Origin of the sequence: Defluviitoga sp. (assembly GCF_035349255.1) — a bacterium.
In the GTDB taxonomy this organism is placed as follows: domain Bacteria; phylum Thermotogota; class Thermotogae; order Petrotogales; family Petrotogaceae; genus Defluviitoga.
Genome location: NZ_DAOPSE010000014.1, coordinates 1 through 40485 on the forward strand (window position 1 = coordinate 1; position 40485 = coordinate 40485).

Annotated in this window: 32 protein-coding genes, 2 tRNA genes and 1 pseudogene; 28 read left to right on the forward strand and 7 right to left on the reverse strand. The window is 31.5% G+C overall.

From position 1 onward, the window contains the following. The 4 genes from PKN74_RS04930 to PKN74_RS04945 all read left to right on the forward strand — a co-directional run. A partial coding sequence (locus PKN74_RS04930; protein ID WP_472309257.1) for a sugar-binding protein occupies window positions 1-110 on the forward strand: 110 nt, incomplete at its 5' end. A 129-nt stretch (window positions 111-239) separates the two neighbouring features. Beyond that, complete coding sequence (locus tag PKN74_RS04935; protein WP_472309201.1) at window positions 240-881, forward strand: bifunctional 2-keto-4-hydroxyglutarate aldolase/2-keto-3-deoxy-6-phosphogluconate aldolase; 642 nt, start codon at window positions 240-242, stop codon at window positions 879-881. 61 nt (window positions 882-942) lie between these two features. Continuing rightward, on the forward strand, window positions 943-1893 hold the full coding sequence (locus PKN74_RS04940; protein ID WP_472309203.1) for a sugar kinase: 951 nt from the start codon (window positions 943-945) through the stop codon (window positions 1891-1893). Window positions 1894-2000: 107 nt separating this feature from the next. Next, window positions 2001-2747 carry an IclR family transcriptional regulator gene (locus tag PKN74_RS04945; RefSeq protein WP_472309259.1) on the forward strand — a complete coding sequence of 249 codons (747 nt, stop codon included), beginning with the start codon at window positions 2001-2003 and terminating at the stop codon, window positions 2745-2747. Between the two features lie 43 nt (window positions 2748-2790). Here PKN74_RS04945 and PKN74_RS04950 read toward each other — a convergent pair whose 3' ends face one another. Next, window positions 2791-4368 carry an Rqc2 family fibronectin-binding protein gene (locus tag PKN74_RS04950; RefSeq protein WP_472309205.1) on the reverse strand — a complete coding sequence of 526 codons (1578 nt, stop codon included), beginning with the start codon at window positions 4366-4368 and terminating at the stop codon, window positions 2791-2793. A gap of 96 nt (window positions 4369-4464) precedes the next feature. Then, complete coding sequence (locus PKN74_RS04955; protein ID WP_472309207.1) at window positions 4465-4632, reverse strand: hypothetical protein; 168 nt, start codon at window positions 4630-4632, stop codon at window positions 4465-4467. A gap of 393 nt (window positions 4633-5025) precedes the next feature. Between PKN74_RS04955 and PKN74_RS04960 the strand changes: the two genes are divergently transcribed. The 9 genes from PKN74_RS04960 (at window position 5026) to PKN74_RS05000 (ending at window position 17537) form a co-directional block, all read left to right on the forward strand. Further along, a complete protein-coding gene (locus PKN74_RS04960) occupies window positions 5026-7431 on the forward strand; it encodes an HD domain-containing phosphohydrolase (RefSeq protein ID WP_472309209.1) in 2406 nt (801 codons plus the stop codon). Then, a complete protein-coding gene (locus PKN74_RS04965; RefSeq protein ID WP_472309211.1) occupies window positions 7413-8282 on the forward strand; it encodes a VIT1/CCC1 transporter family protein in 870 nt (289 codons plus the stop codon). Before PKN74_RS04960 ends, PKN74_RS04965 begins: the two co-directional genes overlap by 19 nt. Before the next feature lie 188 nt (window positions 8283-8470). Further along, window positions 8471-9682 (forward strand): hypothetical protein, encoded by a 1212-nt coding sequence (locus PKN74_RS04970; RefSeq protein ID WP_472309213.1) that lies wholly within the window; start codon window positions 8471-8473, stop codon window positions 9680-9682. Window positions 9683-9736: 54 nt separating this feature from the next. Further along, window positions 9737-12202 (forward strand): preprotein translocase subunit SecA, encoded by a 2466-nt coding sequence (gene secA, locus PKN74_RS04975; protein WP_472309215.1) that lies wholly within the window; start codon window positions 9737-9739, stop codon window positions 12200-12202. A gap of 42 nt (window positions 12203-12244) precedes the next feature. Then, entirely contained in the window at window positions 12245-13345 is a 1101-nt protein-coding gene (gene prfB, locus PKN74_RS04980; RefSeq protein WP_472309217.1) for a peptide chain release factor 2, read from the forward strand. A 58-nt stretch (window positions 13346-13403) separates the two neighbouring features. Then, window positions 13404-14300: a 16S rRNA (cytosine(1402)-N(4))-methyltransferase RsmH gene (gene rsmH / locus PKN74_RS04985; RefSeq protein ID WP_472309261.1), complete on the forward strand. Its 897-nt coding sequence runs from the start codon at window positions 13404-13406 to the stop codon at window positions 14298-14300. Window positions 14301-14326: 26 nt separating this feature from the next. Beyond that, entirely contained in the window at window positions 14327-14602 is a 276-nt protein-coding gene (locus PKN74_RS04990) for a hypothetical protein (RefSeq protein WP_472309219.1), read from the forward strand. Window positions 14603-14607: 5 nt separating this feature from the next. Further along, the gene (locus tag PKN74_RS04995) at window positions 14608-16305 is read left to right on the forward strand and encodes a penicillin-binding transpeptidase domain-containing protein (protein WP_472309221.1); all 1698 of its coding nucleotides are present in this window, start codon (window positions 14608-14610) and stop codon (window positions 16303-16305) included. A 230-nt stretch (window positions 16306-16535) separates the two neighbouring features. After that, the gene (locus tag PKN74_RS05000; protein ID WP_472309223.1) at window positions 16536-17537 is read left to right on the forward strand and encodes a DNA polymerase III subunit delta; all 1002 of its coding nucleotides are present in this window, start codon (window positions 16536-16538) and stop codon (window positions 17535-17537) included. Here the strand turns inward: PKN74_RS05000 and PKN74_RS05005 are convergent. Both PKN74_RS05005 and PKN74_RS05010 read right to left on the reverse strand, forming a co-directional pair. Then, on the reverse strand, window positions 17534-18769 hold the full coding sequence (locus PKN74_RS05005) for a sensor histidine kinase (RefSeq protein ID WP_472309225.1): 1236 nt from the start codon (window positions 18767-18769) through the stop codon (window positions 17534-17536). The two genes, PKN74_RS05000 and PKN74_RS05005, sit on opposite strands and share 4 nt — an antisense overlap. Before the next feature lie 519 nt (window positions 18770-19288). Then, window positions 19289-19365, reverse strand: a tRNA-Asp gene (locus PKN74_RS05010). A 415-nt stretch (window positions 19366-19780) separates the two neighbouring features. Here PKN74_RS05010 and PKN74_RS05015 point away from each other — a divergent pair. The 12 genes from PKN74_RS05015 (at window position 19781) to yqeK (ending at window position 32750) form a co-directional block, all read left to right on the forward strand. Beyond that, window positions 19781-19855, forward strand: a tRNA-Thr gene (locus PKN74_RS05015). Window positions 19856-19964: 109 nt separating this feature from the next. After that, window positions 19965-20906, forward strand: a complete 942-nt coding sequence (tilS, locus tag PKN74_RS05020; protein WP_472309227.1) for a tRNA lysidine(34) synthetase TilS — start codon at window positions 19965-19967, stop codon at window positions 20904-20906. 55 nt (window positions 20907-20961) lie between these two features. Next, window positions 20962-22881, forward strand: coding sequence for an ATP-dependent zinc metalloprotease FtsH (ftsH, locus tag PKN74_RS05025; RefSeq protein ID WP_472309229.1), 1920 nt, complete (start codon window positions 20962-20964; stop codon window positions 22879-22881). Beyond that, window positions 22841-23278 carry a thioesterase family protein gene (locus tag PKN74_RS05030; RefSeq protein ID WP_472309231.1) on the forward strand — a complete coding sequence of 146 codons (438 nt, stop codon included), beginning with the start codon at window positions 22841-22843 and terminating at the stop codon, window positions 23276-23278. Before ftsH ends, PKN74_RS05030 begins: the two co-directional genes overlap by 41 nt. Window positions 23279-23366: 88 nt before the next feature. Then, complete coding sequence (locus PKN74_RS05035; protein WP_045087655.1) at window positions 23367-24095, forward strand: response regulator transcription factor; 729 nt, start codon at window positions 23367-23369, stop codon at window positions 24093-24095. A gap of 355 nt (window positions 24096-24450) precedes the next feature. Then, complete coding sequence (locus PKN74_RS05040; protein WP_472309233.1) at window positions 24451-25743, forward strand: sensor histidine kinase; 1293 nt, start codon at window positions 24451-24453, stop codon at window positions 25741-25743. Next, the gene (locus PKN74_RS05045) at window positions 25740-27050 is read left to right on the forward strand and encodes a thymidine phosphorylase (protein ID WP_472309235.1); all 1311 of its coding nucleotides are present in this window, start codon (window positions 25740-25742) and stop codon (window positions 27048-27050) included. The genes PKN74_RS05040 and PKN74_RS05045 overlap by 4 nt, the downstream gene beginning before the upstream one ends. A gap of 48 nt (window positions 27051-27098) precedes the next feature. Then, window positions 27099-28790 (forward strand): phosphodiester glycosidase family protein, encoded by a 1692-nt coding sequence (locus PKN74_RS05050; protein WP_472309237.1) that lies wholly within the window; start codon window positions 27099-27101, stop codon window positions 28788-28790. 21 nt (window positions 28791-28811) lie between these two features. Continuing rightward, the gene (gene fusA / locus PKN74_RS05055; RefSeq protein ID WP_472309239.1) at window positions 28812-30887 is read left to right on the forward strand and encodes an elongation factor G; all 2076 of its coding nucleotides are present in this window, start codon (window positions 28812-28814) and stop codon (window positions 30885-30887) included. Window positions 30888-31161: 274 nt separating this feature from the next. Beyond that, window positions 31162-31689, forward strand: coding sequence for a cob(I)yrinic acid a,c-diamide adenosyltransferase (locus tag PKN74_RS05060; protein ID WP_472309241.1), 528 nt, complete (start codon window positions 31162-31164; stop codon window positions 31687-31689). 10 nt (window positions 31690-31699) lie between these two features. Beyond that, window positions 31700-31981 (forward strand): DUF503 domain-containing protein, encoded by a 282-nt coding sequence (locus PKN74_RS05065; RefSeq protein WP_472309243.1) that lies wholly within the window; start codon window positions 31700-31702, stop codon window positions 31979-31981. A gap of 181 nt (window positions 31982-32162) precedes the next feature. Beyond that, entirely contained in the window at window positions 32163-32750 is a 588-nt protein-coding gene (gene yqeK / locus PKN74_RS05070; RefSeq protein ID WP_472309245.1) for a bis(5'-nucleosyl)-tetraphosphatase (symmetrical) YqeK, read from the forward strand. 1 nt (window position 32751) lies between these two features. Here yqeK and PKN74_RS05075 read toward each other — a convergent pair whose 3' ends face one another. Beyond that, window positions 32752-33597 carry a peptidoglycan DD-metalloendopeptidase family protein gene (locus PKN74_RS05075; RefSeq protein ID WP_472309247.1) on the reverse strand — a complete coding sequence of 282 codons (846 nt, stop codon included), beginning with the start codon at window positions 33595-33597 and terminating at the stop codon, window positions 32752-32754. Window positions 33598-34264: 667 nt separating this feature from the next. On the opposite strand from PKN74_RS05075, the gene PKN74_RS05080 reads away from it, so the two are divergent. Together PKN74_RS05080 and glpK are read left to right on the forward strand one after the other, a co-directional pair. Continuing rightward, the gene (locus PKN74_RS05080; protein WP_472309249.1) at window positions 34265-35191 is read left to right on the forward strand and encodes an inorganic phosphate transporter; all 927 of its coding nucleotides are present in this window, start codon (window positions 34265-34267) and stop codon (window positions 35189-35191) included. A gap of 62 nt (window positions 35192-35253) precedes the next feature. Then, on the forward strand, window positions 35254-36744 hold the full coding sequence (glpK, locus tag PKN74_RS05085; RefSeq protein ID WP_472309251.1) for a glycerol kinase GlpK: 1491 nt from the start codon (window positions 35254-35256) through the stop codon (window positions 36742-36744). A gap of 98 nt (window positions 36745-36842) precedes the next feature. Here glpK and iscB read toward each other — a convergent pair whose 3' ends face one another. Further along, window positions 36843-38096, reverse strand: a complete 1254-nt coding sequence (iscB, locus tag PKN74_RS05090; protein ID WP_472309253.1) for an RNA-guided endonuclease IscB — start codon at window positions 38094-38096, stop codon at window positions 36843-36845. 271 nt (window positions 38097-38367) lie between these two features. Next, window positions 38368-39486: an alanyl-tRNA editing protein gene (locus PKN74_RS05095; protein ID WP_472309255.1), complete on the reverse strand. Its 1119-nt coding sequence runs from the start codon at window positions 39484-39486 to the stop codon at window positions 38368-38370. 167 nt (window positions 39487-39653) lie between these two features. On the opposite strand from PKN74_RS05095, the pseudogene PKN74_RS05100 reads away from it, so the two are divergent. Beyond that, window positions 39654-40485 (forward strand): annotated as a pseudogene (locus tag PKN74_RS05100) (methyl-accepting chemotaxis protein); the annotation flags it as partial.

Genomic DNA, 40485 nt, shown 5'->3' on the forward strand with positions numbered 1-40485 from the left:
ACGATGCTAGTGCAGCTGGAAGAAGGGTAGGAATACTAACTTGGAATGATCCAACTGGTAACAATTATCAGAGCACAGTAAACTTTGGAAATATTAAATTAGAGAAATAAAATTTATGCAGTATTTCTTTTAACTCTCTGATTTAAAGATTGGCCTGCATATCTTACCCTATTTTTAACATATTAAGTGCAGGCCATTTTTTGGTAATCAACTATAAAATTTTAAGCAAGGAGGTCTACATGGAAAAATTAAAAGTAATGCAGCGCATTGTAGGTACAGGAATAATTTCTGTTGTTAGAGCAAATTCTCCCGAAAAGGCTATAAAAATTGCGAATGCAGTAAAAAAAGGAGGAATTGATGCTATTGAGATAACCATGACTGTTCCAGGTGCTATTGAAGTAATTAAAGAGCTAAAAAAAAGTTATCCAAATGGTGAAATTCTTATTGGGGCAGGTACAGTACTTGATTCAGAAAGTGCCAGGGCGGCTATGTTAGCCGGAGCGGAATTTTTTGTGAGTCCTTACTTTAATTCTGAAATGGTAAAATTATGTAACAGGTACCAAAAAGTTACAATGATGGGAGCAATGTCTATAAAAGAGATTATCGAAGTAATGGAATCAGGTTCAGATTTTGTAAAATTGTTTCCAGGCAGTGCTTTTGGTCCTTCAATGGTTAAATCTATCTTAGGTCCTCTTCCTTATGCACCTATTATTCCGACTGGGGGGGTAAATTTAGAAAATGTCGCTGAATGGATTAAAGCAGGTTGTTTAGCAGTTGGAGTCGGCGCTGAGTTAACTAAAGGAGCTCGAGAAGCTAACTATGAAGAAGTTGAAGAAACTGCTAGAAAATTTGTTGTAGCAATCAGAGAAGCTAAAAAGTAGATGAGAAAATTTATTAAAGAAAAAATTAAAAACTAAAACAATAATGGATGTGGTGATTATAATGGATGTAGTAACTTTAGGCGAAACGATGGTTCTTTTTGTACCTACAGAGACAGGGCCTTTAAAGTATATATATCAATTTAATAAACATATTGGAGGCGCTGAATCAAATGTTGCTATAGGTCTTTCAAAATTAGGTCTAAAAGCAGGATGGATTAGTAAATTAGGTAAAGATGGTTTTGGAGATTACATAGAATCTTTTGTTAGAGGAGAAGGTGTGGATGTTTCTCAAGTAAAAAGGGATGAAAATCATCCCACCGGTGTTTTTTTCAAAGAGAGGGTGGAAATAGGGGAAAGCGTGGTATACTATTACAGAAAAGGATCTGCAGCAAGTTTTATGGATGAAAGCGACTTAGATGAAAATTATATTGCTCAAGCAAAATATTTACATTTAACAGGTATAACTCCTGGCTTGAGCGAATCATGTTGTAGAACAGTATATAAGGCAATAGAAATAGCAAAAAAGCATGATTTGAAAATAGTTTTCGATCCAAACATAAGGTTTAAAGTTTGGGATGATAAAGAAAAAATGAAAGAAACTATTTTAGATATAATCAGTAAATCAGATATCTTATTGCCAGGACTAAGTGAAGCAAAAATTTTGTTAGGGTCTTCTGATGAAAAGGAAATATTAAATACATTTTTGGATATAGGTCCTGAAATAGTTGTTATGAAAGTAGGAGAAAATGGTGCTTTTCTAGGTACAAAAGAGGAAACAACACACATTCCCGGATTTAAAGTCAAAAGGATCATCGATCCAATTGGAGCAGGAGATGCCTTTGCAGCTGGATTCTTAGCTGGACTAATAAAAGGTTATACATTGCAGGAAGCTGTTAAATTAGCAAATGCGGCAGGAGCTTTTGCACTGACTGTGAAGGGTGATGTGGAAGGGTTACCCACATGGGAGGATCTTCTTTCCTTTTTTGGGAATGAAAAAGGAATTACTAGGTAAAGGAAGCTTTTTTTACCTATTTGTAATTACAAAGTAAAATGATTTGGCAAAAATATAATATAATTATAGTAGATATTTGATAGAAATTTTTAGGTAGGTGAATATAAATTCAAACTGTTAAAAATGTTATAGCCATGCTTGATTATATCGTTAATTCTCCTACACCAGTAAGTGCAACAGAAATTGCTCATGAATTTGATATGTCAATCTCTAATGCCTATAAGTATCTAGATGATTTACACAAAGGAGAACTTTTAACTAAGAATAAAGATAGGACTTACATTCCCAGTTTCAAACTCGTAGAGTATGGAAGTATAATCCTGAAAAAAATAAACCTCAGAGACTTAGCTCAACCACATTTAGTTGATCTCATGGTAAAAACAGGTCAAACTGTCCACCTTGTGGTAAAAGATGGTTATGAAGGAGTATACATTGAAAAGATTGAGGGTCCCCACTCTCTGCCGATGATGTCAAGGATTGGAATGAGGATGAATTTATACGCAACCGGATTTGGAAAGGCTATTTTAGCCCATCTACCACAACAAGAATTAGAAGAGTATTTAAAAGCGGTAAAATTAGAAAAAAGAGGTAAAAATACAATTACAGATCCTAAGGAATTAAAAAAACAGTTAACCGAAATAAAAAAAATGGGTTACGCAATAGATAATGAAGAAAATGAAGATGGGATTTACTGCATAGGGGCCCCCATCTTTAATTACGATAATCAAGTTATTGCAGCTGTAAGTATTTCTATGAGTGCATCTCATGCTAAAGAAGTAAGTGTTGAAGAATTTGCAGGCTACGTTATGGACTGTACTAGGAGAATATCCCGATTGTTGGGATATAAAAATTAAAGAACACATTTATGAAGATTTTTAAATTATTTAAAACATATCTTTATATGTCTTCTAAGGGTTCAACAATAATTGTTTCGTAATTATCATAAAGCCAAATTCCTGGTTTAGCTCCTTTAGGTTTCCAGACATTTTTTCTTTGAGTGTAATCAACTGCAACATTCGATGACATTTTAGCTTTTGAAAATGTTGCTGCTATTCTTGCTGCATATTTAACTACTTCCTCAGGTACTTTTTGGCCTGAGGATTTAATTATCACATGAGAACCTGGAATTTCATGTGTGTGAAGCCATACGTCCTCTCTGGCTGCAGAACGTGTCAAATCATCATTTTGTTTGTTATTTTTACCTACTAGTATTTCAAAACCTTCATATTCGAACTTTCTATATGTGGACTTTATCTTCTTTTCTCTTTGAGGTTTTTTAGTTTCTCTAATTAAACCTTGTTCTTTCATTTCTTCTCTTATTTCTATTAGAGTTTCGATGTCTTCAGCTAAGTTAATTGTTTCTAAAAGTTGATATAGATATTCTAATTCTTCTACAATATCTTTAATTCTTTCCTTTGCAAACTCAACTTTTTTCTTAATTCGTTTTATTTCTTTATAATAATTTTGAAGATTTTGAGTGGGAGATAACAAAGGATCTATTTCTATAACAATTTCTAACCCAGTGTTCCAATCAATTACAGGAAGATATCTATCTCCCTTTTTTATTTGGAATAAATAACTCTGGAGTAGTTTACCTTTTGTTTCAAGCTCTTTCAAGCGAGCTTCTTCAGCTAAATCTTTTAAAATCAGATCTTTAGTTTTCTCAGTTTTTTCAATAAGGTTTTTAACATTTTTTTCTAGTTTTTTCTTCATCTCTAAGAATCTTGATCGATTAGCTCTTTCTTGAAATACCTTAAGTAAGGCTTCTGAAGGATTAAGTTTCTCATACACAAAATTATTAGGAGTTATAGCTACAGCATCATATTTTTTATTATCTTGGTAAAAATATAAATGCGGACCCCTAAGATCATGAACGGCTTTTTCAATACCTATAATTTTTAAAAAGTCTTTGGATTTTTTTGAAAAGCCCATCAAATTGTCTAAAGATAATTTGTCCAAGGTTTTAATATCGTCGTTTAAAATATCTAGCTTTGAATCGTCGTAGTAGGGTACAAATTTATCGCCAGGTATAATTGGCCTAAATTCGTCTTGCACATGTTTGTAAGCTTCTTCAATTTTGCCTTCTTCATTAACTAAGATAAGATTGGAGTTTCTACCCATCAATTCAAAATACAACCTATACATAACCTTTTCTGATTTTTCTTCATCGTAGCCTTCTATTTCAATAAAACCTAATCTATCCAACCCTAATTGTTCTATATTTAATATCCTTGAGTTTCTAATTCTTTTTCTTAGAAACTGTGCAAAATGCCCAGGTTCCATAGGTATATCTGGTTTTTCGGGTAATAAAAGCATATAAGAGGGATTTTGAAGGGAAAACAATAAAAAATTATTGGGTAATTGTAACAAAACTTGGTAATATACAGGTTGATAAATGTTTTTTATTCTTTCTCCTAAAATGTTGTCTTTAACTTCTCGTAAAACCTTATATAAAACTAAACCATCAAACGGCACATGATCACTCCTTCAGAATCTCAATCTAAAACAAAAAGGGCAGTTTTATACGCCCTTTTTGTTTATCTATTTTTATACTCTATATTTTCTGTTACCTCACGATGAACCTTTTTTGCCCTTATCCGTAGAAGCTACGATCAAGGAGATAATTGCAACAATCAAATCAATCCACGCATGCCACGTGGGCATTGATGCTACAAATAGACCTATAATCCCCATCAGTAATAGGTAAATTCCAACAGTTATTAACCAACCTTTTGACATTTTACCCCCTCCTTACCTTTTATGGTTATAGTCACTTTATAGGTACTACACTCTAGAGGAGCACATTCAGGCATTAAGGTAGCTCAAACATTAATCAAAATTTTGAGCCAACAATCACTAATATCATAAAAAAAATAAATTACGAATACAATAAGAATAGAATAATTTTATGTTAACAAAGATTATGTTTTAAGTATAAAGGCTTGTTGATTGAAAATATAAGAAGATGATTGCTCAATGTATCACATTCTTTTTCAATTTTAGTAATTATTTGTAAATGAAAGATGTTATAATAAATATGTAAGAACTGAAATGTCTGGGGTGTAAACAAGGGATTAATGTATAAGGCTCACTAAACTAAAATTCAAAAAGCAAAGAAAGTTTGTTTTTTGAATGGTAAAGGGGGTACAAACCATTAAATACACTAAAATATTTTTGTTAATTTTATTGGTAGTACAACTTGGTCTAACTCTCTTTTCTCAAAACTCTGTGTTGGTTCTAAACTCTTATAACCCAGGATTATCTTGGTCTGATGTAGAATTAGAAGGCCTTAATTCTGTATTAAGTAAACAATATGAATTAGAAGTTTATGTTGAATATTTAGATTCCAAAAGATTTGGAGATCCCTATTCTTTGGAATTGTTCAAAGATTATTTATTCAAAAAGTTTAAAAATATAAATTTAGATGCTGTGATTGCTCTAGATAATGATGCTTTTGATTTCGTTTTAGAAAATTATGAAACTTTTTTCAAAGGTATACCCGTTGTGTTTTGTGGTATTAATTATTATAAAGAGTACAATTTAGAAAGTAAAGATTTTGCAACCGGTGTTGTAGAAACTCAGGATATAAGAGATACATTGTCTACAGCGCTGAGCCTTCATAAAGATGTGAAGCATGTTTACGTAATAATAGACAACTACACCAAAACCAGTATTCTTGTAAGACAAGAAATGGGAAAAGAAGTAATTCCTTATTTTCCAAACATAAATTTTATATTTCTAAGTGATTCTTTAGAAGAAATACACGAAAATCTCAGTAATCCGGTAAAGAATTCAATAGCTATTCTTTTAGGCTTCAATAAAGATAAGAATGGTGTTTTCTATAGTTTCGATCAAATTGGACGTTTTATCGAACAATTTGACAAAATACCTATTTACACTACTTTGAGTGTCTACATGGATTATAATGTGATTGGCGGCAAGATAACAAGCGCATTCGACCAAGGAGTAAAAGCAGGAGAAATTGTATTAAATATTTTATCGGGAGCAGATATCAAAAATTTGCCGCGTTATTACCTACTGGAAAACAAGTACTTGTTTAATTACCCTCAATTAGTTAAATTTAAAATTTCTTTAAATTCTCTTCCGCCCAATTCAATCGTTTTAAATAAACCTATACCTTTCTATAAAAAATATCCCGTTTTATTTTGGATTGGTGTTGTTTCTATAGTTTTTTTAATAGTTATAAATATTGTAATCATCAATAAAAATAAAAAGGTTAATATTCTGTTGAAAAAGCTGAAAGAAAACGAGATAGAGCTTCAGAACTTTGCCGAGGAACTGGCAGCTGCAAATGAACAACTTATATCTTCAAATGAACAGTTGATTGCTCAAAACGAAGAATTAAGAGAAAGTTATGAAAATATCGCGCTTTTAAGAAAAAAGATAGATAATTTATTAGTAATAATTTCAGACATGGGAAATGAGGAAGTACCAGTAGAAATTTTCTTCCAAAAGTTTTTAAATATACTGATCTCTGAAGTACCCGAAGCAGATTATGGAAGTGTTTCTTTAATAGAAGGTGATGAATGGAAGTTTTTAGCAGCTATTGGTCATGATGTTTCAGGGTTAAATAGTCTGGAGTTGAAGAGAGAGTATGCTTTTTTTACGCAAGAAGTACAAGTAGTCGAAAATATTTCTTTATCTAATATGAACAGGATGCCAGAAGAAATACTATCATCAATAAACAAATACTCAAAGCCAATAAAATCTACAATATTAAAGGTAATTAAAATTGATGAAAAGAGATATTTAGATATTTCTCTTGATATAAAAGAAGGGAGTGATAAAGTATTTTCACAGGAGTCTATTGATTTTTTTGATAATTTTATAAATTTAGCCAAAGTTTTTTTATTAAATAGACTAAAAACAGAAGAAGTTAGACAAGCATACATTGATTTTACTAACAACCTAGCTCTTATTGCAGAGTCTCATGATGAAAATAGCTATATGCATATTCATAGGGTAAGCAAGCTATCTGCCTTTCTTGCAGAAAAATATGGATTGTCAGAAGAAGAAGTTGAAAAAATAAGGATTTTCTCTCCTTTACATGATGTAGGAAAACTTTTAATACCTGCTTCTATCCTAAACAAAAAGGAACAATTAACAGACAGTGAGTGGGAAGAGATAAAAAAGCATCCTTTGTATGCTGAACATTTACTTACAGGAGATTATTTTGAAACAGCAAGAAGAATTGCTTTATATCATCACGAACATTATGATGGAAGTGGTTATCCCTTTGGACTTAAAAATGATGATATTCCTATTGAAGCTCAAATAGTTGGTTTGGTTGACATATACGATGCATTGAGATCAAAAAGAAGTTATAAAGAACCTTTCACTCATGAACAAAGTTTAGAAATTTTATTAAAAGGAGATACAAGAACCAAACCCGCACATTTTAATCCAAAACTTTTAGAGATTTTTAAGACTTACGAAAAAGAGATTAAAGAAATTTATGAAAGTTTTGATAAAGAAGAAGAAGGGGAGGAGAGATATCAATGGTCGAAGAAGAAATAATGAACAAGTTATTAATTTTTCAAAAGAATGAAATTACTGAATATATGATTTATAAAAAGATAGCTAATTCAATCAAAGATGAACAAAACAAGAAAATTTTAGAAGAGATAGCCGAAGAAGAATTGAAGCATTATAACATTTTGAAAAATTATACACAAACTGATGTAAAACCAAATAAGTTGAAAGTTACGTTTTATGTTCTACTTTCTAAAATCCTAGGTTTAACTTTTAGTCTTAAATTAATGGAAAGAGGTGAGGAAAGGGCACAAACCAGTTACAAAGAGGTATTTGATGTTATTCCAGAAGCCAGAAAAATAGAAGAAGAAGAAGAAAAACATGAAGCCGAGCTATTATCGATGATAGAAGAAGAAAGATTGAACTACACAGGATCCATAGTTCTAGGATTAAATGACGCTTTAGTTGAATTAACCGGTGCCTTAGCGGGTTTAACTTTTGCGTTGCAAAACGGCCTTTTAATAGCGTCTTCAGGATTGATAACAGGAATAGCGGCTTCGTTATCTATGGCGGCATCAGAATATCTTTCTCAAAGAGCGGAAGGAAATAAAAATGCCCTGAAATCAGCTACTTATACAGGAATCAGTTACATAATTACTGTAGTTTTGTTGATTTTGCCTTATTTGATAATACCAAAAAAATATTTTTTGTGTTTGATATTGACTTTAGCGATAGCAGTTATAATAATTTTAGGATTTAACTTTTATATTTCTGTCGCAAAAGACTTACCTTTTAAAAAAAGATTTTTAGAAATGGCGAGTATTAGCTTTGGTGTGGCGGGATTAACCTTCTTTATAGGTTTTCTAGTTAGAATAACTTTAGGAATAGAAATTTAAAAATTAAAAATGTTCAAGATAAAATTTCTGAAAAATGAATATTTCAATTTCAGGTGGTTATAGGATTGCAGCTCAAATTTAATCTGAACTTATTTTTTATAATAAACATTAAATAGAATTTTAGAATACAAAGGTGTATCAAAATATGGAGGTGTGAAATAATAAAAAAACTATTACTCATTTTTATAATGATATTCTTTATTACTTCTTTATCTTCTGCAACTGTTATAAAGATAAATAGTTTGCTAAAAGCTTATGAGGAAATTTATTCAACCGTTCCCTTCTTCAGGTTTTTAAATTCAACAGAAGGGTTAGGATTAGATTATTTTAGGCAATTGTGGACAAGGCTTTTAGAGACCGATGAAAATAGTTTTCAGGCTTTTCTTAATTCTTCGGTTGTATTCTATTTGCAAAATGATTATACTTTCAAAGATATTATTAATCCAAATTACTTTAACTTATTATATAAACTGATCCTTGATTCTGAGAGAATTGCTATATATTCCACAGAATACGAAGTTTTTGATGAACTTATGATTAAAGTTTTTGGCGCTAGCAAAATGGGAGAAGGTTTGTATAATTTAGATGATAAAAATTATAGAGTAACAAAAAATGAAGAAGGTATTTTCATAAACATGGAACCGACCAAGAATGATTTTGATGAAAATTTTCTAATAACAGGAAGCACAAAAAATCTTATTGGAAAGAATGAAACATGGGATTTTTTTGTTTCAGTTGAAGCTAGAACTTTTGTTATTACATTTGAGTCTAATAATTATGAAGGTAGTAACAGATCCTTTAACTTAACTCAGCTAGAAAACAAGAGTTTTTTTGGAGAAGCAGTAGCTATAGAACTGATAGATAAAATGTCATTTATTTCGTATTTTAAGAGTTTTATGCTACCATTAGATGAAGAAAGTGAAAAAGCTTTATATTTTATCAAGGATCTTATTGAAAAAGACGAAATTATAGCTGTAAGTGGGCGTGGTATAACAAACGACGAATTATTTATATTTTTTGAGTCTTCCATAGATAGAGAAAAAATAGAAATATTTGCTCAGGAAAGGAATCTTAAAAAAGGGAAAATTGGAAATTATATATTTTATCAATTCACCAACGAAAATATTGGAGATCTTGTTTTTTTGTATATTTCAGATAATGAATTTATTTTTTCAAATGTTGAGCCTACAAAAGTTAACACATATTTTTCAGAAATACCACGTTTAAAGAATACTTCTTATTATAAAATAATAGAGGAGAAAGAAGAAGTAGTTAATGTTTTTATTTTAAATTTATCTCAATACTTGGCTAAAAATTTATATGGTTCGATAGATAGCTTTATTGTTAAGCAAGAGTATGAAAAAAATGGTAATTATATTATTAAAATTAAAGTACGATAAAAAATTACAATATTTTAACTTTTGAACTGAAGTAAAGAAAGAGGTGGAACGTTTATGATGTTTGGATTTCTTGACAAGAATAAAAGTTTACTTAAAAAGTATGAAAAAATAACAAAAACTGTAAACGATTTTGAAAAAGAGATGACTTCTCTAAGTGATAGAGAGCTCGCAGGAAAAACCGAAGAATTTAAAAAAAGATTAAAAAATGGTGAGAGCCTAGATGATATACTTCCTGAAGCTTTTGCTGTAGTTAGAGAAGTTTCAAGAAGAACTATAAATATGAGACACTTTGACGTTCAAATAATGGGCGGGATAGCGTTACATGAAGGGAAAATTACCGAGATGAAAACAGGAGAAGGTAAAACTTTGGTTGCAACATTACCCATTTATTTGAACGCCTTAACAGGGAAAAATGTTCATCTCGCAACACACAATGATTATCTAGCAAAAAGAGACGCTAAATGGATGGGACCTGTGTACGAATTTTTAGGTTTGACAGTGGGATATATTCAAGCAAATATGGATCGAGAAGAAAGAAAAAAGGCGTATCAGGCAGATGTGACCTATGGTACTGCCAATGAATTTGGATTTGACTATTTAAGAGACAATCTTGTATACGATAAGTCAGACAAGGTACAAAGAGGTCATTTTTATGCAATAGTTGACGAAGCTGACTCAATATTAATAGATGAAGCAAGGACCCCTCTAATAATATCAGGACCATCGGACACTCCTTCTGAGTTGTACAGAAGATTTGCAAGCTTAGCGAAGAGATTTGTCCCAGAAAAAGATTACACAATAGATGAAAAACAAAAGACAGTTGCGTTGACTGAAGAAGGGATATCAAAAGCTGAACGAATGTTGTCTGTCAACAATTTGTATGATCCCAATAATATACAGTATTTGTTTCATTTGCTAAATGCGTTGAAGGCTTTGAATTTCTTTAGAAGGGACAGAGACTATATAATTCAAGATGGCGAGGTTATTATAGTTGATGAGTTTACTGGAAGATTACTTCCAGGAAGAAGGTATTCTGAAGGTTTGCATCAAGCTATTGAAGCAAAAGAGGGAGTAAAGATAAAAGAAGAAAGTATGACTTTTGCTACAATAACCTTTCAAAATTATTTCAGAATGTATGAAAAGTTGGCAGGAATGACAGGAACCGCTAAAACGGAAGAAGACGAATTCAAATCGATTTATAACACCGAAGTGGTTGTTATCCCAACAAACGAACCAGTTATTAGGAAAGATGAAAATGATTTAATTTTTAAAACAAGAGAAGAAAAGTACAAAGCAATAGTGGAAGAGATAGCTAAAAGATATGAAAAAGGTCAGCCTGTCCTTGTCGGAACAACATCTATTGAAAATAGTGAACTTTTAAGTAACATGCTGAAAAAAAGAGGAATACCTCATGAAGTCTTAAACGCTAAACATCACGAAAGAGAAGCAGAAATTGTTGCAAAAGCTGGTCAAAAGCATGCTATCACGATTGCTACAAATATGGCTGGAAGGGGAACAGATATAAAATTAGGAGAAGGAGTTACCGAATTAGGCGGGCTTTTTGTACTTGGAACTGAAAGACATGAAAGTAGAAGAATAGACAATCAATTGATAGGGAGATCTGGGAGGCAAGGAGATCCAGGTGAATCTAGATTCATTCTGTCATTTGAAGACGATTTGTTGAGATTGTTTGGTGGAGACAGAATGAAAAATATGATGAATACGTTAAAAATCGAAGATGGTCAGCCTATTGAACACAAAATGTTGACTCGCATTATTCAAGATTCCCAGAAGAAAGTCGAGGGGATACATTTTTCAATCAGAAAAAGATTGTATGAATTTGATTCTGTAATGGATAAGCAACGAACAGTTATCTACAATCACAGAGATTGGATATTAGAACAAGGTAACTATGATGGGCACATGAAAGAAATAATTACAGATGTGGTAGATAGATTGGTAGATTCATTCTGGAATGAACACGAAGAAAATATAGATAAGAAGGCACTTTCTGATAAGTTAAAGCAGTATTTGATTATTGCAGATTTAAAAGGGAATAGCCCAGAAGAGATAAAAGAAGAAGTTTTCAACTTATTCTGGAAAAGATATTCAGAGAAAAAAGAAGAATTTGGAGAAGATTTTAATAAAGTTGCAAAATTTGTGATGTTAAGAATAATAGATGACAAATGGAGACATCATCTAGATTCTATAGAGGCTCTGAAAGAATCAGTGAGCTTGAGATCTTATGGTCAAAAAGATCCTGTAATGGAGTTCAAGAGAGAATCTTATATACTTTTTGATAAAATGGTCGATAACATATACGATGATATAGTAAGTTATTTAATGAGAATTGCAAGGGTTATCCCGGAAAAAGAAGAAAAAGAAGCTTTGAAAGCTTATGCTAACTTAAACTTTATACACAATGATTTAGTAACAGCTGAAGATAAGAGAAGTAAATCCAAAGCTACAGACAGTAGTTCTTCTAATAAATTACACAAAAGATATAAGGTTAAAAGATAAAAAGGTAAACCTGAGAAGTTGAGAAGTTTATGAGGTGGTTAGATGATAGAATATGAAGTAAAAGTAAAAATAGATGAATTGAAAGAAAAATTTGAAGACCTGAAAAAAGTTTTTAATTCAGAAGAAAAAGAAAAAGAAGTTAAGGAATTGGAAAAGATTATGTCAGAGCCGGAATTTTGGAGTGATCCGGAGAATGCTCAAAAAGTATCAAAAAAGGCTCAAAATCTAAAAGATGAAATAGAAGATTTCAAAAAACTTGAGAATATATTTGAAGACTTAGATGTAGCGATAGAGCTTTCAGAGGAAGATACTACTATTCTTGAGCAAGTAGATGAAATTTTAAAAAAAATCCAAAAGAAGGTTAATGAATTTCAATTAAAGATGCTTTTGTCTGGGAAATATGATTATGCTAATGCTTTTTTAACCATACATCCAGGAGCAGGAGGAACTGAATCGCAAGATTGGGCTTCTATGCTTTTAAGAATGTATATCCGCTGGGCGGAAAAAAACGGATATGAAGTGGAGATTTTAGATTGTCAAGAAGGCGAAGAAGCTGGTATAAAAAGTGCCACCATTAAAATCAAAGGTTTATATGCTTATGGTAAATTAAAGTATGAAAAAGGCGTTCACAGATTGGTTAGGATATCTCCATTTGATGCGAATGGGAGAAGGCATACATCTTTTGCTTCTGTATCTGTTGTACCGGAAATTGAAGATGATATTGAAATAGAAATAAGACCAGAAGATTTAAGAATCGATACATATAGAGCAGGTGGTGCCGGTGGTCAACATGTTAACAAAACCGATTCTGCAGTGAGGATTACGCATTTACCTACAGGTATAGTTGTTGCAGTCCAAAGTGAAAGATCTCAACATCAGAACAAGGCAAATGCTCTAAAAATTCTCAAGGCTAGACTATATGAATTAGAACAACAGAAGAAATTAGAAGAAAAAATGAAACTGATGGGTGAAGTAAAGGATATTTCGTGGGGAAATCAAATTAGATCCTATGTACTTTACCCTTATACTCTTGTTAAAGATCATAGGACAAATTATGAAATGTCAAATGCAGAGGCGGTTTTAGATGGGAACATAGATGATTTTATAGAAGCAGAATTGTTATATTTTGCAAAAATACAATAAAATTTACTTTAAGTTTATTTAATATTCATCATTAATTGTAACAAGAGAGGTGTATAATATAAGAGAATATCAAGATTCACACGTTAGTGTATTGGTAAATGAAACTGTTAATTATTTAATCACAAAAAAGGATGGAATATACGTCGATTGTACAGCAGGAGAGGGAGGGCATATTAAAGCTATTTGTGAATTTTGTGAAGATCAAGCGAAAGTTATCGGTTTAGATATAGACTTCGAAGTCTTGCAAATAGCTGAAAATAAATTAAAAGAGCATTTAAACAATATAAAGCTAATAAAAGCACCTTATCAAGATATAGATATTGTTTTAACAGGACTAGGGATAGAAAAAGTTGACGGTTTTTTGATGGATTTAGGCGTTTCAACCTTTCAATTAAAAGGGGAAAATCGCGGTTTTTCTTTCTCTAAAGATGAACCTTTAGACATGAGAATGGATTCGGAAAGTCAAATTACTGCGGCAGATATAATCAATAATTATCCCTTAGAAAAATTGAGACAGATAATATTTGAGTACGGAGAAGAAAAAAAATATGCACATAAGATAGCAAAAAGTATTGTAAGAAACAGGCCAATTAACTCAACTCTTGAGCTTGTAGATGCTATAAGAAAGGCGCTACCTACCTCTGAAATATACAAAAGGAAAACACATTTTGCGACTAAAACATTTCAAGCAATAAGAATAGAAGTAAATAATGAGCTAAAAAATTTAGAAGAAGTACTTTATAAATTTGAAAAATTCTTAAAGAAGAATGGAAGAGTGGTTATAATAACCTTTCATTCTTTAGAAGATAGAATAGTAAAAAACTTTTTCAAAAATAATAAAAGCTATAACTTCATTACCATTAAACCCATTTTACCTTCAGAAAATGAAAAGAAGAGAAACCCAAGAAGTAGGAGTGCAAAACTAAGAATTGCTGAATTCATTGGTACCGATTAAAATCACTTCAATTGGGGGGGATTTTTATGCCAGACAAAACAATCGAAAAAACTCAGGGAGCGGAAAGAACACGGTCAAAAATTAAGGCTATTGATGTTGTTTTAATATTGTTAGTTTTCTTGGTTTTTATAGCAGTTAGCATTTGGCTTACGTTGTTTCTTAATTTTGGAAAGAATATCGAAAATTATAAAACAATAATTTCTAGGTCTGAAATGGATGTTATAAACATGGAAGAAAAAATTAAATCACTAGATAGACAAATTGAAAATTACTTAGAAATATTAAAAATTATGGAGCCGTAGAAAACATGAATTTTAAACAAAGAATTTTTTCTTTAGTTTTATTTCTTTCCTACATTTGCTTATTAGTCATCATTTTTATATATAATAATCCTTTGGAAAAAGACTTTAAAGAACTTTCAACTACCTTGCAAAGTGAAAAACTAGCGACCCTTGTTGATGACAAGGGTCATTTTCTTGTTACAAACGAAGAAAAATTCGAGGCCTGGATAGATTTAGAATTTATGAAACGAAGAAACAAATATTATCAATATAAATTTCTTTTGAATCAAAAATTTAACGATGAAGAATTAAAAGATAAAAAGTTTCTAAAATGGGGAACATATGAAACTTATGCAGAAGCATATTTAGATTTGGGAGTATTGAACAATTTTTCAAGGATATATCCTGTAAACATTCGCGTATACAATGAAATCTTTTCCTTACCCCAGGTTTTGGGAAAAATTGACAAGACTGTATATGGAATAGAACCTTTTTTGTATGAAAAAAAATTGTTAGAAAGTAATGATACTATAAGATTAAGCATTGATTTAAAAATGCAACAAATAGCCTATGAGGAAGTATCGAAAGCTGTAGAAAAAGAAGGAGCAGAAGGTGGAATTGCGATAATAATGGAAACAAATACGGGGAAAATAAAAGCAAGTGCTTCTATATATCCCTGGAATATTGGTTACATGGGTTATATTGAACCAGGTTCAACTCTGAAACCAATACTCATGTCTATTGCCTTAGACCAAAATGTGGTGAATTATAATGATAAGTTTTATTCTGGACTTGAATATGTTCCCACCAACAATCCCAATTTTAAAATAACGGAATCACAGGGGTATGGTTTTGGAGAGATAGGCTTAAAAGAAACCTTAGTGTATTCATCAAATATAGTTATTTCAAAAATTATGACAAAAATACTTCAGGAATATTCTGAGTTGTGGCTTTATGAACAACTTTTAGGGTTTGGGTTTGGGAATAAGACAGGAGTAGAATTTAAAGGGGAAATTAATGGAGTTTTTCCTCATCCATCAGAATGGTATGCAATTACACCATATCAGATATCACTAGGTCAAGGTATAGGAGTTACACCTATTCAATTGATAGCCGCTTTTAATGTTGTTCCTAACAAAGGGAAATATGTAAAACCCTCTTTTTTAAAAGATAGTAATCCAAAAGAAAGGCTTGTAATATCAGAACCTACAGCCGAAACAGTAAAGGATTGGTTAGGTTATACAGTTTTGAAAGGTACTGCAAAGAGGGCTTACAAAGAAGGGCTAAAAATTGGGGGGAAAACAGGAACTGCTCAGAAAGCCCAAAGTGGAATTGGTTATATTGAAGGAAATTATTATTCTTTATTTGTGGGTTTTTATCCTGTTGTAAACCCTAAATATACTGCCTTGGTAATAATAGACAATCCCAAAGACGAGTTCTATGGTGGAGAAGTTGCAGCGCCTGTAGTCACAAATATCTTTTATCGTTATTTCAAACCTAGTGAAAATAATTTTACCGATAATATTCAGGTCTATTTTAAAAATATAATGCCGAATCTTATAGGCTATTCTCCTAAAGAGGCTTTCAATGTCTTGCTTAACTTGGGTATTGATGAAAATTCTATAATTATAACAGGTAATGGTGATAAAGTAGTATCACAATCTATAGAACCTTACTCATACCTGGATGATTTTAAAATAATTCAATTGCATACATTGAATTAGAAACATGATTTTTTAGAAAAAATTGATTTTAAAATAGTTACAGAGGTACAGCCTTCTTATTTATTAAGTAAAAAATGATTATTATGAACTTTTTAAATTTAAAAGGGTTACAAAGGTAGAGACCTTCTATTCATTTCTGTTGATACATAGAATAAATGTCTTAAAATATATATGACCAAGAAAAGTAGATTAAACTGTACTTTTTTATATAAAATGGAGGATTCACTTCAATGGAAACAATTCTCATTTTAGGAGATTCAAAGATCCTAAAGAACAAAAAAATAGAGGAAATTTTAAATAAACACAAAAATGCTGAATTGATAAGAATTTCGCCCGAAAATTATGATGATGAATTATTAGATAAGATTTTCACCATGGGAAGTTTATTTGCTCAAGAAAAGATTGTAGTTTTTTTTGAATTTTCCGAATTCAAGATACATCAACAAGAAAAAATAACAAAATTTTTAACAAAGCAAAAAGATTCGTTTATCGGAACAATTATTGTAGATACTAAAAAAGAAAGTAAAAGTCTTACTAATATAAAATTTGATAAGAAATTCGAATTCTCTTTGCCATCACCATGGCAAGATGATCTTTGGCTAAAATTTATAAAAAACATATCTGATATGTTTGGTAAGAGCATGGATGAAGAAGTTGCCTTTAGATTTCTGGAACTTGTAGGGAAAAATGAAGAGTTGTTATATGAAGAAATTAAAAAAGTTTCTATATATACTGAGAATGAAATAATTAACCTTGTCGAGGTTGAAGAAATTCTTTCTGTTTTTCCAGCAATAACTTATGAGGAGCTTTGTTATAGTTTAGTAAAAAAAGATTTTTCACAAACGATCGATAAATTTGCTGTTTTGGCAAATTCTCCTCAATTTTCTCCAATCGCTTTAAACAGTTATCTTTTTACTTATTTCTTAGATTTACTTTCTGTTAAATTAAACACACTAAGTACAAAAAATCAACCATCTTACACATGGCCTGAAATATCAAAAATTAGCAAAGAGGCAGAAGTTTCACAGCAACGAGTGGCAAATTTCTTGGGTTTCAATTTTAAAACTGATAAAGAAAGAAAGATAAATATATCAAAAATTTATGATCTTAAAATTATAGAACAAATACTCCTAGAAATCGAAGAAATGGATAGGATTCTAAAATTAGGAGGAAATTCAAAAGTATTGTTTCCTAAATTTTTTCACAATATATGTTATGGTGATCAATGCTAATTCACCAGTGAACTTAAGAAGGCGGGGACTCTAATTTTAAAAGTAGTTCCCACAGATAATTTAGATTCGACTTCAATGTCTCCCTTTAATATTTCTATATTTTTTTTCACGATAGCTAATCCCAATCCACTGCCGGGTTTGTCTTTTGCTAGCCTTAAAAATGGCTTAAATATATCCTTTAACTCTTCTTCGGGAATTCCAGGACCTGTATCTTGAATGGTAATGATAAAATGTTTTGTATTATTTTCATAATTAACATCGATACGGACGTATCCTTGATTAGTATATTTTATAGCATTTTCAATGATATTCATTAAAATTTGCTTCAGCTTTGTACTATCTGTTTCTATTTCCGTTGGAATATCGGTAGGATAATTAAACACTATTTCTACGTTTGGTGAAGCAGAGACCTCCAATATAGATAAAACTTCATAGATCAATTTTTTAAGATTTACTTTTTCCAGGTGAAGAGTTGTTTCCCTATTTAATTTGTTAAACGTAGAAATATCTTCAATTAGTGAGTTCATATGCTTTGCAGATAAAAGTATCTTCTTTACAATATTTATGATTTCCTTCTTTGTCATGTCTTTGTTTGCTAAAATTGTTTCGGCAAAACCTATAATTGCAGTTAAAGGCGTTCTAAGTTCGTGGCTAATAAAACTTAAATAATTAGCGTTTAATTCAGCACTTTCTCTTTCAGCATCTCTTAAAAATTTAAGAGTTAGGAAGGTTGAAGCTAGATGGCTAAACATTTCAAGAATCTTTTTAGAGCCTTCATCAAAAGATTCAATGTGAAAACTATCTATGTAAATATGACCTGCCACCTGATCGCCATTTTTCAATGTAGCAATCAAAGTAACCATATTGTTATTTTTTTTGTGCATCATTTTACTTATTTTGTATAAATCTGTTTCTGGTGTATTGTAATCAATAATATTTTTAACTTCTAAAATATCTGAATTCATATACTTGCTTACAAAGGCATCACTTACTGGCACTTCCATTTTAGACAATAATTCTTGATTGTAACCCTCACCAACAATCGCTTTATATAAAGCTCCTTTAATTAGCCATATAGAACCACATTCAGCTTCTGGAATTATCTTAATTGCAATTTTCAATAACTTATCCAGAAAATCCTTTTCGCTTTCATCCCAATTGATTTGCTGAAAAAGTTGTGCCATTTCTTGAAGATTTTCGATATAGAAGTCATAATTTACTTGACGTTTCATGTATGTCAAGCCTCCTTCATATTTTTCTTATGTCCAGATAATTAAGAAAGGTCTAGCTAGTATAATGTGATTATTATCTAATCAATCTTCAAACACGATTTCAATTCTTAAAACCATATTGATTCGTCAATTTTACAATTATGTTTTAAAAAGATTACAACACAAAAACCCCATAAGTTTTATTTTTATAGGGTATTTTTAGTTAGATTTTGTAAAATATCTGTCACTTTAATTATATCACAAATTAAATTTATTTATACAAAATTATTATAATTTTTAACTTAATATTTCTTATTAAGCCACAATTTATAATAATAAATAAAGTTTAAATTAAGCTTAAAAATAATTATCACAGAAATAACTTACAAATAGCAAACCATGCAAAACATTCTTTTAGTTGTCTTCTGTATAAATGACAAAAGACGCCCACTAGGGCGTCCTTGAATAAATAAAATATAAAAAGTAGTGAAATCAAAGGGTGGATAGTAAAATGAAAAAACTAAGGATGAAATATCAAGCTGGCGGGGACGACGGGACTCGAACCCGCGGCCACCGGTGTGACAGACCGGCATGATAACCAGCTTCACCACGTCCCCAATTCGAATGTTCAACTTATTATACCATAAAAATTGTTTTTTGTAAAGACATTGCGTTAGATCATATTAAATGTCCGTGAAAACAATTGGTTAGATCATGATTTGAAGTCACTGTTAATGATAACATATTCCTGACTCTTTTGGAAGGAGGTAGAGATAATTTAAGTCATTTGATAGATAACTAATTGAGTGATTAATTGAAAATTATATGAATTCAACTAGAAAAAGAATAAATACTCAGATAGTATTATGGACTAACAAAGTATTAGACTATAACATTTTTTTTAGCAATACACAAGATATTTTTATCTTAATCTATTTATTTCAATGAATTATATAGTTGACAAATTATTAAAATGTAGTATAATATAAACAGTACGTTAATAAATCTTATTTTAAGATGTATTTTTATTTTGCCGGCGTAGCTCAACGGAAGAGCGGCTCATTCGTAATGAGTAGGTTGGGGGTTCAAATCCCTTCGCCGGCTCCAAAAATTAGAAAAGTAAGGTATGAGTAGCGGCGTCCAATGACGCTAAAAATTTTTTTACTTATCATTATTTATATTTTAAGTAAATTTGAAGTTTTTTGGAGGATAATACATGGTACTTCATGAATTTGAAAAAAAGATTTTTAAATTCATCAAAGACTATAAAATTTTTAACAAATATGATAGAATATTACTAGGTGTATCTGGGGGTAAAGATTCAGTATGCTTACTCAATTGCATGGCGAAATTATCGCAGATTTATAAATTTGAAATAGCTGTAGCTCATCTAAATCATGGAATGCGAGAAGAAGCACCAGATGACGAAGAATTTGTAAGGCAAATGTGTAAAGAATTAAAAGTTCCGTTCTTTGTAGAAAGAAAAGAAGTTTTTAAATATGCAGAAGAAAACAAAGTAGGAATTGAAGTTGCTGGAAGAGAATTGAGATACAACTTCTTTTTTAGAAAAATGAAAGAGTTAAACTATGATAAAATAGCGACAGCCCACCATATGGATGATTTAGTCGAAACGATGATTTATAGGATTATTAGAGGCACAGGCATATATGGACTAGCAGGGATGGTTCCATTAGAAGGGGTTTTAGCAAAGCCTATGTTATGTGTAGATTTGGAAGAAATCGAAAATTATGTTAAAATAAATAACATTCCATACGTGGAAGATAAATATAATTATTCACTTGAATATTCTAGAAATAAAATAAGATACGAAATTTGTCCAAAGATGAAGGAGATAAATCCGAGTTATCAAAAAAGTTTTTTTAGGTTAGCTACTACAGTTTGGGAGTATCGAAATGAAGTTGAGAAAAAGTTTGAAGAACGTGCTCATAAAATAAACGATAATAGTTACAAAATCAAGTTAGAAAAAGATATTTTTGATGCAGAAGTTTTGAGGTTAACATTTTTAAAATTTCAAGAGTATCCTCCTAATATGGAAGAAACGCAGAAAGTTCTGTTGATGAGAAGCGGGGGTAGACGGATACTGAAAGGTTTAGAAGTTGTCAAGGACAAAGATTTTTTAGTAATAACAAAGCTTTGATAAAGTAATTTCGTGAAGAATAAAACTTTTGGAACATTAGAAAGGAGGCTTGTTTTTGCAGAAAAAAAGCAATGTATTTGGACTACTAATTATATACATTTTAATAGCTCTATTTATATACCTTGGTATAAGTAGTCTCTTGAATACCAAAGATGTTACAAAAATTGAGTATAGCGAACTCGTTCAGATGATAGAAAAAGGTGAAATTCTATCAATCGAAATTGATGATTCCGGATATGTAAGAGCTAAAAGCAAAGAAGGAATTTTTTATAAAACTTATGCACCAAACCTTTTGAGTGATCAACAATATGTTTATGGATTAGCGAGTCAGGGTATACAAGTTCAATATGTTAAAAGTTTTGGAAATAGTTGGTGGGTTACTTTATTAACTATATTCCTACCGTTATTTCTCTTTATAATAATGATGAACCTTTTGCTTAGGCCAGCAAAAGGATCGCCTACTGAAGGAATGACTTTTATAAGGAGTCCCGCGAAAAAATATACTGATTCAAAAAACAGAGTGACCTTTGATGATGTTGCTGGAGTAAAGGAAGCTAAAGAGGAACTTCAAGATATTATTAAGTTTTTAAAAGATCCGAAAGCTTTTACTAAACTAGGAGCAAGGATGCCTAAAGGAGTGCTGTTAGTTGGGCCTCCTGGAACTGGAAAAACATTACTTGCAAGAGCTGTGGCAGGAGAAGCAAATGTTCCATTCTTTTATATAAGTGGTTCTGATTTTGTTGAATTATTTGTTGGAGTTGGAGCAGCTAGAGTCAGAGATCTCTTTAATCAGGCTAAAGCTCATGCCCCCTCGATCATATTCATTGATGAAATTGATGCAGTTGGAAGGCAAAGAGGAGCAGGGCTTGGTGGGGGTCACGATGAAAGGGAGCAAACGTTAAATGCTATATTAGTTGAAATGGATGGATTTGATCCAAATATTGGTGTAATAGTTATGGCAGCAACAAATAGACCGGACGTACTGGATAGAGCGTTATTGAGGCCTGGAAGATTTGACAAGAAGATTGTTGTAGATATTCCAGATGCCGAAGGAAGAAAAGAAATTTTAAAAATACATTTTAGGGGAAAGAAAGTGGCCCCTGATGTTGATTTAGATGTTTTAGCTAGGGCAACTCCAGGTTTTGTGGGAGCAGATTTAGAAAATTTAGTTAATGAAGCAGCTCTTTTAGCTGCACGAAGTGGCGAGAAATATATAACAATGGCTCATTGTGAAGAAGCTATCGAAAGAGTTATTGCTGGCCCTGAAAGAAAAACAAGAATTTTATCACAAGAAGAAAAAGAGGTAGTTGCATATCATGAACTAGGCCACGCAATACTAGCCACTCTTCTTCCAAATGCAGATCCAGTACATAAAGTTACTATAATTCCAAGAGGTTATGCCGCTCTAGGATATACCCTTCAATTACCCACGGAAGATAAATATTTAATGAGTAAATCTGAAATTTTAGATGACCTAGTAGTGTTACTTGGAGGGCGAGCAGCTGAAGAAATAGTTTTTAGAGATATTACTACTGGCGCAGAAAATGATCTCAAAAGAGCGACGATAATAGCACGAAAAGTAGTTGCAGAATTAGGTATGAGCGAAAAGATAGGGCCAGTTGCTTGGAGTGATGAAAGTGAAGAAACGTTCTTGGCTAGAGAACTATTTAGGGAAGTAAATTACTCAGATGAAACAGCAAAGGAAATTGATTTTGAGATTAAAAGATTGATAAATGATAGCTATGAAAAAGCAAAAATTATTTTGTTAGAAAATAAAGAAAAGCTTGATTTAATAGCAAAGTATTTATTAGAAAAAGAAGCGATTTCTGGTGAAGAGTTAAAAAATCTTCTTGAAAAAGACGTTAAAGAACTAGAGAATTTAGTTGATAGTTTATTTTATCCAAAAACACCAGAATATGAAAGGACGCCACATTATGAATACTTCATTGGAAAAAATAAATTTATTGAAGGGTAAAGAATTTAATTACTCTTTTAAGGTTAGGGATGAAAGTTATATTTGGTCTGAAGATAGTGATGTGATTGATTTTTACATACTCAGTCCAGTATCTCTTCTAGAAGAGATACATAAATGCTGCTATGATGTTCTAAGAGGATGCTTAGACAAAAGTTTTGTTTCGGTAGTTTCTTACAGTAAGATAGAACATTTTTCTTTTACTCCTTATTCCTTTAAAGTATTTATAAAATTAAGAATTATAGATGTCCTAGGAAATAAAGTTTATTTCTCTGGCGAAGTATATGATGAAGTGGAAAAGGTTGCTCAATTTGAAGTTGTTAGAAACGTAGTGTCAAAAAAAATATTAAAAAAGAACATAAATGAAAAAATAAATTGTTCGAACTTATCAGAGATCTAGAAAAGATAGATAAGTGTCTACAAAAATAGTTTTATAGAGCTAATAAATCAAAATAGAAAATAAAATTATCCCAAAAGGGGGGAGTAAGTTGGCAAAAAAGACCATTATGATTGTCGAAGACGATCCTGCGATCTCTGAAATGTTATCCTTAAATTTAACAAAGGAAGGTTATGAAGTAGTAACAGCCATTTCCGCTGACGAGGCATTAAAGAAATTGGAGGAAAAGGACGTCGACTTCTTTATCATCGATATTATGTTACCGGGTTCAATGGATGGATTTGATTTGATTAGAGTATTAAAATCCAATGAAAATTATCGTACCACCCCTGTACTCATATTAAGTGCTAAAGATGATGCGGCTGATAAAGTTGCTGGTTTAGAACTGGGCAGCGACGATTATGTGACTAAACCTTTCAATGTAAGGGAACTTCTAGCTAGAATAAAAAGTATATTCAGAAGACAAGCTGCTTCTGCTCAAATGAAAGAAGAGGGACCAAAAAAGATTACTGCAAAAGATTTAGTAATAGATACAGAAAGATTGGAAGTTTGGGTAAGAAATCAACCAGTGAGTTTAACACCGCTAGAATTTGATTTACTTGTATTCCTTGCCAAAAATGAAGGAAAGGTTTTCAGCCGAGATGTATTACTAGATAAATTGTGGGGTTATGATTATTATGGAGATACCCGGACAGTTGATGTCCATATAAGAAGGTTAAGAACTAAAATCGAAGAAGATCCTTCTAATCCAAAATACATAATAACTGTCAGAGGAAAAGGCTATAAGTTCAGAGATCCAGGAAAAGAAAGAGAATTTTAAATAATAAAATAGCAGGGGATTAATCCCCTGCTATTTTTTTGAGCTGTTATAAATTGACAAATTTTTAAACGGTTATGTTATAATTAAAGAAAGTGTTATTTTAAAGCGATCTTCAAGTATAGATGATGTAAGTTCATAAATAAAAAATTATTTGAGTTACTTATTATAAAAGTTGAAAAGTGCAAACAAAAACACTCACTAAAACTGACGTATTTATATTATCAATCATAAAGAAACCATTTCTAATTGGGGGTAGTTTACGTTAAAGGTGACTTTCTTTTGTTTAAACTTCTTGTTTATTTTTGTGAGTCTTTCTTCTTTTTTCTAATTTTCAAGACAAGTCAGGTGAGCAAGATTGGCAAAAGCATACGTAGTCGTTATAGTTGTGCTTAGTGTTCTAAATGTTATAACTTTATATCTTTATTTTAAAAAAAGAAATTTAGAGAAATCATACAAAAAGTTTAAAGATGAAATTGCAAAAATTTTAAAAATAAATATAAATAATCCTTTGGACGACTTTTTATTGCACCAGTTGAATCATTATATAAAAAACTTAGAAGAAAAATATAAATTAGAAAAGTATAAAAGAAGGAACATTTTTTCCATTCTTGACGCACTCTCTGAAGGGGTAATACTAGTCTCTTCCAAGGGCCCTGATATAGCAAGGATAGATTTTGCAAACAATGTTGCAAAATATCTTTTTAATAGTGAAGATTTTGTTGGTCGGTCTTTGACAGCAGTAGTTGATAATCATGATTTGGTAGATTTAGTAATTCAAAGTTTTAAAAAAGGTGTAGACCTAGAAAAAGAGATTCTGTTTTACTATCCAGAAAAAAGATATTTTAATTGTAAAGTAAAATCGATCAACGTGGAGAATTATCGCGTTATAATATTAACTGATATAACTAAAGAAATTAATTTAGAAAATCTTAGGAAAGAATTTTTGACAATAATGTCTCATGAAATGAGGACACCTCTTTCGGTAATTAATGGATATTTAGAAATTTTATTGAATGAAAAAGGATTAGATGCGAAAACTCGTTCATTCTTGAAGAAAATTGAAGAAGAAACAGCCCGATTAACTAGAATGTTTAACGATCTTTTAGATATTCAAAGATTAGAAAAAGCTGTAGGAGAAGAAAAGAAATTTGAAGTAATTAACTTCTCAAATACAGTAAAAAAAGCCTGCGACTTTTTTAAAATAGTCGCAAAAAAAACTGGTATAGAATTTATTGGAGAAATTGAAGACGATATATACATCGTTGGTAATGAAGATAGATTATTGCAAGCTGTCTACAATATTTTAGACAATGCTTTTAAATATACTGCCTTAAAAGAAAAAGGTGAAAAAAAAGTTTGGCTAAGATTGTACAAAGAAAATAATGAAGTGATATTTGAAGTAGAGGATACCGGTATTGGTATACCATCCAAAGAATTAAAAAAGATATTTAATATTTTTTATAGAGTTGATAAATCAAGAACCAGACAAGTACCGGGATTTGGATTAGGTCTGTATATAGTAAAGACCATATTGGATAACCACGGAGCTAGGATATTTTTGGATAGTGAAGAAAATAATGGGACGTTGTTTAGGGTAATTTTTCCTGTTCATTCTGATTCTAAGTACGAAAAGGAGATGACAAATTGAGAGCTTATGATATTATAAAGAAAAAAAGAGATGGAGGAGTGAACTCTAGAGAGGAAATACAATTTTTAATTGAAGGATATTTAAAAGGCGAAATACCTGACTATCAAGTTGCGGCTTGGCTAATGGCAATATTTTTTAGACATATGGAAGAGGAAGAGAGTTATAATCTTGCTGAAATAATGCTAGAGAGTGGTGACATAATAGATCTTTCTCAAATTGAAGGGGAAAAAATAGACAAACATTCCACGGGCGGGGTTGGAGATAAAACTACTATAGCAATAGCTCCAATGGTTTCTTCTTTGGGCCTAAAAGTTGCTAAACTTTCAGGAAGGTCTTTAGGTCATACAGGTGGAACGATAGATAAGTTAGAAGCTATCCCAGGTTTTAAAACTGATCTACAGGTAGATGAGTTTTATAAAATTGCTAATGAAGTGGGAATAGTGGTAGCTGGTCAGACTGCCAACATAGCACCAGCAGATAAAAAGTTGTATGCTTTGCGGGATGCTACTGCAACAGTTGAAGAACTTTCGTTAATTGCTTCTAGTATAATGAGTAAAAAACTTGCTGTGTTAAGCGATGGAATCGTATTAGATGTAAAAGTAGGATCTGGAGCGTTTATGAAGAGTATTGAAGATGGAAGAAACCTTGCCAAAATTATGCTAAGCATTGCAAAAAGGCATAATCGAAAGGCAAAAGCCTTAATCACTAACATGCATCAACCATTGGGTGAGACAGTAGGAAATTCCCTAGAGGTGTTAGAAGCTGTAAATACTGTTAAAGGTACAGGGCCAAAAGATTTTACAGAGCTATGTATAGAGATTTCTTCACATATGGCAGATTTAGCTGGTATAATATCCTATCAAGAAGCAAAGAAAAAGTTAATTGAAAACATAGAAGCCGGGGTTGTTGCAAAAAAAATGAAAGAATGGATAAAAGCTCAAGGTGGAAATGAAAAAGTTGTAGATAATCCAGAAAAAGTTTTAAGTATCTCTAAGAATACTGTTGATTTCAAAGCGAAAAATTCAGGTCATGTCAATTACATAGATACGGAAAAAATTGGAATGGCGTCCATGTATTTAGGTGCTGGAAGAGAGAAAAAAGAGGACTCGATAGATTTATCTGTTGGATTGAAGATATTTAAAAAATTGGGAGATAAAGTAGAAAAAGATGAAACAATAGCTACACTGTTTATTTCTCAAAATAGTAATGTGGAATATGCCTTGGATCTATTAGATCAAGCTTATTTAATTCAAGAAGTTATACCTTCATATGTCAGCAATGATATAATATTTGATGTACTGGAGTAGTTTTAGAGAGAAGTTTTAATTATCAAAGGTGGCGTGGGAGGAGAATTAATGGAAAAAATTATCATGATATTTCTTTTTATATTATTGGTTATAAATACTTTTGCTGCACAAGCAATTTTTATTTTTCAGAATAAATCTCCTGTTCATATGGATGCCATAAAGAGTCAAACGAATTATTATATTAACGTTGAAGATCTGTCGAAGTATGATTCAATGGTTATAAATAAAACATCTAGAATCATTTACGTAATATATAAAAAAGATGTTTTAGAGATTAGTTTAAATGATTTTTATTCTAAGATCAATTTTATAGATAAATACAATGATTCTGTGGTAACTACAAACGGTAACGTGTATATAAGACAAGATGTTTTAGCTTCTTTTTTAAAGTTAAACTATTTCGAGAATTATGAGAATATATTTTTCTATTCTACTTTACCTCAAATAACTAACTTGAAAGTTTCAACAAACGAAATATCGGTTTCTTTGGATAGTTATTTAGATGATTTCTCTATAACTTTGACTAAAATATCTAGTGCGGGGGACTATTTATTAACCATAAAACCGGTTAGCCCGATAACAACTGTTCCAGCGAATGCTGATTACACTTATTCAAATAATACGTTTTATCTCAGATTTAGAAGTGACTTTGAATATAATATTAATATCCAAGGAAAAGATCTACAGGTCAAATTAAAAACCAAAGATATTGAAGCTAGCCCGCTTTTATCCCCGGTACCAAGTAGTAAATTATCAAAAGAAGGGCTTTCTTATTCAGAAAGAGTAGAAACATTCAATGGTCAACAAATTAAAGTATATCAATTATGCGTTGATCCAAAAAAATACCAGTTAAAAGTCGATCTAAACAACTTAGGTACTTATTCGAATGTAAGCACTTTTTTGAAGAATAAAAACCCTATCTTTTCTGTCAATGCCTCTTTTTTCGATACGCAAACATTAGAGCCGGTAGGTAACATCATTTCAGGTGGGGAATTGTTACATTTGAGTTCTTACTCAAGGCCAGCTTTAATTATAAACGAAAAAAACGAGGTAGACATTGATTACGTAAAATTAGAATATCAAATGGAAATAAATGGTCTCCTTTTTTGGGTTAAATCAATTAATTCGAATTGGAAAGGCGATGTGAAACTATATACGTATGAATACAAAGGAAAAATTGAAGAAAACGAAGATAATTATGTATTTCTTTTGTTTAATAAAAACAACGAACTAATTTCAAAGAAAAAAACTACTCCGAAAGAAGGGGAAAAGCTTATTCTAATTGACAAGAAGTATGAAAAGTATTTAGAGAACGTGTCTATTGGTTCTAAGATTAATTTCCTGCTCAAAAAGAGTGATAACATAGTTGGAAATCCCATCTTATTATTAGAAGGAGGCCCAATTCTACTATATCCGAATTACACTCAGGAGCAGTATGAGAGTGAGAAAAGGAGTTATTCCAATGGTATAGTGTATGGAAAAACTTCTAGAACTTTAGTTGCAATAGATCAACAAGGTATGATCACATTTATGGTTATTGAAGGATATGATAATCCGGATTCAGGCTTAACATACGACGAATTAAGAAAGTTTTTACTCAATTTAGGGATCTATGAGAAAGCTATGTTACTAGATGGAGGAAGTTCATCGATAGTATTTTATAATGGAGATATACAGAACTATAAAAATGGGAAAACAAGAGATTATATTCCTGTGTTAATAAGTGTTTACGAAAAATAGATAATAAAACGGAGGGATACTATGAACATTAATAATCCTAACAACAAAAGAATTGTCGGTCTTTTTGGTCATCATTGGTGCGGAAAAACCGTCATGACTGATGCACTTTTGATGAATTACGCAACTGCGGACAGAATAGGTCAAAGATTTTTGGATAGAGATCCAATAGAAAAAGAAAGAGAAGGTACCTTTTCCAACCATATTTTTTCTCTCGATGTCGATGATACAAGGTTTTATTTTTTTGATACTCCGGGTTCTGCCGAATTTATAGGCGAAATACAAGTAGCTTTAACAGCTGTAGATAATGTTGTAATTGTTATTAATGCTTCTTCAGGTGTTGAAGTTACGACAGAAAGAATATGGCATATGGCTCAAGATTTAGACAAGCCTATCATGTTTTTTGTAAATCAAATGGACAAAGATGGAGTTGATTTTCAAAATATAATTCAAGATTTAAGAGAAAATTTTGGAGATAGCATTAAAATAGCTCCTCTACAATTACCAGTTGGTCAAGGATCCTCTTTCAAAGGTGTCACTGATCTTCTAACCAAAGATACATTCATTTATTCAAGCATTAAAAGCAAACCAGCTAAACAACAAGTTATACCTCAAGAAGTTGAACCTTATTTTACCGAATATCATTCTGAGCTTATTGAAGATATAGTAGTAAGCAGTGAAGAATTAATGGAGAAATATTTTGAAACAGGAGAAGAGGGACTGACTCCTGACGAAATAAAATCAGCTTTTCATCAAGCTTACGTGAACAAAGAAGTTGCTCCCGTGCTCTTTGGATCAGCTATTAAGAATATTGGAGTAGATAGACTGGTGTCTCATATAAAAGATATAGGGGCTCTTCCTGTGGAAAGGACATTCTATACAAACGAAAATCAAGAAATAGACTTAGAAAATGACGAATCTCTTTTGGGTTTTATAGTAAAAAATGAAGTTGATCCTTTTGTTGGTAAAATGACTTATATAAGGATTTTAAGGGGCTCGTTAAAAAGTGGAGCGTCTATTTATATAGTTGAAGAAAATACTAAAGAGAAGATTTCTCATATATATATCCCCAAATATGAAAAAAACGAAGAAATAGAAGAGGCCAATATTGGTGACATAGTTGTAATACCTAAATTAAAGACAAGTAAGATTAATCAAACTATTTCTTCTGTCGAAATTCCCTTTACGATAAAACTACCAGAATTTCCAGAACCCATGATTTCAAAAGCAATAACTCCAAAATCCAAGAATGAAATAGACAAAATTACAGATTCTTTAGCAAAGCTTGCCGAATCAGATCCGACATTCAAGTGGGAGTTTGATCCAGAAACTGCTGAAACTGTTATTAGTGGCATGGGTACAGTTCATTTGGAAATTATGATTGAAAAATTAAAGAAAACTTTTGGGATAAACTTTGAAGTAGGTAAACCTAAGATCGCTTACAAAGAAACAATTAGAAGCAAATCACAAGCTGAATATAAACATAAAAAACAAACAGGAGGTCACGGTCAATACGGTCATGTTAAGATAGAAATAGAACCCTTAGAAAGAGGTCAAGGTTATGAATTTGTCGATAAAATTGTTGGTGGAGTTATACCTAAAAATTATATACCTTCTGTTGATAAAGGAATAAGAGAAGCAATGAAAAGAGGAGTTTTGGCTGGTTATCCTGTTGTCGATGTAAGGGTTATTCTATATGATGGTTCTTATCACGAAGTTGATTCTTCGGATATATCTTTCCAAATTGCGGCTAGAAACGCTTTTAAAATAGCTATGGAAAATGATTCTCCAGTGATTTTGGAACCTATAATGTATGTAGAAATTTTTGTTCCAAATCAATACACAGGAGACGTTATTGGTGAGATAACTGCAAGAAGAGGAAGACCTATGGGTATGGAATCCGTAGGAAAAGGATACGATAAAATAATGGCAGAGGTTCCTTTAGCAGAAATGTTAGACTTTTCACCAAGATTGAGTTCAATTTCATCAGGTAAGGGATATTTTAACATGAAACTTTCACATTATGCTGAAGTAAGCCCTGATATACAAAATAGAATTATCGAGGAAAGAAGAAGAGAAGAGGAAGCTCAAGGTAAATAATTAAAAAGAAAAAACAATCGCAAGAAATCTTTTTATATAGAGATATGCTTTTTAGCATATCTTTCCCTTTTTTTCTAAGTTAATAGTTAGTAAGAAATGGTAATTAGCCTTACAAGATTTGGAAACTTTTTAATTTTAAGCTTTAGAAATACTCTACATGAGTGTTTTTAGAAAGAGATTTTTTTAAAAAAATTCAAATTTAAAATATTAATAAACGTAAGTTTTAGAATTTTTAAAGTAGCTATAGATATTGAAAAAAGGAGGTCAATAAAACATGTCAATATCTACAAAAACAGGCGATAACGGAGAAACTTTCCTTTGGAGTGGCGAACGAATATCTAAAGATGACCTCAGAGTTGAGTCTTATGGAACTATAGATGAATTAAATGCGTTTATTTCTGAAGCAAAGCATTACGTAAATTCACAAGAAGTCAAAAAAATATTGAATGAGATACAAAATGATCTGTTCAGATTGGGTGGAGAATTAGCTTCAAAAGACAAGCAATATCCTCATCCAATAGAAGAAGCAGATGTAGAAAGAATTACTAATTATGTTGAACAATTTGAGAAGAGAGTAAAACTAAAAGGTTTTGTAGTTCCTGGTAGCACAATTCAATCATCAAAACTAGAAATATGCAGGACAGTTGCACGAAGAGCTGAACGTAGAATTATTTCTTTAGATAAAAAGGAACCAGTTTCTCCAATAATAAAAAAATATATTAACAGATTATCTGACTTATTATTTCTTATGGCTAGATTTGAAGAATATCTTTTAAATAAAATAGAATACAAAAGATGGTGAGACAGTAAACATGTTTTGTCTAAAATTAAAATTGAAGATAAGGCTTTTTGGTATGAATTCCTTGAAAGACAAAAGGTCTATAGTAAAAAACTTAACAAATAAACTACAAAAAAAATATAATATTTCAATTATAGAAGGGAACTACAACGATTCGAAGAATCACCTTGAAATATATATTGCTTCTTTAAGTAAAAATAAAGATTACCTACTGGATCTGATAGAACAAATAGAAAAAGATATAGAGACAATGCTTGGCTTAGAAGTAGAAGGAGAAGATTATATTATTTTTTGAGTTTAACTTTCATTTTACAAAAGTTATTCAGGAGATGCAATTAGTGTAGTCTAAATTATGAAGACATTTATATAAAATAAAGCACTCCTCCGTATAGTGTTTTTAAGGCTTTAAAATTAACGGGTTTTTAATATATTGTGTTTGTTTCAGAGCGATAGTCCTGCTACCAGGAGGCTAGATTTTGAATACGAAAGAAATTATATCAAATTTAGAACAGTATTTAAAAATAATGATAAAATCTACAGATAGGTTAAATCATGTATATAATGTGGTATATTTTTCTCAACGTTTGGCAAGGATACATAAAGTTTCTCAAGAAAGAGTAAGAATAGCAGCACTTGGTCATGATTTGTTTCGTGAAGTTGAACCTTCCAAACTCATCACTATAGCAAAAATCTACAGTATTCCTATAACTGAATTTGAAATGTCTGCTCCAATACTTTTACACGGTATGATCAGTGCAGAATTTTTGAAGCGGAAGTATAAAATAGATGAAGAAATTTATGAAGCTGTATATTATCATACGAGCGGCTATGAATACATGGGTCAAATTGGAAAAATCCTTGTCATCTCCGATTCCGCAGGAGATGACAGGGAATATAAAGGGGTGAAAAAACTAAGAGAAGAATCTTTAAGATCTTTAGATTTAGGTTACAAAATTGCTATTGAAAATAAAATTCATTATGCTATAGAAAAAGAGAGATATATTTTAGAACAAACGTATAAAACGTGGAATAGGATAGTGTTGAATAAAAATTTAAATAATTAAATTATTCTCCTCCGACACCGTAGGTGCTTTCTCTTTCGTCCAAAACGTAAATGTTGCTACGAGATGGAAGAAGAACCAGTGGATCATAAAGTTTGCTGCCTTTTTGTACTTCAAAATGTAAATGAGGCCCTGTGCTAACTCCAGTATTACCCACTCTCCCAATCAATTGACCCTTTTTAACGTACTGTCCACTGTAAACATTGATTTGAGATAAATGTCCATAAATATATGAATCTTTACCAGAGTTTATTTGAATCATCAAGCCGTAACCGTTATTTTCTCCCACATAATCAACCACGCCGTCTTCTGCAGAAAATACGGGTGTTCCTATGGGAGCTGCTATATCTACACCTTTATGAAGGATCCTTTCGCCTGTTATAGGATGAATTCTATAGCCATATAAAGACGAAAGAGTTCCGTAAGTTGGCCAAATGATACTTTTTTCATTGTTGAAACCTTTTCCAATTATTTTACTAGGGACGAAAATCTTTTGACCAATAACAATAGTGCTAGAAGAAAGGTCATTAGCCTTTTTTATGTCTTCAACATCGGCAAAAAATAATTTTGCAACAGATGAAAGGGTGTCACCTTTTTTAACTTCATATAGATAACCATCTGGTTGAGGTATTTTCAATGATTGACCTATTTTTAAAGTATTAGGTGAAATTCCTGGATTCCAATCGAAAATAGTAGAAATAGATACGTTATATTTGATAGAAATACTGAAAAGAGTTTCGTTTTGCTGAACTGTATGAGTTATAACTGAATAACTTGCAAAAGAAGATACTAGCAAGATGAGGTAAAAAAAGATCGCAAAATAGCCTTTTTTAGAACAACACTGATTCAAGCTAAATTCCCCCTTCCTAGAAAAAGTATAATAAGCAATCAAATCATTATATCACATAATAAAAAATTTTGTATCAGATAAAACCTGATATTTAACATTAATTTTCTTATGTACTATCTAAGGAAGCTTTAAATAATCTTAAAGAATAATTTTAAATAGCTAAAATTATCGATATTAAATTAACATTTCTTTTTTTAAACAGAAAAAAATCCTTTTTTATTAATTCTTTTGAAGGTAAGCCAATTCCATCATCACGTAACCCTAAAACGTGAACGCCTGTTTTAAAAAATCGAACTTCTTTTGCTGATTTAATGCCGTAGCTAGTTGTAAAATTTTTCTGAGTGCTGAACAAATAATTTTGAATTTTTTACACACGATGTAATTATACCACTTTTCCACAAAAAAAGAAAACGTGTAAGAAACTTTAAAATTACTAAATAAAGCCTTTTAATCCTTTTATTTTCACTATAAATGAATTTATTTAACTTTGACAAATGTTAATCATAAATGATAAAATATTTATAGTTTAAACGCTTAAATTATATTATAAAACTATAAAATTTTGGCTGGTGATTAAGAGAAAAGCCTATATTTGCTAGATAAGATAGCAAAAATGGGCTTTTTTTATTAATATTTTGAATGCTTCTTGAGGGAGGAACCTTCCTATATGATCTTTTTTTATATTTTACCTTCTCTTTTGCTAGGTTGGTCGTTGGGGACTAACAATGCTTGTCATATATTTGGACCCCCAGTTGTTTCGGGACTTGTTTCTTACAAAAAAGTAAGAATAGTTTCAGCGATTTTCGTTTTTTTAGGAGCTGTTGTTGGAGGAAAAGCTGGTTTAAAAACTTTAAGTCAGTTAACCAATCTAGACATTAGATTCCTCTCCTTATCGCTTTTTTGTGCGTTTTTATCCATGTTTTTAATGACTTTGTTTGCACTTCCTGCATCAGCTACCCAAGCTGTTGTAGGTTCCCTAATTGGTGCAACCATTTTAAAAGGCGAAGTGAATCTTGGGTTGTTAGTAGGAATTTTAGTATCTTGGTTATTAACCCCTGTTGGCGCAATGTTTTTTTCTTTTGTTTTGTATAATGCACTTTCTTTATTGTTTAGAAAGTTTTTAACTATAGCTGGTCAAGATAGATTTATAAAAATTCTTACATGGATTGTAATCATCTATAGTTCGTATTCTTTGGGAGCAAACAATGTTGCTAATGTAACAGGAGTATTTGCTGATATTTTGTTCACTCCAACGATTTTAACTATGATAGGTGGAATTGCTATAGCTGTTGGCATACTGACAACAAATCAGAAAGTTTTGCACACAGTGGGGAAAGGAATTTTGGAAATGGACCACTTTTCATCTGCTATATCCATTTTTGGAGTTTCCATATCATTATGGATATTTTCTCTTATAGGTATCCCTGTTAGCGCCACTCAGGCTATTATTGGATCAATTATAGGGGTAGGTCTGGCAACTGGAACCAAGACTTTTGATTATAAATTGATACTAAAAATAGTATTTGGTTGGATAGGAACACCACTTGCTTCAGGATTGATATCTTTTCTAATAATATGGATTTTTAAACTATAGAAAGTTTTAAAAAGATTAGTTATAAAAGGAATGACACATTTTTAGGTAAGGAGGTTAAAAAATTGAGAAAATATATCTTAGCAATAGATCAAGGTACAACAAGTTCTAGAGCAATGATTTTTGATCATGAAGGAAATATAGTAAACTCATCACAACGAGAATTTTCTCAGCTTTATCCAAAGCCTGGCTGGGTAGAACATAACCCTGATGAAATTTGGGGAACAACTATAGGAGTAATCGCAAATGTTTTAGGCGTTTCTAATATACAACCCGAACAGATAGCAGCGATAGGAATAACTAATCAAAGAGAGACAACAATTATTTGGGATGCTAAAACGGGTGAGCCGGTTTACAATGCAATAGTGTGGCAAGATAGAAGGACTTCATCAATTTGCGATGAGTTAAGGGGAAAAGGCTATGAAGAATTGATCAGAAGTAAAACGGGTTTATTGATAGACGCATATTTTTCTGGTACTAAAATAAAATGGATTTTAGATAATGTAGAGGGAGTTAGAAAGAGAGCTGAAAAAGGAGAATTAAAATTTGGGACCGTTGATTCATGGTTAATTTGGAAACTCACAAGAGGAAGAGTACATGTAACAGATTATAGTAATGCATCAAGAACTATGATATACAACATCTTCGATTTAAAATGGGACGATGATTTACTAAAGATATTAAATATTCCAAAATCTTTACTACCTGAAGTAAAAGAGTCAAGTGAAATCTATGGTTATACAGATGCCAGTGTTTTTGGAGCAAATGTTCCAATAAGTGGAATTGCTGGAGACCAGCAAGCTGCTACCTTTGGACAATTATGTTTCGAAAAAGGTATGGCCAAAAATACATATGGTACAGGATGTTTTATGTTACTAAATACTGCTGAAATTCCAGTTAAATCAAAAAGTGGATTATTAACTACAATAGCTTGGGGATTGAACGGAAAAGTTGAATATGCCCTAGAAGGTTCTGTATTTGTTGCAGGTGCAGCTGTTCAATGGTTGAGAGATCAGTTGAGATTGATCGATTCATCTGCCGATTCAGAATATTTTGCTACTAAGGTAGAAGACAACGGGGGAGTTTATTTTGTTCCAGCTTTTACTGGTCTAGGGGCTCCGCATTGGGATATGTATGCGAGGGGAGCAATATTTGGTTTAACAAGGGGCTCAAAAAAAGAACACATAGTACGAGCTACCCTAGAATCTATTGCTTATAGCACAAAAGATGTGTTGGAAGCAATGGAAAAAGATTCCGATCTTTCATTAAGAAAGCTTAGAGCAGACGGAGGGGCATCAGAAAACAATTTTCTTATGCAATTTCAAGCCGACATATTAGGAATCGAAGTAGAAAGGCCATTGATTGTTGAGACAACGGCATTAGGTGCAGCATTTTTGGCGGGACTAGCGATTGGATATTGGAAAGACAAAGAAGAGTTGAAAAAGATTTGGAAGTGTGAAAAATGTTTTCAACCCAATATGTCAGAAAAAGAAAGGGAAACTTTGTATTCAGGTTGGAAGAAAGCTGTAGAAAGAGTAAAAAATTGGGAAAAATAAAAAATATGGGTGCTTTGGAGTGATCTAAAATAAAAGCTCGATTTTAGAATTCAAGTATATTTTTCAAGTTCATAAATTTGGCAAGGAGACCCCTGCTTCTAAACGATAGTGTAAGCAGGGGAGGAATTGCCTTCCCTCCTTTCACATAATAATGTATTTGCTCTTTCAATCAATTTCAATTTCTTGACACTAGCTGATGCAGTAACTTTTGTCCCATCTAATTTCCGTAAATCAAAATAACCACTAGTTCGTCTACCAAATATAAAACATTCTTGATTTTGGTAAGATACTTTGTCAAATAGTTGAAAACCATGTAGATATCTTGGAGCTTTATTATTTTTACGAACACCGCCTTTAGATGGAGTGGCTTTGTGTAGCTGACGATTTTGTTTGCGAACACATTTGAAATAATAATAGGTATCTAATGGTTTCGCCAAAGGATTACCACTAATACATCGAGCATCCATTCTATGAGATTTTTCAAGACCATATTTGATTCTCTTGTGTTTGGTTATATATCCATATGTCAATTTAACATTTGGATATAACTCTTTGAGTGCATTATAAGTTGCCCATCGCATAACGCCCATAAATGTTGCATCTTTAAACATTTGGCCACGTTTTAAGTTCAACTTTAATTTACCTGCATGATAATCATTATGGCACGTTTCACAAAGTGTTATAAGGTTGTTTGGAGAATTGCCACCTGTCTTGCGAGACTCGATGTGGTGAACGTTCAGTATTTTGTTTTTACATCCTTTTCTACCTTGACATTGGTAATTATCCCGCCACAGAACATATTCTCTTACATTGTAAAAGCCTAACTGATCACCTTGTTGATATTCTTTGTCTTGAATATCTGGGTTCTTGATTTTTTGGATATCAAAACTTGCAACCTCAATTGTGATATCGGTTATTGGTAATAACTTGGTTAGCATATCTATTATTTTGATATGACTATTTATTTTGTGTTGTATACTCGGAGCTAACCAACCTTCAGGTTTTTTACGATTCAAAAACCTTGCTTGACGATACCGCGTTTTGCGATAACGCCTACTTCGACGATATTGTCTCCTATCAGCTAAAAGTTTTACAATATCATTTCTGAGTTCAACTTCTGCTTCAAACAAAACATGTTTTTTGGTAGTTGCAGATATACCAATATATTTACTACCTGAATCCACACCAAGAGAAATATCTTGTTTTGCTTCCCCAGTGGCAATTGTCAATTGGATAGTAAATGGATCTCGTTTGACAACTTTGGCTTTACCTTGTTTCAATAACAATCTTGCTTTTCGTGGTTTACATGGCATAAGTGGTTTGCCACGCATATTTAATACGAACACTCTCAAGGTTCGTACCTCCTTTTTAAAAAAGGGTTAGTGCCTCTTCGCCAATGTTGAAATGGCTTGTCATGTCAGCAGCACCGTTCCTACCCCTTAGAACTTTTAACCACCGACGATAGAGCATAGTGCTAGAGGAGTACACTAAGGTATCATGACCATCCCAACGTAGTCAGTTAAGACTTAGGCTAGTCAACTAGAGCTTTTACAAGCCCCCACTTCTTTAAGTGGTGGGTGGTTGACAAGCAAGATATTACTACACTCCAAAACACCCGCAGAATCATTTTAAATAGTCTTTTAAATTATCAATTATTTGATTGAGAGTTATCTGCCCTTTAATGTTTCCTCTAACGTCACTTCCTCCACCTTTTATTTCGTATTTTTCCTTTAATTTATTTATAAATTTTTTACAGTTTATTCTTGTTGAAAACATCATAAAAGTACTGTTTTCCTCATCTTCAACTATTAAAGTGTACTCGTTTAAATCAATAAAACTATTAATAAAGTCAGCAATTTCGTTTTCTTTTTTATAATAAATTATCCTGTAATCTTGAATAATTATAGGATTTTTAATGATTTCACCAACAACAAAAGGAGTTGCATATTCACATATCTTTTTAACTTTGTTTTTAGTTTCTTTATTTTCTTGAATTAGCGCTTCTATCCTTTCCTCCAATTGAGAAATACCAGAGGTAAGTTTTAAAGAAAGGTTTTCTAGAAGACTATGTTTCAGTGAGTAATCTCTTAAAGCTCTTTTTCCTGCAATAAAATAAACTCTTGTCAAATTTCCTTTAACTTTTTCTGTATGGATGATCTTTACTAAATTAATATTACCTGTGTTCTTAACATGAAAGCCTCCGCACGCCGACTCATCAAATTCTCCAATTTTTATAATTCTTACAGGCCCCTCGATCTTTTCACTTAAAGGTTTCCGTAAAGTAAAATGATCAATTTCATCTTTGTTTACAGTTATTTCTTCTACATCGATGCAATCTGAAATTATTTTATTTGAAAGACTTTCTACTTCAGTATATATTTCTTCGCTAAATTCAGAACTATTTAAATCTATGGTTGAATGTTCTTCTCCCATCTTGAAGCCAACTGTTTTTAAATGAGCTATTTTTTCGAAGGCGGCGGATAGAATATGTTGAGCAGTGTGCTGCTGAGATATCTCAAATCTTCTTTCTTCATCTATCTCAAAAATATGTTCTCCCTCACTTATTTCTTTGTCCAACAAAACAGCATCTTCACGTACCTCTATTATTTTTGCGTCTCCTATATACCCTCTATCTCCAAGTTGCCCGCCTTTTCCATCTGGATAAAAAGGAGAATCTTCTAAATTAGCTAAATAGAGCTGTTTTTCTTTTTGTACACCTAAGATTTTTATAGTTCCTTGCAAAATTTCTTACCTCCTTCAATTTTGGGTAGTAAGGTGAAATGATTCGCCTTAACTAACTAATTCTTCTTTGTGGTTTTTATCTTAAATATATTATAATACATTATAGAACAATGTAATTAAAAACTGTATTAAAATAAAAATTCAAAAACTAAAGGGGGTATTACGTTATGTCTTCAAAGAGTATTAGAGGAAGAATCTTTTTAATCATTTTTGTAATGCTGGCTTTTTTTGCTGTAACAGTTATTTTTAATATCTTTTCCTTAATTAAATCAAATGATGGATTAGAAAGCTATACTGTTTTGTCAGATCGAACTGACGTTATCTCACAAGTAGAAATCCACTTTTTTAACGCTTCACTTGCTTTAAAAGATTATGTTGTAAATTATGATGAACAAATAGCAGAGAACTTTCTTACAAGTATTTCTTATGTACAAGATGCTATTTCTACTTCAACTGAGATTGAGGGAACCAATGGCCTTGAAAGTTTAATCGATAAGATAAATGATTATGAGAATAATTTTAATCGTATAATTCAACTAAATAGCGAAAAGGAAAGATTAATTAGTCAAGATTTTAAGAATATACATGATGAATTATCACAATCTATAATTAACTTTAAGGAGTTAGCACAGAAAAATTTTGTTTCGACATTAGTATTTTATTCAGACAGTTTTTTACAGAGTTTAAATAATCTTGTTGAAGTTTCATCTACATACTTTAAATCAAAATCTCAAGGGGATAAAAATTCTGTTTTGGCAGCTTTCAATCAGTTAGATTCATATTTATTGACCATGCAATACGGAATATCAATGGATGATTTAAGGGAAAAGTTTGCAGAAATTCAAGAACTTGTTGCTCAGTTCAAAGCAACTTTCGAAAATATTGTTCAGGCAATCGAATCCCAAGAACCAATAATCCAAGAAATGGAACAATTAAGAGTTGAGATACTAAGTCTTTTAGAAGACCAAAGGGCTCAGCTAAAAGAACAACAAGACACAC

Coding starts and splice junctions, on each gene's coding strand:
- PKN74_RS04960 (WP_472309209.1), top strand. CDS start 5,026: ATGGTAAAGGGGGTACAAACCATTAAATACACTAAAATATTTTTGTTA.
- fusA (WP_472309239.1), top strand. CDS start 28,812: ATGAACATTAATAATCCTAACAACAAAAGAATTGTCGGTCTTTTTGGT.
- PKN74_RS04995 (WP_472309221.1), top strand. CDS start 14,608: ATGAATTTTAAACAAAGAATTTTTTCTTTAGTTTTATTTCTTTCCTAC.
- secA (WP_472309215.1), top strand. CDS start 9,737: ATGATGTTTGGATTTCTTGACAAGAATAAAAGTTTACTTAAAAAGTAT.
- PKN74_RS04935 (WP_472309201.1), top strand. CDS start 240: ATGGAAAAATTAAAAGTAATGCAGCGCATTGTAGGTACAGGAATAATT.
- PKN74_RS05050 (WP_472309237.1), top strand. CDS start 27,099: ATGGAAAAAATTATCATGATATTTCTTTTTATATTATTGGTTATAAAT.
- PKN74_RS04955 (WP_472309207.1), bottom strand. CDS start 4,632: ATGTCAAAAGGTTGGTTAATAACTGTTGGAATTTACCTATTACTGATG.
- PKN74_RS04970 (WP_472309213.1), top strand. CDS start 8,471: ATGATATTCTTTATTACTTCTTTATCTTCTGCAACTGTTATAAAGATA.
- PKN74_RS05000 (WP_472309223.1), top strand. CDS start 16,536: ATGGAAACAATTCTCATTTTAGGAGATTCAAAGATCCTAAAGAACAAA.
- PKN74_RS05065 (WP_472309243.1), top strand. CDS start 31,700: ATGTTTTGTCTAAAATTAAAATTGAAGATAAGGCTTTTTGGTATGAAT.
- PKN74_RS04965 (WP_472309211.1), top strand. CDS start 7,413: ATGGTCGAAGAAGAAATAATGAACAAGTTATTAATTTTTCAAAAGAAT.
- PKN74_RS04940 (WP_472309203.1), top strand. CDS start 943: ATGGATGTAGTAACTTTAGGCGAAACGATGGTTCTTTTTGTACCTACA.
- PKN74_RS05080 (WP_472309249.1), top strand. CDS start 34,265: ATGATCTTTTTTTATATTTTACCTTCTCTTTTGCTAGGTTGGTCGTTG.
- PKN74_RS05005 (WP_472309225.1), bottom strand. CDS start 18,769: ATGAAACGTCAAGTAAATTATGACTTCTATATCGAAAATCTTCAAGAA.
- prfB (WP_472309217.1), top strand. CDS start 12,245: ATGATAGAATATGAAGTAAAAGTAAAAATAGATGAATTGAAAGAAAAA.
- PKN74_RS05060 (WP_472309241.1), top strand. CDS start 31,162: ATGTCAATATCTACAAAAACAGGCGATAACGGAGAAACTTTCCTTTGG.
- tilS (WP_472309227.1), top strand. CDS start 19,965: ATGGTACTTCATGAATTTGAAAAAAAGATTTTTAAATTCATCAAAGAC.
- PKN74_RS04990 (WP_472309219.1), top strand. CDS start 14,327: ATGCCAGACAAAACAATCGAAAAAACTCAGGGAGCGGAAAGAACACGG.
- PKN74_RS05030 (WP_472309231.1), top strand. CDS start 22,841: ATGAATACTTCATTGGAAAAAATAAATTTATTGAAGGGTAAAGAATTT.